Below are 57,671 nucleotides of genomic sequence, written 5' to 3'. Positions count from 1 at the left end.
TGTGCTCAAGCGTCAGGCCATCCTGGACAGCGGAAATTTCCGTGTCTGGTCGTTGAACTGGCACGACTTGCCGCTCGATGGGGCGAGAATCCGCAACCCGGCCGGGCCCTTGCTCGGGCGTGGACAGGACAGCGGGATGATCGCGCTGCTCGATCGTCTGGCCCGCAGCGGTGATTTCGAACCCTATCTGCACCACAACGGCCTGATCGGAGAGGGCCCGTTTGCCTGGTTGCTGCTCTACCTCTCCGGCAGGGCCGAGGCTCTGGACCGACTGAGGCAGGCCGCATTCTCGCGTGCCTTCGGCTGGCTGCGCCAGGACAGCGTGCGTCAGCGTGAGCTTCGTCGGATGGTTTGTGAGGAAGTGGTTCGTCGCACCCCCTGGCACCTTGCCGAAGCGGTGGGCGCTGACGGGGACGGGAGCGACCGGGTTTTTGGCGGGCTGCTGGAGAGTCTGGGTACGGCGGCCGATCATGTGGCTGCGGTGGCGGCTTTGCCGCAGGACGCCATGCGCCGTGCGATGGGCGGCGAGATCGAAGCGCTTTCCCGGCAACTGCACCTGCTGTGGATGCTGGATGATCGGAGCGCGGCCATGGATGAGCGGTTCGAGGCAGCTTGGGCCGGGTTCTGGGGCGCGTCGAATTTGCTGCAGTTTCTGGATCACTTCAGCCTGCTCAGTGCCGACGGCGTCGATCGTGGTTTGTACACTGCTCCGATGGGGCTGGGGCTTGCCGAACGGCCCGTGTCTTCGGCCTGGAGCGACCTGGCGGAGCTCAGCCTGCTGCCTGGCGATGAAATCGAGGCCCTGGAGCGCGCCGGCTTTCCGGTGCCGGAATCCGGTCTGGAAATCCGGGATGCTTCCGGGGCTGTCATCGCCGAGCTGGAGCTGGCCTGGCCGGACCAGAAGGTCGCTGTGGTGCTCGAGGCCGATGACCGGGAAACGGCGAGCAAGCAGGGATGGAATGTTCTGGACAACCTTGACGCAAACTCACTCACCCGGCTCGAGCGCTGGCTGGTCGAATGACGGAAAGAAGCCCATGAGCATGCAACCAGTCATCAGTTTTTCAGTCGATATTCTCGACTGCCTGGCCAATATCCCCAAGCAGGAGAACAAGCGGGTTCGCAACTTCATTACCAAATTCCGCCAGGATCCGTTCAGTTCGGGGATCAACTACGAAAAAATCAATGATGCCGCTGATCCGAACTATCGGTCGGTGCGCATGGGCGACAACTACCGCGGCATCGTGCTCAAGCCGGACACGGGCAATGTCTACATTCTCCTCTGGGTTGCCAAGCATGACGACGCCTATGACTGGGCCCGCCGGAATCGCTGCAACATCCATCCGGAAACCGGCAGTATTCAGGTGTTCGATGCCACGCATGTCGAGCCTGTTGAACAGCCTGAGGCCAGGCCGCAACGGCCGGAAGTGCCGCCGTTGTTTCATGAACGGCGTGATCGGGAACTGCTGCGCCTGGGTGTACCCGAAGAGCGGCTCGACCTGGTACGTGAAATCCATACCGAAGAGGAGCTCGAAGCCCTGGAAGAGCGGCTACCGCGCGAGGCCTTCGAGGCGCTTTACCTGCTGGCCGCTGGCACTGATCTGGATGAGGTCATGCGCGAGTATGCGCTGCCGGCCGGCCCGGTTGACACTACGGACTTTGCATCCGCGCTGGAGCGGGATCATTCCAGGAGGCGCTTTGTCGTCGTGGACGATGACGTCGAGCTGGAGCGGATTCTCGATGCGCCGCTGGAGAAATGGCGGGTTTTTCTGCACCCCTCGCAGCGTCGAATCGTCGAATGGGAATGCAATGGCCCGATTCGGGTTCTTGGCGGCGCCGGAACCGGCAAGACCGTGGTCGCCATGCACCGGGCGCGCTGGCTGGCGCGCAATGTGTTCGCCGGGCGCGATCAGCGCATCCTGCTGACCACGTTCACCGCCAATCTCGCGACCGATATTCGCGAAAACCTGAAGAAGATTTGCCAGCCCGAGGAGCTGGATCGCATCGAGGTTATCCACGTCGATGCCTGGGTGTCGCGGTTTCTGCGCGCCAGCAAATACCCGCATCGAGTGGTCTACTCCGGTCAGCCGGCCATGCGCAAGCTCTGGCAACTGGCGCTCGATAATGCGCCGGCCGAGCTAGACCTGCCTGAAAGTTTTTACTTCGAAGAGTGGGACCGCGTGATCCTGCCGCAGCGGGTCACCAGCAAGACTGACTACTTCCGGGCCCGGCGCATCGGTCGAGGCGTGGCACTGAACCGTCGCCAACGGGCACAGATCTGGCCGGTGTTCGAGGAAATGCACATGCGGCTCCAGCAGCAAGGCTTGCGGCCGGCTGAAATGGCCAAGCAGGACGTCGTCGAACTGATGAACGAAGGGCAGAGTTTCCGCCCTTACGCCTCGGTCATTGTCGACGAAGCTCAGGATATGGGGCCGGATGCAATGAAGCTGATCCGAGCCATGATCCCGGAAGAACGTCCCAACGACCTGTTCATTGTCGGCGACGGTCACCAGCGCATCTACCGCAACCGCTTTGCGCTGAGTCACTGTGGCATCAATATTCGCGGGCGCAGCCGAAAGCTGAGAATTAACTATCGGACCACGGAAGAGACGCGATGTTTTGCCGTTGCCGTTCTGGAAGGCCAGGAGATCGATGACCTGGATGAGGGTCTTGATACCAGCATGGACTATCGATCCCTGATGCACGGCAGGCCGCCGGAAATCGGCTTGCTGGACGATCAGAAGACCGAACTCGACTGGATTTCCGAGCGCATTGAAGAATTGCTAGAGCGTGGTATTGCGGGTGCCGATATCTGCGTGGTGGCTCGCACCAACCGTTTGGTAGCGCAGCTGGAGGAGGGCCTGAAGCAGCGGGAACTGGCCACCCGACGACTGAGCCGGGATGCCGGTGATGATCGCAACCAGGAGGGCGTGCGCCTTGCCACGATGCATCGGGTCAAGGGGCTGGAGTTCAGCTACGTCTTCCTGGCTTGCATCAATGCCGGGATTTGTCCGTTGGAGGCAGCCGTTGGCAATACCGAGGACCCGACTGAGCGACGCTCCAGTGAACTCAACGAGCGGGCGCTGTTCCACGTCGCCGCGAGTCGCGCAATACGCCGTCTCTGGGTCAGCAGTTCCTCAGAGCCAAGCGCGTTCCTGACTCAGAATGCTTCCTGAGTCAAAAAGGCTCGGTAACAGGACGCAACGGTTGATGCTCAGATTCTAGAAGACGCCTGATTTCTCGAGTTCATTCGCTCTCGGCCGTCGGAGAAACGTACTCGAAGAGCTCACCCACCCCGCAATCGAGAAACTCGCAAAGGGCGTCAATCTGATCCAACTCTACCCGCGTCGCGGTCTCGTGGTAGAGGCGAGTGACAGTGTTTCGGTTCAGCCCCGTTTCCCTTGCTACGTCGGCGATACGGAGCTTTTTCTCACCCATCAGTGAGGATAGGTGGCACTTAATCATTCTGACCTCCCAGGCGGCAGAAATAACCTGCAGAAATAAAAAATAACCCACAGAAGGGCAAAATAACTTGCAAAAGGTCATCGTTGTGCATAATATGACCTACAGCAGGTCATTTTAACCCGCAAGAAAGCAAAACGACCTGCTCCAGCTTACCACTCACAACCTGGAGAAGTCGATGACTACTGAGTATCTGACGACTGAGCAGCTCGCTGAGCGAATTCAGTACGAGCCCCGCACCATCCTGACGCGTCTGAAGGATGAGGTGATGAAAGAGGGCGTTCACTACATCCGACCCTTCGGACGCCGGAAGATCCTTTGGCTGTGGGACGCGATCGAGCGAGACATGGCAGACTTTTCGCAGTCTCGCGCCCCGGTCATTCCGATGGCCAAGGGCCGGGTGGCCAGCCATGGGTAAGGTGCGCGTCCGCCCTGAAACTGGCCGTTTGTACCTGGATTTCACCTACCACGGCGTTCGGTGCCGAGAGTACACGGCGCTTTCCGACAAGCCCGCGAACCGGCGATCCGTCCAGAAGCTGCTGGATAGGATTGAGCGTGAGATTGCCCTCGGAACCTTCAATTACGGAAGCACCTTTCCGGGCAGCAAGCTCGCCGACCGTTTCGTGGGGCTGGAAGCTGGCGGAGGATCGGCTGCTGGCCGTGCCGGGGCAGGGGGAGTAGACCACACCCCCCGCTTCCGAGCCTTCGCCGAAACCTGGGTCGACGAGAACCGCCCCGCCTGGCGCCGCTCCTACGAGGAAACGGTGATCGGCACCCTGAACCAGTACTTGCTGCCGAGGTTCGGCAACCGGACGGTCGGCTCGATCACGCGCGCCGAGCTGCTGGCGTTCCGGGCGGATTTGAGCAAGACGGTCAGTGTGCGCGGCAAGCCGCTGAGCAACACCCGGATCAACAAGATCATGGGGTTTGCCCGGCAGATCCTGAATGAGGCGGCCGACCGCTACGAGTTCCGGCGCTCGTTCCAGGGCATTAAGCCGCTCAAGCAGAAAAAGCCGGATATCCACCCATTCACGCTCGAGGAGGTCAACCGGATTCTCCAGACCGTGCGGTCGGACTATCGCAACTACCTGGCCGTGCGCTTCTGGACGGGACTCCGGACCGGTGAGGCCAACGCCCTGCGCTGGGACCGGATCGATTTCGACAACAACGTGATCCTGGTCCGCGACACCCTGGTACGCGGGCGGCTGCAGAGCGACACCAAGACCTACGACTCCGCCCGGGATGTGCCGATGCTCCCGCCGGTACGTGACGCGCTGCTCGACCAGCGCCGGCGCGTGCCCAAGGGCGTGGACTGGGTGTTCTGTACCCGCCGCGGCTCGCCGATCGACAACCAGAACTTCACCAAGCGCGTCTGGGCGCCTCTGCTGGCCGAACTCGGCCTCAAGTACCGTCGGCCCTACCAGACCCGCCACACGGCCGCGACGCTGATGCTCGGCGCCGGTGAAGCACCAGAGTGGATTGCCCGGGTGCTGGGCCACACCACCACCGAAATGCTCTTTCGGGTTTACAGCCGTTACGTGCCCAACCTGACCCGTCAGGACGGCTCGGCGATGGCGCGCCTGCTGGCCTCCCAGGCCGGCGCACTCAACTACAACGACAACAACCAGGAGGACGACTGATGAACGAGTCCATTCCCCGTCTCCGTCCGCAGGCGCTTGCGGACTACCTCTGGCACCGCTTCCAGATTAGGCCCGGGCAGGCCATGTGCCTGGCCCTGGGCCAGCCCGACACCCGCGACAACTACGAGGCGCTGGTCGCCTGGGCGCGCGAGGCCATCGAGCGCTATCGCATCCAGGGCCCGGAAGACCTGGTCAACCTGATCGAGGGCGACCTGTTCGAGCAGATGTTCGACGCCGGTCTGGCCGGCGGCATGGTTGAAATGCAGCCGGTTCCCGAGCCGGTGAGCAGCCGCCTGTTTGGCCCGCTGGACCGCCGGCAGGCCGAGCGGGTCGGCATCCGTGCCAGGAAGCCGGCCTCGCACAACCCCGCGAACAACATCATCGACTTTGCCGGGAGGACGCGCCATGAGTGAATTCCGCGACATCGACTTCCGCTCCAAGGCCTTCAGGGGCGGCAACCTCAAGCGCACGTTCGACTTCGCCGTGCGCGGCCTTCCGCGCCACATGCTGCGCGGTGAGCAGTTCGTCGACCCCGACTGGGCGTTCGGCATCTACGAGCGCGAAATTCGGCAGCTCGATGACTTCAACATTCACCCCAAGTGGTTTTCCTCCGGGGTGCTGGGCGCGGCGCTGATCAGCCTAAAGCTGTGCCCCCAGACGCAGGAGCTGTGGCGCCGATTCGCGCAGCATGAGGTATACCGAGACGAGATCGGCTCGGACGCACCGGGATTCCTGCGTGACCTGGTCGAGCGCCACCAGAACGACCGGCGTCTGACCCGCAGCCAGTACTACCAGATGTTCCTCTTTCAGGCCGCACTGGCGATGGCGCGGGCCTGGACACACCACGGCAACCCGGATCTGCGCTACCAGTTCCTGCCACCGGTGCCGGATGCAGCCGAGCTGATTGCCGAAGTCCGCACGCTCTGCAACGAGCGACACTCACTGACGGGCTTTCGCCCGCCCCGGGTGACCCGGGACCACTGGGTCGAGCTGCAAATGCCCCAGGTCGTCCACGAACCCGATTACGAGCAGGTCTTGCAGCTGGCCCAGTGGGCCGCAACCCTGGAAGAGACCCCGCCGAGCGCAGACGCCCTTGAGGAAGCGCTGGCGTGGGTGGCTCAGCCCCACCCGCCGCTGGAATTTCGCCATCCGGCCGTGCTTGCTGCCACGGTGGTCACCATCGCCCAGGCACCCGAAAGCCGGGATTTGTGGAACCGGGTGTTCGGGTTTCTCGGCTGCCGCAAGCCCAACAACGGCCGTAAGCCGTATTCGGATCTGTCGGCCTGCCTGATCGACTGCATCCGGCTGGCCAACCGCAGCAATGACCCGGAGCGGGCCGCAACCGCGCTCTATGGCCGCGCCCGGGTTCTCGTCGACCTGTGGCTCGAGGATCCGGATCAGTGGCGCGTGGCGCTGCCCCGCGCCCCAAAGGAGCGGCCGCTGGACGATCTCTGGGCCGATCTCAACGTCAACTTCGCCCCGCAGGTCATCTTCGAGTGCGAGCGCCCTGCGCTGATGCTGGATCCCGATGACGATGAATCCGGCGGGGAGGGCGGCAACGGAGCAGCCAGCCGGAAGAAGCCCGACCCGGATACGGCCCGAAAGCGCCTGGAAACCGGAGAAGCGGCCGAGCAGTGGTTTCTGAACAACTACCAGTCCGTGTACCCGGAGTTTCGTGGGGTTCCCCTGGTGGACTGCCGAGAGCGCCGGTCTGGGTATGACTTCAAGCTCAAGCCGAAACAGGAGGGGCCCTGGCGCGTTGAGCTCAAGAGCCTCTCCAAAGGCGGAGCGGTCAGCCTGACCAACCGCCAGTGGGAGCGGGCCCAGCTCGAGGGCGAGAACTACTTCCTGATCATCATCCGGGGCATCCAGAGCGACCGCCCGAATGCGATGGTCATCCGCAATCCCTTTGCGAAGCTCAAGCCCAAGCGGCAAAAGCCCGTGCAGAGCATCAGCTGGCGCCTCGAAAGCGACGATCTGGAGGAGGCCGCTGACAACTCAGAGGAGGAATGAGTTGCGCACTACCAGCCCCGGGTGAGCCTGAAACGGCAAGCCCGGGGCCGAGCCTCCCGGTCCCACATCTGACCACTAACAACTAAATCCAGGAGACTGTCATGCACCCGAATCGAAGGTTTGAGATTTCTGAGGGTATCTTTGCCGCCCGGCTGGCCCATGGCCCGCTGACTCGGCGGGAGACCCGCTACCGGGCATTTCTGAGCTGCGAGTTCTGGGAATTGCTCGATGTTGACCCGTGGCTGGCCACGGCCCGGCCCACTGCGCAGGGGCAACGGATTCTGGTTCCGCTGATCCGCCAGGTGCTGGGGCACTCCGGAGAACTTCCGGCCAGCATGGTGGACTGGGTTCGCCTCTATCGCCGGCTCGTCCAGCGCATTCTGGAATACTTTGACGCCTGGCGTCGGCCTGCTCGCATCCATCGTGAGCAAACGCTGACGCGACGGGCTTCGGGCTCAATTTCTCGCGTTGGGCCCAATATCGGACGCTCGGCCGAGGTTGTCCCGATCCACGCGACGCGAAGCCCTTGCGGAGTGACCAGCCCGTAGGACTCTGGGGCTAGATCCGCAAAGTTCCCGCGCCATGAACAAGAACACCGCTCCCAGAAGCCTCAGCCAACGCACGGTAAACCGCATCCAGCCGGGCCAGTGGCTGTCCGAGAATCTCGGCTACGGTCATGGTTCATTACAGGTGCGCGGGACAAGGACCGGAGGACGGTATTACCTCCGCATTGGCGGAGGCAGTGCACGCATCCCCCTCGGCGTCGCGAAGGGCCAGGGGCGCCTCACCCTCGACGAGGCAAGGCAGCGTGCCTGGGAAGCTTCAGCCGCTGGGCGCCATGGGCCCGCCCATCAAAAGACACTGGGCGGGTTGCTGTCGGCGTACTGCGAAACTCTCGCTCAGGAAGGCAAGAGTAGCCATGGAAGTACCCGGGCACTCCTGCGCAGGCACGTGCGCGACCCTCACCCGCGGTTGTGGGAGCAATCCGCTGGATCCATCACCGCTCAGCAGCTCGTCAGTGTCCTTGACCCGCTAGTCGCGGAGCAAAACCTTGGGACAGCTACGAAGCTCCGATTTAGCCTGAGTGCAGCGTTCAATCGGGCTCTCAGGGCTGACCTATGCGCCCAGTCCCCATTGATGCGCGGATTTGACCTCAACCACAATCCCGTAGCGCTGATCGCGCCAATATCGCTCAGTCGGAAGACGCCAGACCGAGTTCTGACGATCAGCGAGCTCCGTCAGCTTTGGGATGCCCTACAAGGCCTACGAACCCCTGCGGGGGCCATACTGCGCTTCTACATGCTTACGGGCGGACAGCGGGTTACCCAACTGCTACGCGCCGGCCGAGAGGACCTAGTCGAAGGTGGCGTGATGCTCTACGACCGAAAGGGCCGTCGGGCCGTCCCTCGTCCGCACCTGGTGCCGATCATTGAACCTGCCCGCCGCGCTCTGGAGGAAGTCCCAGTCGGTGGGTCGTATCTCCTTAAACTCAGGAGTGGCGAGGCAGCACCGCACCACGCTACCTTGTATCGTCACCTCCAGTCCGTTGCCAAGGGCCTTGAGGATGAGGGAATGGCCCGAGGAGGAATCAATTTCGCCGCAATTCGCCGCACGATTGAGACGCAGTTGGCCGCTACAGCTGTGACGGCAATCGTCCGCGGACACCTCCAGAGTCACGGTTTAGACGGAATCCAGGCCCGCCACTACGATCACCACACCTACTTCGACGAAAAGCGGTCAGCGCTAGAAACGCTCTACCGCCTGATGACCAAGGCCTGATCAATCGGCCACCGGAAGAATCAGACCTTAGTCGGTATTGGTTTACGGTTGCAATCTGACTGAAAGTTCGAAATAGTATTCCGTCAGAGTTGGTGCCAGGCAGACTACGGCGTGGCGCAAGATCATGCCGAGGCAGATAACTGGCATCAAAGGGCCGCCGAGCAGGGCCATCGGGAACGTCAATACCAGCTTGCCCGCTCGTGCCTCCACAGTCGGGGAGTAGAGCAAGACTATGTCGAAGCGGGGAATTATCATCGGCGGACCGCCGAACAAGGGCATGCCTCGGCCCAGGTCGAGCTAGGATCTCTATATGAGAGTGCGGGGAGAACTTCCAAAGACAGAATCGAAGCCGTGAAGTGGTCTCGACGAGCTGCTGAAGAAGGCGACGCAACGGGGCAAGATTGCTCGGACCTATATATTGGGTTAGGCGGGACGTCCTTCGAGATTACATACAAGCGCACAAATGGTTCAATCTGTCTGCGTCACAAGGCCATCAAAACGCGGCCGAGAATCGATGTACGGTCTCCCAAAAGATGATTCCGGCACAGGTTGCTGAAGCGCAAAGGCATGCGCAGGAGTGGTTGGAGCTCAGCCAAGCCCTAAGCCTCTCACCTGCATGCTAGATGCTTTTAATGTTGGAGCATGATGCGCCACGGATAATGATTTAGGCACTATTGCAGCAGGTAGGCAACTAGATTTGAAAGTTACTGGGCGGGCGTATGAGCAATAAAGGTACCGACTCTGCAGCAGGGTTTATCATCCTCGCAGTTCTGGCTGTTGCCATTCTAGTTGAAGGTCTTAAGTGGATCTTTGGGATTCTTTTTTTATTAGCTAAATATGTAGTTTTACCCGGCGCGGCACTATTCTTAATTTTTTGGTCATGCTATTGGCTCGGACTTCGTGTGTATCATGCGGTAAACCCTAATGCGAAGCGAGAGTATTTGGAACGCAAGGCTAGAGAGAAAGCCCAAAAAGCGAAGCGAAAGGAAAGGGAAGAGGCCAGGCATCGTGCTCAAGTCGCCCGTAACAAAGCTAAGGCGTCTGCTCGGGCGAAGCGAAAAGAACGTGAAGTTCGTGCATTAATCGAGCAGAGAGAGTACGCGCGAAGAAAGAAGGTAAGCGCCTACAAATCCCCACCCTTGACGTTGCCCGGCAGTAATGCGTCAATATCGTCGATGGTTTCGGCCAGTGGCAGCTCTTGAAAAACCTGACGCAGGTAGGCATAGGGCTCGATGGCGTGGCCCTTGGCGGTTTCGATCAGGCTGTAGAGGTTGGCGCTGGCGCGAGCGCCCGCTGGTGACTTGGAGAACAGCCAGTTCTTGCGGCCGATGGCGAACGGCCGGATGGCGTTTTCGATGGCGTTGTTGTCGATCGGGTAGCGGCCATCGTCGAGGTAGCGCACCAGCGCTGGCCATTGGTTGTGCAGGTACTGAAGCGCTTCGCCCAGCTTGGTCTTTGGGGCGACACGCGGCAGTGTCGTGGTCAACCAGGCGTTCAGCTGGTCGATGACGGGCTGTGACTTGTCCTGGCGCAAGCGGTGGCGCTCGGTCGGGTTCAGCGCCTGGGCTTCGCGCTCGATCCGGTAGAGCTTGCCGATCAGCGCCAGGGCCTGATCCGGGCGTCCGATCTTGCCCTTTGGCTGGAGCTTGGCGGCATCGAAGAACTTGCGCCGGGCATGGGCCCAGCAGCCCAGACGGGTGATGCCATGGTCTCGACAGGCCGCGCCATAGCCGGAATAGGCGTCGGCCATCAGGGCACCGGAGAAGCCTTCCAGGCGCGCCACGGGCACATCGCCGGCACGACTGGCTTCGTAGTGATAGACCCGCAGCCGCTGCCCTGGTGGGCCAGATCCCATGACCCACATGTAGCTGTTGCTTCGTGCCGGCTTGCCGGGTTCGTCGAGGACCTGGACGGTGGTCTCGTCCATGCCGATGACCGGGGCTTCGAGGATCTGCTCGGTCAGACGATTGATCAGGGGCTGGACCAGCTTGCCGCAGCGGATCATCCAGTTGGCCAGGGTGGTGCGGTCGAGCTCGACGCCCAGCCGCGCGAACTGCTGAATCTGTCGGTACAGCGGCAGGGCGTCGACGTACTTGGCCGTGGCGATGTAGGCCAGCAGGCCCGGTGCGGCCATCGACTTGCCCAGCGGCTGGGCGGGCTTGGTGGCGGTGGCCACATGCCCTTCGCAGCAGGGGCAGGCGTACTTCAGCCGGACGTGGCGGATGACCTTGACGCTCGCCGGAATGATATCGAGCTGCTCGGAGGTCTCCTCGCCGATGCGCTCCAGAACCGCACCATCGTGCGGACAGACCTTGTCGGCCTCGGGCAGGTCGTGAATGACTTCCTCGCGCGGCAGCTCCGGCGGCAGGGCCGGCCGGCCCCGACGCTGGCGAGAGTGCGGCTTGACAGCGACCTCGGGGGGCTCGCTTGCCGCGATCTCCTCGGCTTCGTTGAACAGGCCCAGCTGATCTGCACTGGCCTGCTCGCTGGTGCCGGCAAAGGTCTTGCGCTGGAAAGTGCGGATGATCTCTTCGAGCTGATGAATGCGCGCTTCGCGCGCCTCGAGGGTTGCCTGCTGGCTGGCCAGCTGCGCCTGGAGAGCGGCGATCTGATCGGCCGTTGAGGGATCTGCAACAGAGGCTTTGTTGACGGCCGACGACATGCAGAAAGTATAGCATAATCAATAGCATGAAGCACCACCAATCAACGAATTAGTGGCCGAAAAGTGCAGTTGTTGATGGCCCTGCATGCGCATCACATCAAAACCCTCGAGCAGCCAGTTGAACTCACGCTCGCCCCAGCGGATCACGCCGTCGGCATGCTTGCGCGGCCACTGGAACTTCGCCTTCTCCAGGCGCTTGTACCAGAGGCAAAAGCCGGTCTGGTCCCAGTAGAGCACCTTGAGCCGGTCGCGGTGGCGGTTGCAGAACACGTACAGCGCATCGGCGAACGGATCCAGGGCCATCTGCTGCTCGACGATGGCCGCCAGGCCGTCAATGGACTTGCGAAAGTCCACCACGTCGCGGTGCAGGTAAACCTTGGGCAGGTCACGAAACAGACGCATCGGCCAGCTCCCGCATCAGTTGGGCGACCCAGGCCGGACAAGCCGAGCTTGGAAGCTCCAGCGCGACACCGCGCCACGACACCGCTATCTGGCCGGTGAGCTGAGACGGCATCGGCGGCGCGACCGCGACCAGGCCCTGATGCGTATCCGCCTCGCGCAGCGCCTTGCGGCGCCGGTAGAAGGACTTCGGTGTCAGGCCATGGCGCTGACAGAACTCAGCCACCGACTCTGCGCCGGCAGCCTGCTGCGCGATCAGCTCTCGCCACTGATCGGCTTTGAGGTAACGTCTGCTCACTTGCTTGCTCCATCCTGAAAATCGATGGAATCAGCATAGTGATCTATGCGTCGTTGAGAAGAGTGTCGGTTCGTAGGCGCTTACGAAAGAAGGAGGAGCATAGAGACGCTGACCAACAGGAAACCCCGTACACCTATGAGATTGGAAGGCATGGAAATGAATCTCTTGCCATCCGGTATGGCATCGCCAACCAGGAAAAAAAGGTCAAGGAATACTGGTACTTTGCAAAGGGTGGTGAACGTAAGAGAAACCCTGAAAGAGACAGTGTCTTCTACGAGCCCGCCAAAACCATCAGGTTGCAAAAAACGGAACGTGTTGGCAAAGATTTGTATAACGTGCTTTTGACCGAATTTAGGGACCGCAAGGCTAGAGCGGTGATAGAAGTAGGCACAGAGTATGTTAAGACGTTTTATCCCCTTGATGACAGTTGGTTTCAAAGGCATTCGGAGCTAGAGAACACATTAAAAGGTAATAGCTCCTTTAATTTAAAGGAATTGGCTACCTTTCACATCCAGAAAGCTGTGAAGTGAATTGTCCCGCAATTATTCGAAATCCGCGGGCCGAATTTGATCAGCTGCAGGGCGGAGCCTGCTAGTGACCCTTGCGCAAGGGTTGTTGGTAGACCCTTGCAAAAAATTCCGTGGGCCCTGACAAAGGGTCAGCAGGCCACTCCGTGCCGATCTGTCTTAATGTGGGTGCCAATATGAAGGGCTAGCTGGGTGGCTAGCCAATGCCTCGCTCTGGATCTTAGCCATGACTTGCCAGAACATGCCTTTTCCACCCCGGACGCTTCAGAGCACCCCTAGCCCTATGCCGACTTACGGTAGTAAGCTTGAAATAACGCCATTTTGAGGATGTATGCATGGAATCTAATTCCGCTGACGTGATTTTTCAGCAGTCGAGTCGTGAGCATCTCTCAGAGCTCTGCGATCATCTGTTCCGGCTTTTACTCCATACGCTTATCGAGCACCGGCTTGCTGAGAGTCCTGAAGATCTACACTTCATGCTGAGTGAGCTCGATAAGGTCCCAGCCGGAGATTTGGGTGAGAGTCTGAACCGATTGATCGTGGCAAGGTTTGTTTCAGCTGACGGTCGACCCTTACTGCTTCGACCTCGCCAGTATGTTCGTCCGCTTAGATCGATAGATCGCGAGGCAGCTGCGGCTTGGGACGAAATATTTTCCATCTGTTCGCTGATTTTGGTCTATCGCAATAATCATCAACATCAACCAGACAGCGAACCGTCCAGGACGCATAATCTCGTCTTGGTTGGTGCCATAGCCCGACTTCAAGAGCTAGGAAAGCGGCTCTTGCCTCCCGAAGGAAAGAGAGCGATCAGTGATGATGGGTTCTATTTAAACCCTACTGTTGCATAAATTCCGGACTTTGAGGCGCTCAAAGTCAATGACCGTGGGCATTTGACAGCGTTTTTATAGGTGTCGCCAAAACTCACCGTTGGTGAGGTTACGCGACGCTGAATTTCAGGCCCGAATCAGCGTGCATAACCCCTTGAAAATAAGAAGCGGCCAGACCGTTGCGATATAATTGGTGGTGACAAAACCATTACCAAAAAACGCACACGGAGGGCCGCTTGAGATGAAGTATAGCAAAGCTGATACCGTTCAGAAAACCCATCATCTTCCCACGCTGAAGTTCGAGGACCAGCAGCTCACTTCGTTTTCCGGATTGCTGCTTTTTCAGCAACTGTTCAACCTCATCGATCTACGTGAAAGTCTGCGTTTGTGCTTCCGGCACCAGGAAGTGGGATCGATCTTCGGCCATGGCCGCATTGTGTTGCTGTTGATTGTGCATTTCGTTCTGGGCTTTCGTCATCTGCGTGAGATGCGGTTTCATGCCGGCGACCCAATTGTCCAGCGAACTGTCGGTCTCAAACGCACGCCAGATGTGGCCACCGTCAGTCGCGTCCTGGCCGGTACCGATCGCCAGTCAGTGAACAAGTTGCAGAAACTGCTCACTGACCTGGTGCTGGATCGCCTGTTGGACCTGCAATTGACCACCGTGACGCTGGACTTCGATGGCTCGGTACTGTCGACCGGCCGATTTGCCGAGGGCACCGCGGTTGGGTTCAATCGTAAGAAGAAAGGCCAGCGCAGCTACTACCCGTTGTTCTGCACGGTGGCCCAGACCGGACAGGTGCTCGATGTCCTTCATCGCTCTGGCAATGTCCACGACTCCAATGGCGCCGCGGCCTTTATTCGCGGCTGTGTAGGCCATATCCGGCAGGCCTTGCCGGGGGCGCGCATCGAGACCCGCCTGGACGGGGCGTTCTTCAGTGACCAGATTGTCAGCCTGCTCGACCAACTGGGTGTCGACTACAGCATCTCGGTCCCGTTCACCCGACTGCCAGCGCTCAAGGAGATCGTCGAGAATCGGCAGCTGTGGTATCACGGTAGTGCAGGCATGCAGTACTTCGAGCTCCAATGGAAGCCGAAATCCTGGCAGCGGCGCCATCGCTTTGTGGTGATTTGCAATGAGGTCAAAATCCAGTCCAAGGAACCGGTCCAGCTGGATTTGTTCCAGCCTTTCAAGACCGGATGCGATTTCAAGGTGGTCATCAGCAACAAATCGCTTTCGGTTCCCCGCCTGATCGATTTCCACAACGGCCGGGGATCCCAGGAGGGCATCTTTGGTGAATTGAAATCGGAAAACGCCCTGGGCTATGTACCGACCCGGACCTGGACCGGCAATCAAACCTACATGCTCGCAGCACTGCTGGCCCACAACCTGACCCGTGAGTTGCAAATGCGCATCCAAGCACCTCACCGACAAACCAACTCCAAGCGTGCCAGTCTTTGGAAGTTCATGAACATCAACACGGTCAGGAGGCAGTTTGTTCAACGTGCCGGTCGCCTGATCCGTCCCCAGGGCAGGCTTGTGCTGTCAATGAGCGCCAATGCAGCCGTCAAAGAGGACATGTTGCATATTCTCGATGTTCTGAAAGACGCCGCTTAGGCCGGAAACCTGCCGGAATTTATGCAACACTGGGGTAAACTTGCTTTCAGAATTGACCTCTAAGGACCAAGACAAAGGGAAGAAGGTCGTTGGAAGTGCGAAGAAAGAAAATCAGTTGGCTTCATCGCACGAGGAGTTGCAACGCCCCGAAGCACTAACGTCAGAGGTGATGAGTGTGCTCACGCGAATCGATATTGCAGGCTGCTCGAGATTATTTTCTGGCATTTTTGGCGACAAGGGACTAGATCGCCCGCAGTTTAGAGACTCATCGAAAGAGTACAATTCAAAAGTACAAATAGCCGTTGCAAGCGTTCTAGCAAAGCTTTCGGAAGATAAGCGGGAGGCCATCATGGGCTTTTTCTTTGAGGACCCTGACCCTGAAGAAAGTGTTGACGTCGAGGTGGTCCAGAAAGCACTTAGGATGATTCGTCATCCGACAAGGTCCGAATCACTTCGGAAATTCTTATATAGAGTGCCTGATCAGTGAGTATGGCGCGGCAAAACCGAATAGACGGGCGGAGCCTAATCGCCAATGAGGGTCGCTGTAGTTCGCTCATCGAGTAGCGAAGTACAACTAGTACTGTGTTGAGAGGCGGGCCTGCCCCGAGACGCTCCTATAAACAGACTGTTGGGAGATGAAAGCCTCGCCTTTGGCGCCACCGTAGCGCGTGTGGTCGTTTCTCACCGCTTTAGTGACGAAATGCGTGGCGAGTTCCAGTGTCGCGCTTCTGCAATACTAAGGGTGCTCTACCCCTATTAAACACAAAGTTACGGCGGGGGGTGGCGACCCTCATTACCGTTCATCGAGGGGCGCTTTGCATGGGTTTAGGTTGTTCCCTTGCACAGCGCTCGAGCCTTGGCACACCGGAAATCCCGCGCAGCGGGTGCCCGGTTGATCGTCTCTGGTGCCCGTTTGCACCCGTTGAATCTGGACTGCAGCACTAGCCCGAGGGCTGATCAACAGCCGGGGGCGACTTGTCCGTGCAGTTCGCCGTGGAAAGCTGTCAGTGGCCGTGGCAAGCGGGCCAACTGCATGAAATCGCGAAATTCGAAAGACTCAAGGCGTTCCAACTGACCTCATCGTGAAAGTCTGAGGTGTCTAAGAAGTAGGGGAAGTCCAATCCTCGGTCTCATCCCGGCAAGGTTCCTGAGACATTTCGATTTCAATTGTCGTATGTGTCAGCTCAAATGGTAGAAGCGCCTCACCTATTGATTCCTTGACGGTGCCGTACTGCTCTGCGTTGAAATCGATATCCACCACAATGTGGGCCGTCAGCACATGATGCTCGCCATCGAGGGACCACAGGTGTTGGTGATGAACTCCGCAGACGCCATCCGTTTCGAGAAGTGTTTGCCGGATTCGCTCATGAAGTGCACGGTCGGGAGCCGCCTGGAGAAATAGCTTGCCGGTAGCCCATAGATTGCGGATCACGTTGACAAGAATGAAAAGGGTGAAGCCAATCGACAGCAATGGGTCGAGGATGGGCCAGTCGGCGAACTGCAGTACGACGGAAACCACCAGTACGGCCACCCATCCCAGAACGTCCTCGAGCAAATGCCAGTTTAGAACTTTCTCGTTCAGGGTGCTGCCTTTGCTCATTCGATAAGCCGCGACCCCGTTGACTGTAACCCCAAGGATGGCCAGTGCAAACATACCCTCCGTGACTGGCATGACCGGGTCGGTGAGTCGAGGGATGGCTTCGCTCAGGACCCACAGCGAACCACCGATTAACACCACACTATTGACGAATGCGCCGAAAAGCGTCAACCGGCGGTAACCGTAAGTGAACTCACTATTGGCGGACTTTCGTCCTTGCCGATCCAGCAACCAGGCGCTGCCGAGGGACAAACTGTCCCCCAGGTCGTGCACTGCATCGGCCATGATGGCGGTGCTGTTGGTCAGCAGACCGCCCACAAATTCGATGACGGTAAAGCCCAGGTTGAGGAAAAAGACCAGTCCAATCCGTCTGGAGCTGGCGCCGTGATCGTGACTGTGGTCGTGCATCGATGCATCTCCTGTGTTTCAGGTCATCCGGTTCGATGGACACCAGCGCACCCAGCTCGAAGTTCGAGCCGGGGGTGCTGGACATTTCACGGGTCAATCAATCGCTCGGCCGTCCTCGATTCGTCGGGCCGTCGACAGATCGCTTACCGTCACGATCCCGTCGCCGGGGTGCCCCTCGCCGCTTCTGGCGCTGGACAGAATGCGATCCACGATGTCGTCGACGCGATCGGCTTCAGCGTTGATTTCGAGCTTGACCATTTCGGTTCTCACGAGACCGTTACCGTCGTCAGTAGCGTGGCCGTACTCCTGGACGGGCACCACGGCGATACCGTGGTGCCCGCCAACCCTGCCCAGCGCATCGATGACGTGATCGACTAATGCGGGGCGGATATAGGCTTTTATTTCGAGCATGAGTTCACTCCTCCGTTAACTAAAATCAACTTCTCGGCGAGGTTCGGCAAACCAGCGATAAACCGCCGGCAGCACCAATAGCGTCAGCGCTGTCGATGTAACCAGACCGCCGACAACCACGGTTGCCAGGGGGCGCTGGACATTGGCACCGATGCCGTTCGCCAGCAGCAGGGGCACCAGGCCCAGAATGGCCACTGATGCGGTCATGAGTACGGGCCTGAGGCGGCGTTCGGCACCCAGACGCACGGCTTCTTCCAGCGAGCGACCGCGTTCGCGTAGTTCATTGATGTAGGACACCATGACCACACCGTTGAGTACGGCCACACCGAACACAGCGATGAACCCCACCGCGCCGGGCACCGACAGGTACTGTCCGGAGATCCACAGCGAAAAGATGCCGCCGGTGACCGCGAAGGGCACGTTGAGGAAAATCAGCGCGGCATAGCGCATGCTCGAAAAGGCCATGAACAGTAGCAGGAAGATAAGTCCAAGCGTGATGGGCACGACGAGGTAGAGCCGGGCCATGGCGCGCTCCTGGTTCTCAAACTGGCCGCCGTACTCGACGAAGTAGCCGGCCGGCATCTCCACTTCCTCGGAAATACGCTGCCGGATGTCGTTGACCACGCTACCCATGTCGCGGCCGCGCACGTTGAGCTGCACGAACAGTCGGCGACTGGCCTTCGAGCGCGAGATCTTCTTGGGCCCGCGGTAGACCTCGATATCGGCAATCTGCGACAGCGGGATGAGGGCCCCGGCCGAGGTGCGGAAATTGAGGCTTCGGATATCATCCACGCTGGCGCGCGCCGGCTCCTCCATGCGCACGAAAATATCGAACCGGCGAATGCCTTCGAAGACCTGGCCGGCCTTTGCGCCGCCGATACCGGTCTCGACCACGCCGAGCACTTCGTCGAGTGAGATGCCGTGGCGCGCCAACGCTTGCCGGTCGGGCCGCACGACAATCTGCGGTTTGCCGCCTTGCTGCTGCATCCGCACGTCGGCCGAGCCCTGTACCTCCCGGGCAATGGCGGTTACTTCTTCGCCGATTCGGGCCAGCTCGTCGAGATCCTCGCCGTAGATGCTGATGACCACTTCGGCCATGATCCCGGACAGCAACTCGTCCGTGCGAAGCTGGATCGGCTGCGAGAAGTTGTTGGCCAGGCCCGGCACCTCTTCGGACAGGCGCTCGGCCATGGCCGTCTGTAACTCCTCGTAGTCGCGCCCGCTTTTCCATTCGTCGAGCGATTTGAGCGCAACCAGCGAGGCGACCACGTTGACGGGTTCGGGATCGCCGCCGACCTCTGCACGGCCGACGCGTGCATACACGCCGGTAACTTCCGGATATTCACGTATGACGTTGGCGACCCGGCCGGCATACTCGTTTGCGGTGTCGAGATTGGCGCCGGGCGGAAGGGTCGATCGCACCAGGAAGGTGCCTTCCCTCAGGGTCGGGACGAATTCCGTACCCAGCATCGGGAACAGCGCCAGCCCGCCGGCGAACAGCACCAGGGCTACTGCCACGGTGCGCTTGGGATACGCCAGTACGCCATCCAGCAGCGGCCGATAGCCTTTGCGTAGCCAGCCGACCAGGCGAGGCTCGCCGTGCACGCTGCCCTTCTTGAACAACAGCGTCGTCAGGACCGGGACCAGTACCAGGGCGATTAGCAGGGAGCCGGCCAGCGCGAAGCTGATGGTATAGGCCATCGGCGAGAACATCTTGCCTTCCACGCCCTCGAGCGTGAACAGCGGAAGGAAGACGATGATGATGATGGCGATGGCGAAAGCGATTGGTTTGGCAACCTCCCGTGCAGCCTCACCGACCAGACGTGGAAGTGAGATGTCCTCTTCCTGTCGCTCTTCCATGTGCCGGAAGATGTTTTCGATCATTACGACTGAACCGTCGACCATGATGCCGATGCCGATGGCCAGCCCTCCCAGACTCATCAGGTTGGCCGACATGCCGACGTATCTCATGGCGATAAAGGCCACCAGCGCCGACAAGGGCAGGCTGACGATCACGATCAGGGTCGATCGTATGTTGCCCAGGAACAGCCATAGCAGGGCGAGCACCAGCACGGCCGCCTCGAGCAAGGCCTTCTCGACCGTGCCCACGGCTTTGCCGACCAGCTCAGCCTGCGAGTAATACGGCTCCATGCGCATGCCCTCGGGCAGGGCGTCGTTGATGGTCGCAACCTTGGTTTCGATGGCCGTGAGCAGATCCTGGGTATTGGTTCCGATCAGCTTGAGAACGAAGCCGCCGACGGCTTCTTCGCCATTCTTCATCAAGGTCCCGCGACGGATGGCCGGCCCGAATTCCACATCGGCAATGTCGCCGAGATAGACGGGGGTGCCTCCTTGTTCGCTGATCATGATGCTGCGCAGATCCTCGAGCCCCTTCTCGCCGGAATCGATCCAGCCGTAGCCGCGGACGATGTACTCCTCGCCGCTGCGCTGGATGAAGGAAGCCCCCACGTTCCGGTTGTTAGCGGCCAGGGCGGCACGGATATCCCCCACGGTCAGGTTGCGGGCCGCCAGTGCCTGCGGGTCGAGGTTGACCTGGTACTGCTTCTCGAAGCCGCCGATCGACAGGACGCCGGTGACACCGGGAACGGTGCGGAGCTGCGGCTTCACGATCCAGTCCTGGGCCTCGCGCAGTTCGGTCGGCGTATAGTCGGCGCCTTCTGCATTCTCGACCGTGTACATGAATACGCGGCCCAGGCCGGTCGTCAGCGGGCCGAGTTGCGGATTGCCCATGCCCTCGGGAATTTCCTGGCGCGCCTGGGCCAGGCGCTCGTTGACCAGGCGGCGGGCAAAGTAGATATCCGTGCCGTCCTTGAAATAGATATTGACGCGCGACAGCCCGAAGATGGACGTGCTCTGAACGCGCTCGAGGCCCGGCAGGCCGTACATGGCAATCGAGATCGGATAGCTGATCTGGGTTTCCACATCCTCCGGTGACAACCCGGGGCTGGCGGTAAAGACCTGCACCATGGTGGGGGTGACGTCCGGGAAGGAATCGATCGGGACGCTGCGGAAGGCGAATATCCCGGCAATCAACAACGCCGCGGCGAAGACCAACACCAGCAGCCGATTGGAGAGCGCCGTTCGAATCATTGCATCGATCATGAATCTCTCCTAGTGCGAGTGGGCCGCGCTGCGGGTGGCGGCGGTCAGCGCCGACTTCAGGTCGAAGGCACCGGAGACCACCACGGAGTCCCCGGGCGCGAGACCCGCGAGAATTTCGACGACGCGGTCGTTTTCCGCTCCCAAGGTGACGGGAACAGCCCGGAAATGACCGGTTTCTTCACCCGGTACGAACACGATGTCCTGGCCTTCGAGCTCCTGTACCGCGTCGAGCGGCACCAGCGTGCGATTGGCGGCCTCGCCGATCTGGACTCGGGCCGTGCCGAACATGCCGTCGCGCAGCACCCCGTCCGGATTGTTGATGCCGGCGCGTGCGGTCAGCGTGCGCGATTCGCGGTCCAGGCTGCTGGAAATCCAGTCCAGTTCGCCGGAAAAGCGCGTAGTCGGCAGGCTGCGCACCACCAGATCGACCGACTGCCCAGCTTGGAGAAGCCCGGCGTCCGACTCGCTCGCTTCAATCATCAGCCACAGGGTCGAGGTGTCGACGATCGTCACGGGCGTTTCGTTGGCGCCGACGGTTTGCCCCGGCACCACGTCGCGGTGCTGGACGGTCCCGTTGATGGGGCTGGTCAGGATGTAGCGGGAAAAGGGCACGTCGGCGTCGGGCTCGACTGAGTCGATCTCCTGCGGCGACAGGCCGTAGAGGCGCAGTTCCTCGTCAGCGGAGTCGTGCTCGGCCCGAGCCTCGGCCAGCAGCGCGCGCGCCTCCTGGAGCTCAGCGTCGCTGGTGATCTCCTTCTCGTTGAGTTCGTGCTCTCGCTCGTACTGCGCGCGAACCGTATCGAGTCGAGCCTTTGTAGTAAGGTGCCGCGCCTTGGCCTTGCCCAGCGCTACGCTGTCGAGTTCAACCAGCGGGTCGCCGGCCTCGACACGATCTCCGAGGTCGGCAATGACGCGCACGACTTTGGCCTCCAAGCGGGGGCCGACCCGTGCAATTCGGTCCTTGTCGTAGGTTAAGGTCGCCGGTGCAGAGACTGTGTCGCTTGCAGAGCCCGAAGTGGCGTCCTCGATCTGGATCGACAGGCGTCGCTCCTGGGCAGCAGTGAGCTCCAGGGTACGAGTTTGCTCACTCTCGTCGTGTGCGTCTTCGCCCTCGTGTCCTGCTTCCTCACCCTCATGGCCGGCTTCTTCCCCGCCGTGATCGTCGTGGTTGTCGGCGGATTGGGCGGTCGATGAGTTGTCGGCGTTGTGGTTGGTTTCGTGGCTCGCTTCGTCCGTGCCGCAGCCGACCAGGACTGCGACGAGAACGAGGCCCAACAGAATATTCAATCGGTTCATGATCAGGATTCCTTCTGATTGGTTTCGGGTTCCGAACTCGGCGCCGGCTCAGCAGGACGGCCGTGAACAACCAGCAGGCCTCCACTGGTGCGTTCGAGATCGGAAGCTGCCTGAATGAAGGCCCGTCGGGCCTCGAGGTAGGCGCGGCGAGCCTGCAGCAGGGATTCCTGCGCCGATGAAACGGCCGTGATGCCGACCTCGCCGGCGCGAAAGGCCTCATACGTCAGGCGAACGTTGTCCTCGGCCGAGGCCAGTACCTGCCCCGACACGGCCTCGATCCGGGTCTTGGCGACCCGGTAGTCGGCGATGGCGCGCTCGAGTCCGACTCGGACTTCCAGCAGTAGGGCATCGCGCTCGATCTGGGCCTTCCTGAGATTGGCCTGCGCCTCCTTGCGCTCGCCGCCGTAGCGATGCAGTACCGGCAGCGGCATCGATACACCCACCCCCGTGATGTCCTCCTGTTCTTCCTGCTCGTAGAAACCGAAGACGGTCAGGTTGGGGATCAACTGGCGACGAGACAGGGCCAAATCACTCTCGGCAGCAGCAATATCGGCAGCGGCCGCCGCCAGATCGCCGCGATGGGCCACGACGCGATTGAGCAGCTGACTTCGGGGCGGCAGGTCCAGTGCCCGCAGGTTGAAGTTGCCCGAGACCTCTACTTCTTCCGGCACCTCGTCGGCCATCAGCTCGCGCAAGCGCGCGCGAGCGGCGTTCTCGTTCGCCCGCGCTTCGGCCAGGGCTGACTTTGCGCGGCCGACGCCGATCGAGGCGGAATTGACCTCGATGCGATTGGCCTCTCCCGCTTCCTTTCGCGACTGAGTGGCCTGCTGGATTTCCTCGGTGACGGCCACCGCGCGCTGCGCGGTTTCCACGGATTCGCGCGCCACGAGCAGGTCGAGAAAGGCTCGGCGGGTTCGCGCGGCGACGGTGAGTTCCAAAAACTGGATCATTGCCCGCGCGCTCTCGACTTCCGATTGGCGGGCACTGCGATTGAGACCTCGCTGGCCGCCGATCCACAATTCCTGGGAGATCTCGACCCCGAAATCCGTGCTGGTTCTGCCCGGACCGGGCGGGTTGCGCCGGCGTTGCTGGACCGAGATTTCGGGGTTGGAAGGCACCCATCGACTGGCGTGCTCAAGCCGGGCCCGTGCGGACAGGATTTCCTGCCGAGCGGCATGCAGCTCGAGATTGCGTTGCACGGCCGTGGAAACGGCCTCGTCGAGGGTCAGTGTCTTTGCAGAAGGCGGCTGTTCAGATTGGGCCGCGACCCACAGCGGCGCCACGAGAGCGACGGCCGCGACTATTGCGGCTATCACTCCACGCCCGCTCGAGCGGGCACGGTTTGCAGATTGCATTGATTCGATTCCCTGTTGTTCAGCGTACAGTTGCGATCAATGACGGCCCTGGGCAGGCGGTCATCGCAAGAGGTTTGACGCGGAACTCAGGAAATAGGGGGTCTGAAGGGGGAGTCTCGACCGCTGGAGGTCGGTAATTGAATGATGCCTTCAAGCGAGGCAGTGCGCTTTCTCGGGGGCAGCAAGTTGGGTAGAACAGGTACGGCCACCAGGTGAGAGCTGGCGTGGCAGTGGTGGTCACAGAACTCACCGCCCTGTTGACCGCCCTGCTGATCGCCGTGCTCGATCAGGCTCGAACCTTCCTCATGCGGCTCGGCGGACACGGCATGGCCGTCCATGCTCCAGCCGAGTCCGGCGAGGAGCACGCTCAAGGCCAATAATTTGCAGATCGCTTGCTGCATCGCGTAGAGCTTAACATGCGGAAAACAGATGCCGATTGCCGGCCTATTTTTGGAGCACCGATAGCGTGTCAAAGTTCCTTCCGAATGTCAGGTTCTGGGAAGGGAGAGTCGCCGATACGGCTTTATTATGGTTGCGTCCGCACGATCCCCGCTGACCGTTCGCGTAACGACACGATCAGTGGGCAATGAATGCTACCTTCCTGCTGTTGGCATTCACTAACCAGTTCAGTCAGAACACGCTCTATGCTTCCCAGCACGACGATTTTTTTCCGCACGTCAGCGAGCTTTTTCTCGGCTAGCCCACGTGCCTCGTCACAGTCCGTGCCGTCATCGAGTCGCAACAATTCTGCGACCTCATCCAGACTGAATCCCAGTTCCTTTGCTGTCCGTATGAAGTGGAGCCGCGCTACGTCGGTCGGCCCATAACGGCGGATACGGCCATATGGGCGTTCAGGTTCGCGAAGCAGACCGCGGCGCTGGTAATAGCGAACGGTTTCGACGCCGACCCCGGTTTCCTGAGCAAGCGCGCCGATCGTGAGTTGCTTGGTCTTATCGCCCATAGGAGCTCCAAACCCCGTAGTTCGGTACGGATATACATTACCACTGGCACCCAAGCTGCTGCCGAACACGATCCCGATTACGCTGAGGAAAGGTCTTGATTCTGTACCAAGGTACGGGTCTATGCTCGTCACTAACATTGACCTAAAGGAGTTTTAAGAAAATGAGAGACTCCATTGACACTTCCATTGAGTCCGATTCGGCTGAATCCGGTTCCAGCGGCGGCGACAAGGGACTTCTAGCCTTGGGTGGGCTGGGCGCGGCGGTCGCCTCGGCCTGCTGCATCCTCCCCTTTGTCCTCGTCACCCTGGGCCTGGGTGGGGCCTGGCTGGCCAACCTGCACGCGCTCTATCCCTATCGCTGGCTATTTATCGGTGCAGCGGCAGTCGCCCTGTTTTTTGCCTGGCGACGGTTATATCGGCCGCAGACCGAGTGCGCCGATGGCGAGGCCTGTGCCGTGCCCACGGTAAAGCGAGTCTATCGGGTGCTGTTCTGGGTCATTGCCGGCCTGCTCGCGCTGTCGGCGGTTGCCCCCTACTTGCTTGGCGCCATCCTCAACTAAACGCATTCAAACCGTATCGAAGGAGATATGAAGCCATGTTCATGACATTTAATCCAATTGGCGATCGCCTGGCGATCGTGGCCACGCTAGTTCTTGGCTTGTTTCTGCTTGCCGGCTGCAGTGACGAGCCGGATGCGCATGCATCCGCTGCCGAAGACGCGACTGAGCGGCGCGAAGTGGTGCTGTCGGTGCCGGACATGACCTGCCCGACGTGCCCGATCACGGTCCGGCGCTCGCTGCGCGGCGTCGACGGCGTATACGAGGCTGAAGTGGATTTCGAAACCAAACAGGCACGCGCGGTGTTCGACCCGGCGCGCACCGATGTCGACATGCTGATCGCTGCGGTCGAGAATTCGGGGTTCAGTGCCACGCTCAAGAGCAAAAGCAATGAATGACACGAACAAGACGGAGTGTTGCGATAGCGATACCCCATCCCCGTCGGACGACAGGCTGCATGTCGCCATTGTGGGCAGTGGCAGCGGCGCGTTTGCCGCAGCCATTCGGGCCGCGGAGGAGGGCGCCCGGGTGACCATGATCGAGCGCGGCACCCTCGGCGGGACCTGCGTCAACGTAGGCTGCGTGCCGTCCAAAATCATGATCCAGGCCGCGCATGTAGCCCACGTACGATCAAGCAGTCCCTTCGATGACGGCATCTCCGCCACTCCACCACAATTCAATCGCAAGACGCTTGTCGCCCAGCAGCAGGCACGGGTGGAAGAGCTGCGCCAATCCAAGTACCAGTCCATTCTGGACGCCCACGAGGCGGTCACCCTGATCCGTGGCCAGGCGCGCTTTGTCGACGGAGACACACTGGATATTGAAACTGAATCCGGCGCCCATCAGCGCCTGACGTTTGATCGTTGCCTGATTGCGACCGGCGCCCGCCCCGCAATCCCGCCCATTCAGGGCCTGGCGGACACGCCTTACTGGACCTCCACCGAGGCCCTGGAGAGCGATACGATCCCGAAGCGCCTGGCCGTGATCGGTTCGTCGGTTGTAGCCGTCGAGTTGGCCCAGGCTTTTGCGCGTCTGGGCAGCGAGGTGACGATTCTGGCCCGCAACACACCGCTTTTTAGAGAAGACCCGGCCATCGGGGAACACCTGACCAAAGTCTTTCGGGAGGAAGGCATCGAGGTGCTGGAATACACCGAGGCCAGCCAAGTCGATCATATCGGCGATGAATTTCATCTTGCGACCAAGCGGGGCACGCTCAAGACCGACCGCCTGTTGGTTGCCACTGGCCGGGCGCCCAATACAAACGCGCTCGGGCTCGACACCATCGGCGTGGAGACCGGAAGGAACGGCGCAGTGATTGTCGATGACTACATGCGAACCAGCGCCCCTGGCATCTATGCCGTTGGTGACTGCACCAACCAGCCGCAGTTTGTCTACGTGGCCGCGGCGGCGGGGACCCGGGCAGCCGTCAACATGACCGGCGGAGCGGCGACGCTCGATTTGCGCGCCATGCCGGCGGTAGTGTTCACCGAGCCCCAGGTGGCCACAGCCGGCTTGTCCGAGGCCCAAGCAAAACTCAAGGGCATTGAGGTCGACACCCGAACACTGGATCTTCAGAACGTGCCCCGGGCCCTGGTCAACTTTGATACCCGTGGATTCATCAAAATGGTGGCCGAGGTCGGCTCGAGCCGTCTGATCGGTGTGCAAGCCGTGGCAACCAATGCAGGAGAGCTGATTCAGTCCGCCTCGCTTGCCATACACCAGAAAATGACGGTCAAGGAGCTTGCCGATCAGCTGTTTCCGTACCTCACGATGGTCGAGGGGTTGAAGCTAACGGCACAGACATTTACCAGGGACGTCAAAGAGCTTTCCTGTTGTGCCGGATGAAATAACTTCGGGGAGATCTGCGGGCAACGCAAGTGAGGAGAAAACAGATGGCCGATAAAACGTATGACCTGATCGTAATTGGCACCGGCACTGCCGCCAGCGTCACCGCCTTTGGCTGTCGCAAGGCCGGCTGGTCGGTCGCGATTGCTGACCATCGCCCGTTTGGCGGCACCTGCGCGTTGCGCGGCTGCGACCCGAAGAAGATGCTGATCGCGGCCACCGAGGTGATCGACAGCTACGAGCGAATGAGCGGTATCGAGACGGTGAAGGGCAAGCTTTCCATCGACTGGCCCGGACTTCAGCGCCACAGGCGCTCCTTCACCGATTCGGTGCCGGACAAGCGCGAGCAGGCGTATGCCAAAAAAGGCATCGATACTTATCACGGCCGCGCCCGGTTCACTGGCGCGAACTCGATCGAGGTGGACGGCAAAACGCTCAAGGCCGAACACATCGTCATCGCCGCCGGCGCCGAACCGGCCCGGCTGCCCATCGAAGGCTTCGCGCACCTTGCCCTGAGCGACGACTTCCTGGAGCTAAAAACCCTGCCGCGCCGCATCGTGCTGGTCGGCGGCGGCTATATCGGCTTCGAGTTCGCCCATATCGCGGCACGCGCCGGCGCTGAGGTCACGATTCTCAATCGAGGGAAGCAGCTGCTGGCCGGTTTCGATCCGGATCTGGTGGAGATGCTGGTCGAGCGTACACGCGCGCTCGGCGTGGATGTGCGTCCGGGGCACGAAGTCAAGACCGTGCGCAAGCTTGGCGACAGCTTTGAGGTGGAAGCTGAAGGGCCCGAGGGTCAAGTCACCATCGAAACAGACCTGGCCATTCATAGCGGCGGCCGCGGACCGGCCTTGGAGGCGCTTGACCTGGATGCCGCCAACATCGCCTGCGACAAAGGCAAGCTGAGCCTCGACGAGCATTTTCGCAGCACGTCCAATCCCGCGATTTATGCCGCCGGCGATGCTGCCGGCGGGCCGCTGCCGCTGACCCCCGTGGCTACATTGGAAGCCCACGCGGTGGTCGATAACCTGCTGGAGAACAAAGACGCGACGGTCGACTACACCGGCATCCCCAGCGTCGTGTTTACGCTGCCGTCGCTGGCCCGCGTGGGCCTGCTCGAGGCCGAGGCCAAGGAGCAAGGCCTGCACTTCAAAGTTAAGCACGAAAGCGTGCCCGGCTGGTTCACCGCGCGACGCGTCAACGAGCCGTGCTATGCGTACAAGATTCTGGTCGAAGAGACCAGCGGGAAGATTCTCGGCGCCCACCTGGTCGGCCCGGAAGCCAGTGAGGTGATCAATCTGTTCGGCTTTGCGATGCGCAGCAGCATGACGGCTGACGACCTCAAGTACGCGACCTTCGCTTATCCTACGGCGGCTTCCGACATCGAGTCCATGCTCCCCTGACGTCTGCCAGTCGGATGTGACCTTTTCGAGGGCGGTTGTTTCTGACCCCAACAGGGGGGGGGTCTACCCCGCCATAACGGACGTATCCATATAGCCCTTGGAGTTCCCATGTGCTGGTGGACCGCGATAGACAATTCCATGAAACCGGTGAAGGGCCAAATGAGGTTGGGGCGGCTGCAAGGGTTTCGGGTGAACCCTTGCAGTGCCCTGAAACCCCGGCACACCCAAAAATCCCACGAAGTGGGTGCCCGATTCTGTCAGCGCTGTGCCAGGTTACTCCACCGTCCCCGAATGCCCCAGCGCGGAGAGAGCGGCCGCCCGGCCGCGGTTGTTTGCTGCCAGGCGAGTAGACGGTTGGCCGGGCGGCCGCCAGGTGAGCGTAGCAAGAACCGGTGGTCCGCGCTACAGGAGCGGTCACACCTCATCGGACGGGAAGTTCCGTCCGGAGTTGAGCGCTCGGCGCGCGCTTCACAGTCTCAGCAACCAGTGAAAGGTACGGCCGCCCGGCCTGGGGCTTGCGTTGGCGTTGGCAGTAGGGGGGACGGCCGGGCGACCGGGATTTGCGACGTTAGCACAGGCGCGCAATGGTGACTACAGGGTCCGGCGGTCTATCGATCTCCCTGGATCGCGATCCGAGGCGGGTGGTTTTGACGGTGTAGGCGCGAAAGGACGGCTTTTTCTGCAGTTCGCCAGCTACTCCTGCCAATAGGCTACGGGCTGCATCGACGGGCTGTACGACGAGAGGAGTCCCATCACTCGATTCATCCCTTCCTGGCTCTTGAGGGTCAATTCGAGCGGGATCTCGTCAAAGAGAAGCGGATTAGGAGAGTGCAGGAAGCTTCGGGCCATTTCCTGGTCCTGAAGCCCGCGAAACGCCATGAGCCAGATGGAAGCCAGCCGATAGACCAGGTGGCTCTCTCGGGTGCCCAGCCGTTCACCCTCCCTTGCGGGGCCAATCGCTGCGGCTCCTATGAGCGACTCGACGAGTTCCGGATTTGCCGGGGCAATGGCATGTGCAACGCGATCCAGCGCCTCACCTGGGAACCCCTTCGAGAAAAGCTCGGTCATTTCCTCCTTGGGGAGTGGATGCGATCCGGGGAGGCCCAGGAACTTAGCGACTTCCCCATACATGGGGCGCGGGTTCCCGGCCGTTCGCGGGATTTCGTTGTTCCTCGCCTTCACTTCATTGCTCCTTGGTCAGGAAGCCGGAAACTTCGCAAGCGGAGTTGTGAGCCGCTGCATGGGGATCCCGACTGTAAGCTTCCGTTGCCGATCCGCTCCGATTGACATTGGTAGCCCTTTCAGGCTACGATCGTTTCCGCAGTATGGGGCTTATTGCGACGTCTGCTGTCGCAAGAGCAGTTAACCTGTGACGGATTCATTGCCTCAATGCAGCATTGTCTGGATTGCGGGCGAGGCTCGATGCAACGCCAATTTCCGAATTCAGAGGGGTAGAGATGACAGACCAACGCCTGACTTACGCCATGGTGAATCGCGAGGAGCGTTTTTTTTGCATGCTCCTGTCACACTGCCTGCTTGCAAACGATGGCGCGCGCCAGGGCTTCGCAAAGGTAGTCGAGGAGAATCAAGAGATTCCCAGCCTGTTCTCGGCCTCGCCCGATCTTGCCTTATACGTTGAAGTCGCCGCGTTACGGGATTTCTGGCGCCACTTGGGCAACCCTAACTCCAAGAACCCGGACGTCGAGGAGAAGAGGCTCAGATTTCTACGCAAAGCCGTGGATTGGGCAAACACACTGGACTTGGGCGGCGCAAAGGGTTGTGCGCTCATTCCCTTTGAGCTGCTGGAGAAATCCCCGGGAAGTCCGTTGTGGACCGAAGGAGGAAAGAGTAGCCACGAGCCAAAGCTTTGGAGTCCAGCCCGCTGGTCAATGAAGGGTCTGGATGAATTTCCGCTGTCCAAGCCCTGCGCCAAACGCCTCATGCGCCTGCGGTGGGCCTTTAATGCCAAGCCGGATATTCTGGTGCTCGAGGGTCGGAGGGGGCTGCTGATCGAGGCAAAAGTCGAATCTGGCGGCGGATCGAATCGAGATGGTTACGATCAGGTCCAGACCCAGCGAGATATCCTGAGCCTTTGGAAGCATCTCGAATTGCCGGGGCTGGATGGCACCATTCATCTTGTAACGTTGGGTAAGGGTCGTCCGTTAAACAAAGAGGCGCCGCATCTGACATGGCAGAGCGTGCTCGAGGGCATTGGGAAGGAGAATATGGATCAGTTCACCTGGGAGTGCTTCAGGGACTCCGAGGCACTCGGCGTTGATCTTTGATTTCTTTGAAGTGTGGGATCCTATGACGTGGCACGCGTTCGCAGTTCTCGCATCAGATCAACCATTGCCAGCGTGTCCAGAGCACAGTATTCTCGCAGGTCGGCGAACACCTGCTCACGTCGCGCGCTGGACTCGTCGAACAGAGCGGTTTCATAGGCGATTGCGGCTGCCATTCCGTCCGAGATGGACAAGCCGGACCAGTGCTCGCCCTCGATGAGCGCTGGCAGCACGCTCTTGATGGAGAATGACCCCCTGAAATCGGGGTGGTAGTAGTGATCCCGGATGACCGGAAGCAGGTCCCAGAGGCGAGCGTTCAGAGCAAGCAGGGGGTCACGGAGGTCTGTGAGATGCTCGGCGAGTTCACCGATCATCCTGCGCTCATAGCCCGAATAGACAATGATACTGCCCCGGGTTCCGACGGTCTCGAGCAACCTTTCGGCCAAGGCGCGCCGCGGATCAGTCGCCTCCTGATGTAGATACTCCCGATGGGTCAGCTCGCCGCCGGCAGATTCGATATGAGCGGAGAACTGGAAGGGAATGGCCTGGAAGGGCCGCATGCCAGGATAGGGAGGCAGGGCCGGCTGCCAGGCTTCGAAGTCAAGATAGAAGAGCGGCCGCTCGGGTTCGTCCAAGACTGCATGGAGTCTGGGGGAAATCCAGGGCTCTCCCGAAAGAACAGTCTGGCGGATTCTTTCTTGCAGCGGTGTGAGTTCAAAACCATCCGGGATCTCCGGAATGGCCTCGATGCCGAGCGCCTCGAGCCGCTCCCGGCGTGCGCCGTTTAGCCGGTACAGATCCGATATTGGATGCTTGGGGGTCTCGATGCCCTCTGAGCAGGACCCATAATAGGGGCACTCATAGGGCGTAAAGCAGTGCTCCCCCACGGCGATGTCAGGCGGATTCGCGGCCGCGAGCACTTGGTGGAACTCATCGACAGTTTTTCCAGTCCCTTCCAGCTGCTCTCGGCAGAAATCGGTTGCATCTCCGAAGCGAAACAGCAGGTCAAGATCGTACGCGCCCCCGGGATAGACATACTCGCGATTGAGCACCAGAATGCCCGCCTGGTGGATGGTCAGGCCTGCGCCTGTTGCAACCCAGTACTGAATGGCCGCGTCGCGTTGGAAAACTTCCTTGTCCGGGCGCGTTGAGGCCTTCACCTCCACCAGATCCCAGCCGTCTCCATTTCGAGCGAGCACATCAACCCGAACGAAGACACCCTCGTGCTCCAGGGCGGCCTCGTAGATCGCCGGCACCGCGGGGTCGGACAACAGGCGATTAGTCTCAGCGATGGCCTCCTCGCGCTCCCAGGGCTTGAAGCCGACGAGCACCCCACCTGGGTAGCGCTCCTGCGCCAGTTCACCGATGGCCGTACCCCGGTCGAAGATCGCTTGCTGGGTGTCCGAGAAGGGTGTTGCCAGCTCGCGCCGATAGATGTCGTTCCATAGGCGAAGGGGGCACTGCATGCCCGCGATAAATCGAGATTTACTGAGTCGCGGCGCGTTTCGGGTGGATGTTCTGTTCATTTCTCGTATCTCGCCTGGTGGTCCTGTAGCAACGACTCGATCTGCTCGAGGTCTTTAAGCAGCGATTCCGCGTGCTCAATCAGAGCCTTGGCCAGATTGTCGAGAGTAACGTCTGTGCCTGCAATTTCGGAGAGTGGCCTGTACCGATACTGAAACTGCACACCAAATCGGCATTGCGTCTTATGTCGACGCTTCTTGGACCTCTCGTCGATCGATTCATCTTCAGGGCCGGATTCTCGCCCGGGTGGCCAGAACGATACGGGGCAGCGCTCATCGCAAAACAGATCCCATGCGATTGCCGCAGTCTTGCTCGGGCGGGACCCTTCGTTTGGCTTCTGCGCCAAGTGACCTGGCCTCGGCCATTCGATATAGCTTCTGAACTGCTCGCCTTGGACCTGAAAACCGATTCCAACCGGAATGTCATTATCGGGCCATGCGTGTTCGCCCAGAGCGCAGAATATGCCTACCAGAGGCTGTGAGTTCGAGAATCCGCTGTAGACGCTAATCTTCGAGGCTTCGAGGTGTCGGGGCGGGCGTTGCCATTCGACTTGGCTCCCAAACCGCCTGGCGAGCGCCTCATGGACCTTCGCTGCGACCTTCTGGCCCTGCCGCTTGCCGAAGAGGTCGTTCAGTTTGTGCAATCTCAGCCATTCTGCATCGGTGCCTCCTTTGAGACTGCTGCCGGCACTGTTCCAGGTGTGTCTGCTCTCATCACTGGCTACGTGGAGCAGGCACCTGACGAACGTTACGTAGTCTTTAACGGTCGCGACGTGATACGGACTGGCGTCGCGCGGCATTTGCTCCAGCAGTGCGGTACTCAACGTACCGTAATCAATACAGCGCCAATAACCGCTCGGCAGTTGGCTTCGATCGCAGTCGTCGGGTGTCAGGGTCAGAAGAATGAATTCCCGAGAGTCCCGGCTCGGTTCGATTTTCTTGGCGATTGTCTCGTAACGATCCAGCTGTTCTTTGTACGGGAGCGACTTGAGTTTGTTCTCGATGACCAGGAGGCGCCTGCGTCCAATCCGCGCGACAAGGTCGAGGTTCCTTTCCTCGCGTGTGACTTCGACGGTTTCGCCACTCAGACTCTTGTCAAGCCCTGCGCTGGATAGAACGGCATTGATCGTCGTCGGGTAGGTGTTGAACACCCAGGCAAGAAAATTGCTGTGAAACAGCTCCTTGGACGCCAGCGAAATGTTGGCGATGGGTGAGTGTTTCAGGTCGTTGAATTCAGTCATGATCCCCCCAGCGTTGTAGAGCGCCTCATCAATATCGTTGTCGCCTTTGCGTGTGAGTTCGCCCCGCTCCAAACATCTTATTGTGAGCTTCGATTGCCGACTAGCGTAGCGCATCTCGAGCGGGTAGCAGGATCGCGATTTGTGGCCGGGCACGGAGAATAGAGCGTCCATTGACGTAAGCTTGGCCGCAATTTGCGACATTCCGTGTCGCAAAATGGATCTACCCTGCGTCCTCACCCTAGCTGGAAAGAGACGTGATGGTCACGGTAGTACATGGTCGCCAGTCCAGCAGGCCGGACTCGGGAACGGCGAGAACCGCTGCAGACAAGCTGACCCACATCAGCAGGCGAACGCCGAAATGGGCCCGAATGCGTTCTCGGAGCTCCGAGCGGCGTATTCGGGTCGAAGTCCTGGAGCATCTCACTCTCATGGTCGACTTCGAGAGCCGAGAGTGCGCCTGGTTCTGGCGGCCTGCTCGGGGCAAGGCGCTCAGAATGCGCAATCCGCCGGGGCTGCTGCGGCCCCTGGATGACGCCAATGTTCTTGCATTGCTGGGCCAGTCCTACGTGGAACCAGGCTTCCACTATAGGAAATGCAGAATGCCGTCGCTTTCTGAATGCCAGAACGCGATGCGCTTGGAGATTGCCCGCAATCCCGTGCTTCGAAACTGGGCGACAGAGTGGCGGCAGCTTGTGCGAGAGGTGCTCGGTTCCGTGCTTGATCTCGCCGAGCGCTCCAGAACGGATGCTGAAGTCGATCTGGCGCTAAGCGACTTCAACCGGGTGTGGCAGAGGGAAGGCGAGTTCGTGGATGTGGCGAACAATGCTCCTGAGCTATTGCCCTTGCTGAACCTGTGGTTCGCGTCAGGGCAGGAGCAGGGGGTCCGCAGCCCAGCCCTGAACGTGCTCAGGGAGGCGATTTGCTCCTCGCCGGATTGCGGGCCGGCCACTTGGCGGTGGCTGTTGCACTGGGGTGTGAGTTCGTCTTTGGGTTTCGTTCTGGCGGTGGAGCCGGATATCCAGCCATCCCGGCGATGGCGCGTGATCACCAGATTCCTTGGCCTCTGGACGCGGGCTGGACTTCCGCCAGCGCTGCCGCCAGCCATAGTGCGCGAGTGGGGACGCCGGGAGAATCCGATGTCGTCGTTCAGCGATTACTGCCCCGATCGATTGGCGATCTTTGCGCGCCAGATCAGCAAGAACCTGTCGTCGCAGCGCCCTGATGAAATCGCGGAGCAACTGATGAGGCTCCGTGACGTCGCCGTTCGCCCGGATTCCAATCAGAAGCGCTCGGGCTGGAAATGGCTTGATCGCGAGCTTCAGCAACTTTGTCCTGTCTATCCCTGTGATCCAGCCACGCTAAATGCGCTTCGGCAGAGACCACCTGAGGAAATAGTGGTTTCCGGAGTGCGTTTCGTCAGTCTCTCCACGCCCGCCGAGGTGCTCGAAGAGGGTAGAGCCCTGAACCACTGCATGGCTGACCATCCGCTTGGGATCGCGCGATCCGGCGACCTCCACTACTCCCTGCGTGATTTCGAGACCAATGACCGGATCGGGACGCTATCCGTCACACCCTGTCGCGAATCGTTGGTTCTCAAGGAGCTGGCAGGCCCCGGCAATAGTGACCCTTCGCCAAGGATGCTGAGCGCCGCTCAGGCGCTCTGTCAGGTTCTGGCGGCACCACGGCAACTTGCCCGCGAGGGATCTGGAGTGCCCCGGATCTATCCTCCAGGGAGTGAGCTTGGCTGCCCGTGAGGTGAAGCCCCCACAAGCACCCCACACGGCGAGGCAGCCAAGCTCAACGAAACGGAAGAGAGGTGTGTTCTGGAGCCGAGCTCACGAGCGCAAGCTTCGCTCCACCCACAATTTGCAACTGTTTTCAGGATATGAGAGCTTTGCGACAACTAATGTCGCTAGGAGGAGTGGGGTGCGAGATACGAGTTTGCGCTTGCTGGCCACGCTGAGGGCGATCCCGAGACGGCCTCCGGGCATCACCTCCAAAGAGCTTAAGGCCAGGCTGGCTGCGAGAGGGTACGAAGTCAGCAAGCGGACGGTCGAGCGGGATCTGGTCAAGCTTTGTGACCAGTTCCCGCTCGTTACGGAGGGCTCGCACCCTGAATACTGGTCCTGGATGCCGGGCGCGCCGGAACAAGCGCTGCCGGGCCATGACCCAATGTCGGCGCTGACTTGGCAGCTGGTCGAAGAGTACCTTCAACCGCTCCTGCCTCTCAGCGTCCGGGAAGAGTTGGAGCCCCAGTTTCAGTCGGCCAGAAACTTTCTGAAGGAGGCCGGAAGCAGCAAGCTGCGACGCTGGAGGCAGCGTGTGCGTTACCTGCCGCGGGCGATGCCGCTCCCTCCGCCTAAGATTGAGCCCGATGTGCTCGAGGCGGTCTACACGGCCCTGCTGGAGGGCCGGCAGCTCGAGGTTCACTATCGTTCGCGTGGCCAGAAAAGGTCCAGGCCCCTGACCCTGAATCCTCTGGCGCTCGTCGTGCAGGAGACGGTCTACTACCTGGTTACAGTGGTGGAGCCATTTGAAGACACCGTCCACACCGCCTTGCATCGAATGAGCCGCCCAGTGGTCCTGGAATCGGCTGTCAGAGAGCCAGAAGGCTTTGATCTCGATGCCCACATCCAGGCAGGGCGCTTCCAGTATGCATCCGGTCGAATGATCCGCCTGGTTGCTCGATTCGATGAATATGCAGCCCAGGCCTTGCTGGAGGCGCCGCTATCCGCTGATCAGAGCGCCAAGACATTGAACGATGGGCGAATTGAAATAGCCGCCACCGTCATGGAGTCGAGCCAGCTGATCTGGTGGCTGCTGGGGTTCGGGTCGAATGTAGAAGTAGTGGAGCCCCAGGAACTCAGAGCCGCACTTTCTACGGAGATTGAACGGCTGTGGGAGAGATACTCTGGTGACAAAGCAGTAAATTGACCCGTCCGAAAAACTGAATCGCTTTGAATTTCTAGGACGTCCCGAAGCCATACGGGTCCGGAGTGAGACGGCTGGGGGAGGTCTGTGCAATGGTTTGCGGATAACACTTGCAGTGCGCCAGATTTCGGTCCATGCGGCAGGCCCGCGAAGCACGTGCCCGGTTGCTGGGACGGGCCTCCCGGAGACTCGGCCTCGAAAGCGAGTAACGGCCATGCGCATTTTGGTCGGCTGCATGGGTTGGGTGGGGATTCCAGACACCGACGCCTTCACAAGCGACAAAATGCCCACTTGCAGTCGCGGCTTCTTTCCAAGTAAAATGTATGGCAAATATCCGTACATGAGCACAACCATGGCAACCGCAATGAATCTCAAGCCGCCCGCGCGTGACGCCCGGCTGGATTTCCGACTCCAGAGTGAGCACAAGCGCCTGATCGAGCAGGCGGCGGTGGCCAGTGGCCAGACCGTCTCGGAATTTGCGCTCTCGCGCTTGCTCGATGCGGCTCGCGAGACGGTCGAGCGAGCGACGACCACGCAGCTCAGTCGTCGTGACCGCGAGGCGTTCCTGGCGCTGATCTCCGAAGATTCCGAGCCCAACCAGGCGTTGCAAGCCGCCGCCGAACGCTATCGTCGTCGAGGTGGGTGATCCCGCCTGGACGATCGAGAAGCTGAGCAAGGGGCATGATCGCAAGTCCTTCGACTGTGGCGTCTCGGACCTCAATGAGTATCTTTGCCGGTTTGCGCGCCAGAACGAAGCGGCCGGGATCAGCCAGCACTTCGTGGCCCTGGGTTCCCCGGGCTCGCATGAAGTTCAGGGCTACTATGCGCTCTCGGCAGGTGCCGTAGCGTTTGATCATGTCCCGCCCGACTTGCGCAAGCGCCTGCCGCGTTACCCTGTTCCGGTGGCGCACCTTGGCCGGCTGGCTGTCGATCGATCCGCTGCCGGGCAGGGTCTGGGAGTGCACCTGCTTGTGGATGCCCTGGCCAGAACCCTGCGTGCAGCCGACGAAATTGGAATCCATGCTGTCGAAGTGGTCGCCATCAATGACGCTGCCCGCTCGTTTTACCTGAAGTACGGATTTCAGCCGCTGATCGATGATCGGCATCACCTGTACCTGCCCATTGCAACGGTCAAGAAACTGAATCTCATCTGAAAGTGACCCGTGATCGGGGGGGCGTCTCAGGTCCGCATTCGCATTTCGAATGCCCTGCGGAAGACTTTTTGGCTGGATCTGCCGATCTAATCTGGAGAGGAAAACCCGGATAACTCATCGGGGTGCGTATCGCACTTGAATTCAGCACGCCGGGTTCTTGGAGAGTGGGCGCTTTCCGTGGCTTTAGGGATATCTCCTTTTGTCCGTCCCTACTGGACAAAACGCACTTCCGCTAGAGCGCCTGGTAGAGCCGTTCATTTGGCCGGGACGGTTGCCGATACTGAATCGCCCCGGCTTTTCCGGAGAGCTCCGTTTTTGAGTCAGGCAGCGATGGCCTGACCCGCGAGTTGCTGATAATACGCTGCCTCGAGTTCGGCCGGTGGCACGTGGCCGATCGATCCGAGCAGACGACGGTGATTGAACCAGTCGACCCAGGTCAGCGTGGCGTATTCGACCGGGCTCGCCTCACGCCAAGGCCCCTGATGGTGGATAACCTCGGTCTTGTAGAGCCCGATGATGGTCTCGGCGAGCGCGTTGTCGTAGGAGTTCCCAGTCGATCCGACCGAGCCGTCGATGCCGGCATCGCTCAGCCGCTGGGTGTAGTGGATCGACAGATACTGAACGCCGCGGTCGCTGTGGTGGATCAGACCATCGCAGTCGCCTCGGGCATGCAGGGCCTGCTCGAGCGCATCGAGCACCAGCGAGGTGGTCATCGATCGAGCCGTTTTCCAGCCGACGATCCGCTTGGCAAAGACGTCGATCACGAAGGCGGTGTAGACGAAGCCGGCCCAGGTCGGGACATAGGTGAAGTCAGCTACCCACAGCTGGTTCGGGCGCTTGGCGCTGAACCGCCGCCTGACCAGATCGTCCGGACAGACCGTGATCGGCGCCGGGCGCGTCGTTCGGCGATACGCCCCGCGGCTCACGCCCTGGATGCCCATCTCGCGCATCAGGCGCTCGACCGTGCAGCGCGCCACCTCCACGCCCTCGCGCCGCAGCTGGTGCCAGACCTTGCGCGCCCCGTAGACGCGGAAGTTCTCTTCCCAGATTGCCTCGATGCGCTGCTTGAGTTCGGCATCGCGCCGGGCGCGATCGGACCGCCGCTCCGGGCAGGCCTGGCAGGCCTTGTGCTCGTGGTACGTCGACGCGGCGATCGGCAACTGCTGGCAGATCGGCTCGACCCCGTAGACGTCTCGGTGGTCATCGATGAAAGCGACCATCACTTCGGTTCGCGGTCGAGCTCCGCCTGGGCGAAAAAAGCCGACGCCTTGCGCAGGATCTCGTTGGCCCGCTTGAGCTCGAAGTTCTCCCGCTTCAGGCGCTTGAGTTCCTCGCTGTCCTCGGTGGTCGGACCCGGCCGTTGACCCGAATCGCGCTCGTCCTGCCGAATCCACAGCCGCAAAGTCTCGGCCTTGCAGCCGAACTTCTCGGCAATCGAGTTGATCGCAGCCCACTCGGACTTGTACTGATCACGCTGCTCACGCACCATCCGAATGGCTCGTTCCCGGACTTCCGGGCTGTAACTTCTCTTGTCGTTCATGGCTCCATCCTCTCAAATGATGGAGTCTCCGGTAAAACCGGGGCGGTTCAGGCGGTTGTTGCCGTCGCCGATCGCGATCACGGTCAGATCGATGCCGGCCGGCAGGTCGACCGGGAGCGGGTCGATGAGGTTTGTCTGGCCGTCGTTCGAGGCCACTTTCAGGTCGTATTCGCCGGCCGGGATCTGAAAAAAGCCGCTCTGGGCGAAATACGGTACGCCGACGAGGTCGTTGATGATCGTGCCACCAGCGGAGCGAATGGACACTTCAGTATCGGCCGGGTCAGCGGCAAAGGAAGCAGCATGAACCACCCGGATGTTCAGATGGTCGCCAGCCGGCGTATCGGCATCGTCGACCAGCGGCCACAGCATCAGTTCCTGGTTAACGCCATCACCAATGGCCAGCACCGTGTAGCTGACGCCGCTTTCAAGGGTGAGACTGGCGCTGATGGCCGGTTCCGCGGCGCCGGTCGGGATCACGTCGATGCTGTAGTCACCGGCGGGCAGGGTCAGCGGCTCGGTGAACTCTCCGAACACGAAGTTGCTGAGAATTTCGGTGTCGTTGGCGGTGACGCTGACGCCGGTTTGCTCGATGCTCGGTGCAAAGGGTGCCGCGTGGACGATGCGCACCTCAGCGTCGGCGACTGCCGTTGCCGAAAACGCCAGCACTGCCAGGCCGGTCGTCCAGCGCGTGAGTGTGGAAGGAGAAAACATTAGCATGGTCAACATCCTGTCATTGGGGTGAGCCTCGATCTTGCACAGGACCTTTCAATGCCCGATCAATGATCTGTGAAGGAGTCGTTCACCTTTGTCATTGCCGCCGGCGTCTCCGATCACGCCGTTTGGGCGAGGTTGGCGTGCGCGTTGGCCGATGCCTGATCGAGACTCGGCCTGATGACCAGGCAATGCGGTATTTGATGCAGCGCCGTCAATGGGTAAGATGACGGTTTCTGGACGAGCGTGACAGGTGCCTGCAGCATGCAATCGGACGACGGGCCTGGGCCCGAAGACAAGACGGTCGTCGAGGGCGCCGGGCGCATCGGCGAAAAGGTCAATGACGGGGCCGGGCAGATCGGCCCTTATCGGCTGATCCGGGAACTGGGGCGTGGCGGCATGGGCGAGGTCTATCTGGCCGAGCAGCTCGAGCCGGTACAGCGCAAGGTGGCGCTGAAGCTGATCGGCACCCGTCGCAGCGGCAGTGCCTTCGATGCCATGTTCGAAGTCGAGCGCCAGATGCTCGCACGCATGTACCACCCGGCGATTGCCCAGGTCTATGATGCCGGCACCGCCGAGGATGGACGCGCCTACTTCGCCATGGAGTGGGTGCGCGGCGAGCCGATCGTCGACCACGCCGATCACCATGCGCTCGATGAGCGTGAGCGACTGCAGCTGTTCATTCGCGTCTGCCGGGGCATTCAGCATGCCCATCAGCAAGGCGTCATCCACCGCGACATCAAGCCCGACAACGTGCTCGTCGATCGCGTCGACGGCGTTGCCATGCCCAAGGTGATCGATTTCGGCATTGCCACCGGCATTGTCGAGCGCGATGGATCACGATATGCCGATAGCGCGTCGAGCGGGCGCGCCGGAACACGCGGCTACATGAGCCCGGAGATGGTCGCCGGACCGGCCACGGCCGTCGACACGCGCACCGACGTCTACTCGCTGGGCGTGTTGTTGTTCGAGCTGTTGACCAGCCGGCGACCGCCGCCGGCCGACGACAGCGAGGCACTGACCGAGATGCGCGAGATCCTGATGGGGTCGGCTCGCACGGTCAGGGCCGCGGCCAGCGGGACCGAACGGTGGACGCCGAGGGATCTGTCCGGCCTCGGCCGTGAACTGCGCTGGATTCTGGCGCGGGCGCTGGCCCCGGAGCGCGAAGCGCGCTACGACTCGGCTGCCGCACTGGCCGAAGACCTGCGCCGCTACCTCGACGGCGGTGTGGTGGAGGCGGTTCCGGCCACCCCTGCCTACCGCTGGCGCAAGTTCCTGCAGCGCAATCGTCTGGTTGTCGGCGTCGCCGCGGTTGTGACGGTCGCCGTGGTTTCGGGCCTGGTCGTGGCCGTGTACGGGCTGCTGCAGGCGCGGGCCCAGGCTGAGCGGGCGGAGCAGATTGCGCTGTTCAGCACCAACATGCTCGACTCGATCGACCCGCGCATTGCCGACGGGGCCGATACCCCGGTGCTTGACCGCGTGCTCAGCGACGCCGCCGAGCGTGTGGGTGTCGAACTGGCCGGCCAGCCGTCGATTCGCGCCGAGATTGAGTTGACGATTGGTCGGGCCTACTGGGCGCTGGGGCGACTCGAGCCGGCCCGAAGGCATCTGGAAACGGTCATCAAGCTGTTTGAAGGACGGCGACCCGAGCCGGCCTATCTCGATGCCGGCGCGTTGCTGGTTCAGATTGATGCCGAGCTGGCCCGCCTGGATGAGGCGATGGCGCGCGCAGACCACCTGCTGGCGCTGGCCGAGTCCGATTTTGCCCGGGATCAGGCCCGCCGGATGCGCCTGTTGCTGGCCAAGTCGGCGGTGCACTTTCATGCCGCTGAATACGATCGCGTCATTGCCCTGGGCCAACAGGTGGTCGAACAGATCGGCCCGGAGGCCGATGAGCGGCTCATCGGCACGCGGATCGACGCATTGCGCCGGGTCGGGCAGGCCTACTCGGAGTTGCATCAGCTCGATCAGGCCGCCGACTGGCTGGGCCGTGCGGTCAGCCAGGCCCGCCAGTGGGACCACCCGGTCAGCAGGGGATTGCTGGTCGGCCTGCTCAACGACCGCAGTGTCGTGCTGCTGCGCCAGCAGCGCTACGCTGAAGCCGAGCCGCTGCTGCGCGAGGGGGCGCGGGAAGGCGAGCGCCTGTACGGGTCGGACCACCCCGACGTCATCACCATCTTCGGCAACCTGGGCGGTTCCATCCGCCAGCAGGGTGGTCAGGACAACGTGCTGGAATCGCTGCCCTTCTACGAGAAATCGCGGGACCTGGCGCTCGAACGCTACGGCCCGCAGCATCCCCGTTCCGTTGCGTCCACCTACAACCTGGGCAACGTCTACCGCGACCTGGGGCGCATCGATGACGCCCTGGCGGCGCACCGTGAAGCGTTCGCGCGACGCGACGCCTTCGCCGAAAGCCATCTGTTCCAGGGCCTGGTCTATCTCGGGCTGGGACAAAGCGAACTGGCGACCGGAAACCTGTCCGAAGCCCGGGACTTATTGCTGATCGCCATCGATCGCCTGGAGACGCTGGTCGGACCCCGTTTTCATCGCCGGATCGAGGCAATGGAAGCGCTGGCCGAGACGCTGGATGCCATGCAGCGGCCCGATGAGGCCGAGCAGTGGAGGCGGCAGGCCGAAGCGCTCACGGCACAGGGCGATGCCACATGAGCAGCGAGGCGATTGTGCTGCTGTCCGGCGGGCTGGACTCTGCGACGGTGCTTGCACAGGCCCTGGCCAGCGGAGCCCGGGCACATACGCTCGCGGTTGATTACGGTCAGCGACACCGCGCCGAGCTGGTGGCGGCCGAGCGGATCAGTCGGGTACTCGGCGCCGTCTCGCACCGGGTGGTGGCGGTCGATCTGCGCGCCATTGGCGGGTCGGCATTGACCGACGACATCGAGGTTCCCAAAGCCGGTGGTGGTGGCATACCGGTCACCTATGTGCCGGCACGCAACACGCTGCTGCTGTCACTGGCGCTGGGTTATGCAGAGGTTTTGGGCGCGGCCGATCTATACGTCGGCGTCAATGCCGTCGATTATTCCGGCTACCCCGACTGCCGGCCGCAGTTCATCGCCGCCTTCGAGGCGCTTGCGCAGGTCGCTACGCGCGCCGCGGTCGAGGGTGAACGCTTGCGCATTCACGCACCCCTGATCGACCTGTCCAAGGCCGACATCATTCGCCGCGGCCTGGCGCTGGGTGTCGATTACTCGCTGACGGTCTCGTGCTACCGCGCCGATGCCGGGGGCCTGGCCTGCGGGGGCTGCGATTCATGTCGACTTCGCCGGGACGGCTTCGAGCAGGCCGGGGTGTCCGACCCGACCCGCTACCTCCAGCGAAAGCCGCAACCTCCGGGTTGAGTCGATTGCGGCCCGGCGCGGCGGGCGCGTCCGGGCTCTGAAAGCCGTTTTCTTTGCGGATGGATCAGGTATGGTAGAGCCATGAACGATCCCGTTTTCTGCTGAACCGGTAAGCGACATGGATGGCGGTCTGACACTCAGCGGCGACATGATCCTGGTCCTCATGTTGCTGGGACTGACGGTTGCGCTGTTCGTGCTCGAGGTCGTCCGTATCGACGTTGCGGCAATCAGCGTCATGGTGCTTGTCGGCCTGCTCGGCCTGGTGCCCGGCGAACAGCTCTTTTCGGGCTTTGCCTCGAATGCAGTCATCGCCATCATCGCGGTGATGATCCTCGGCGCCGGTCTGGATCGAACCGGGGTCATGAACGTGGTCTCCTCGTTTATTGTGCGCGCTGGCGGGCCGTCGGAGACGCGCATCTCCACCATGATCTCGGCAACCGTGGGACTGACTTCGAGCTTCATGCAGAATGTCGGCGCAACCGCGCTGTTTCTGCCGGTGGTCAGCCGGATCTCGGCGCGACTGGATCTGCCGATGCCGCGACTGCTCATGCCGATGGGGTTCTGTGCAATCGTTGGCGGCACCATGACAATGGTCGGATCCTCGCCGCTGATTCTGCTCAATGATCTGATCGAGACCTCGAACCGGTCGCTGCCGCCCGGGGCGGAGGCCATGCAGCCGTTCCACCTGTTCAGCGTCACGCCGGTTGGCCTGCCGCTGTTGCTGGTCACGCTGGGCTATTTTCTGGCTGTGCGCACGCTGCTGCTGCCAACGACCGAAACCAAGCGCCCCGCGTCTCCGGGTCGCACCAAGACCTATTTCGCCGACGTCTACGGCATCCACGGGGACGTCTACGAGATGCTGGTCACCGTCGATTCACCGCTGGTCGGAATGCGCATCGCCGAGGCCGAGCAGCTGCCAGATGCCCCGCTGATGCTGGCCATCCAGAACACCGACAACCCGCGGTTGGCGCCGCCGGCCGACGAGATGATCTGGGTCGGTACGGTGCTTGGCGTCATGGGTACCCGGGAGCAGGTCGGCGAGTTCGCGTTGGCCAACAACCTGCGTCTGCAGCCGCGCCTGCGCACCTTCGGCAACCTGTTCAATCCGACGCGGGCCGGTATTTCCGAAGTGGTCATTCCGCCCGGCTCAAAACTGATCGGACAGACGATCGGAGAGGCCCGGCTGCGCTCGCGCTTCGGCATCTCGGTGCTGGCCATCAACCGCCGCGGTGAGATCATTACGGAGAACCTGCGTGAACAGACGCTGCAGGTGGGTGACTGCCTGGTCAGTCACTCGACCTGGCGCGATTTGGCCAACGTGGCGCGAGACAAGGACTTCATCGTCGCCACTGACATTCCCAAAGAGGAGCAGCGGCCTCAGAAGGTTGTGCACGCGATCGCGTTTTTCGGCCTCAGCCTGTTTCTGATCCTGTTTACCGATTTTCAGCTCTCGGTGGCGCTGCTCGCCGGCGCAATCGGGATGGTGCTGACCGGCGTATTGAGCATGGATGAAGCCTATCAGGCGGTCAGCTGGAAGACGGTGTTTCTGATGGCCGGACTGATTCCGCTGGGTGTTGCGATGGAAATCACCGGGACTGCGGCCTGGTTGGCACAGCAGGTGCTGGTGCTGATGGGTGATGTGCCTGCCCTGGTCGTGCAGCTGGTGCTGGCCGTGCTGGCCACGACCTTTACGCTGGTCATGTCCAACGTGGGGGCAACCGTTCTGCTGGTGCCGGTCGCGATCAATATTGCCCTGGCCACGGGCGGCAACCCGGCCGTCTACGCTCTGCTCGTGGCGCTGGCGACGTCCAATGCGTTCATTCTTCCGACCCACCCGGTCAATGCGCTGATCATGGGGCCCGGCGCGTACAAGGTAAAGGACTTCGTGCGCGTCGGCGGCATCATGAGCGTACTGTTTCTGGTGACCATGCTGGTCATGATCAACCTGATTTTCTAGCGCAGCACTGCAGGCCCGGAAACCGAGCGCTAATCGAGACGGTAGCGATTCAGGATGCGTTCGTATTCGCCGCTCTCGCGCAGGTCAGCCAGCGCCTGGTTGAAGCGTTCAACCGTTTCCGGACTGACCGATTCGCGGCTGAACATCATGTGCACCTCACCGGTGCGGATGTCGATCGGCAGCGGCTCAATACTCAGGCCCCAGTCGCGCCGTCGCTGGATGCTGGTGGTCACGAAGGGGTCCTCGATGAAGCCGTCGATGCGATAGTCCATCATATGGGTGAAGTTCAGATCGCCAACTGCCGCTTCGATGATCTGTCCCTGGTAGTCCGGTTCAATGAGCAAGCGGCTGATTTCCTCATTGTAGACATAGCCCTGGGTGATGCCCAGGCGAAATCCGCTGTCCAACAGTTCAACCAGCGTCATGTCCGACCAGCGTTCGAGCTCATCGGCACGCACGAACAGCTCGAAGCTCTCCTGTCGGTAAGGTTCCGAGAAGCGAGCATAGGCCGAGCGCTCGCTCGTCGGCGTTGCGCCCAGCAGCAGATCCAGCTCTCCGCCGCGCACGAGCTGCAGCAGGCTGGCCCAGCTCCCTTGCTGGAAGGCCAGTTCGCAGTCGGTTCGGGCAGCGGCTGCCTTGACCAGGTCGATATCCAGCCCCTCGACGTGACCGCTGCTGCCGATATGGTGATACGGTTCCCACGGATCCCAGCCAATCGTCAGGTGGCAGGTTTCCTCGCGCTGTGCATGCGGATCCTCAGCGGTTGCGGTCGGCTCGGCGGTTTCGGTGGCTGGCGCCGTCCCGGCGGTGGCTGAATCGGCCGAGTCGGGGCTTTCCGCCGGCTGGCAGCCTCCGAGAATGAACAGGATGATCAGTAAACTGAGCAATCGTTTCATGGCCTCGACTCCGCACACTGGAACCTGAATCCACTTTAACGGATACCGGTGCATCCGGCAAACCTGAGCGGCGGTGCGTGAGACGACCCGGTGGCATCAGGAAAACCTGCCCGGTTTCTTGCCGCTGACCCGGCGTGGGTTCGTCGCAGACGGGCTCAGGGTGGGGCTGATTCGGCCAGCAGGTAGATGCCCTCGTCGCGCTGCTGCAGCTTGACGCGACTCAGGCAGGCATTGCGGCAGGGGCCGGAGATGCAGCGTCCCTGATCCGGCTCGAATACCGCACCGTGATGAGCGCAGATGACCTGACCGGCGTCGTTGGTCAGAAAGCGGTCAGGCGCGAAGTTGAGCGGCCGCCCCTGATGCGGGCAGGCGTTGAGCCAGGCGCGCGGCTGCCCGTCGAACCGGGTGGCCAGCAGGTAACGGGGCGGCCTGCTGTCGCCGACAACCAGCTCGCGGTAATGACCCTCGCGCAGGTCTTCGCTTCGGCACAGGAACACTCGGGCGCTCACGAGGTCACACCTTGCATGCAGAATCCGTGGCAACCATTCTATCAGCCGCCCACCAGTCCGCTGGCGCGTTTCGGCCTGATTGTTCTCGGCATTGGTCTGCTCGCACTCAGTTTTATCCTTGGGCTGTTCTTTCTGGCCGTGGCGGTGGGCCTGGCGGTCATCGGTTTTGTCGTGCTGACCGTGCGGCGCTGGCTTGGCCGTTCGGACCAGCGCCGAAGTGACGATCACCTGGTCGACGTCGAGTATCGGGTCGTTCAGCGTCGACGCCGCGAGCGGGATTGAGGCTGCTGCAAAGTCCAGCTCGGCGAATCCCGGCTCAGGTGCGGCTGAATGCAAGCAGCACGATGAAGGCCAGCAGAACAGCCATCCAGATGGCCATCTGCCCCATCGGGCTTCGGCTCGAGAAGTAGCGGTAGGACTGCACCCGGATCTGGGTAATCGCCCGAGTGCCCGCCGAGAGACCCGCCCTGCGAGCGTGGACGCGCAGCTCGCTCAGCGTGCGGTCGACGGCGCCGGCAAGGCGCGGAAACAGGCGGCGGTAGAACCAGTCGACATCCAGCGTAATGGTCAGCGTCCGCCTCATCATCGGCAGCATCACGAAGAAGGCCAGGCCGGCAAACAGCAGCAGCTGGAGCTGGCTGAGCACGTGATCGGCCGTGTAGGGCTGGTAGTCGACCGTGTAGGGCAGCAGACGATAGAGCAGATCAGGAAAGACGCCCAGACCAATGCAGATGATCGAAAAGAAGATCATGGCCAGACGCATGTTCCAGGGCGCCTCCGGTGGCCTGAGCCCCGAATCCTTCTGGAAGAACACGAACCACGGGAACTTAATGCCGGCGTGCAGGAACACGCCCGCCGAGGCGGCAACCAGCAGGTACCACACCAGCGCCATGTGTTCGTAGGCTGCCCCGGAGGAGATCATCGACTTGGAGATGAACCCGGAGGTCCATGGGAAGGCCGAGATCGACAGGGCGCCGATCGTGCCGCAGAACGTGGTCAGTGGCATGGTGCGGAACAGGCCGCCCAGGTTCGAGCACTTGCGCACGCCGGTCTGATAGAGAACGGCACCGGCGCTCATGAACAACAGACCCTTGTAGATGATGTGGGCGAAGGCGTGCGCGGCCGCGCCGTTGAGCGCCAGCTCGGTGCCGATACCCACGCCGACGACCATGAAGCCGACCTGGTTGACGATCGAGTAGCTGAGGATGCGCCGCATGTCGTTTTCCAGCAGCGCCCAGATGATGCCGTAGAAGATCATGATCAGGCCCAGCCAGACCAGCAGTTCCGTGCCGGGGAACAGCAGGATCAGCGCCAGCACGGCGGTCTTGGTCGTGAAAGCCGAAAGGAAGACCCCGCCCATCGGGCTTGATTCGGGATAGGCGTCGGCCAGCCAGACGCTGATCGGCGGCGCGGCGGCGTTGATCAGCACGCCAACAAAGATCATCCAGGTATCGAAGCTGCCCAGGGTCAGCGCGCGGATTTCGGGCGAGCCGGTATGGATGATCAGTCCCTCGATGCCGATCTTGAGGATGATGCCGCCAACCAGGTGGATGATGGCGTAGCGGATGCCGGCGGCGCGGGCCGTCTCCGTCCCGCCGCACCAGATCACCACCGTCGAGAACAGCGCCATCAGCTCCCAGAACAGGAACATCACGATCAGGTCACCGGCGAAGCTCACGCCGACCGCGCCGGCGGCATACATCAGCGCGGCCGACAGCTCCCACCACTTCGACTGGCGGAAGGCAAACAGCGCGCCGCCGAAGCCCATCAGGGTGAACACCGTGGCGAACAGGCGCCTGAGGTTGCTGCCCTCGACGAACTGGACTTCGTAGCCGAGGAAGCTGACGGTCAACTGCACCCCGTCGGGCACCTGCCAGACCGCGTAGAGGGTGACCAGCGGCGTGGCCAGCGCGATCAGTGGGCGCAGCGCCGGACGTGCAACGCCAATCAGCAGCGCGCCGCCGATCATCAGAATGGCAGGCGGCAGCACGAACTCAAACATCTTCGCCACCCTCCTCGGCCTCGACCTCTTTGGTGAGCTGGCTGGGGGCCAGTTCGGTCGGCCGGAAGTAGTAGTCGTCCGGGCGCTTGAGTACGATGCCGAGCAGTTTGGCCAGCACGACCATGCCGACACAGGTGGCAAAGCCGTAGAGCGCGTAGAAACCGAACCAGCCGTCGACCTCGAAGTAGGCGTGGAAGTGGATGAAGAACTGGCCGGCGACAGTCAGCGCCAGGATACCGCCAAAAACCCACCACAACAGGCGGATGGTCTTCGGGCGAACCAGCCAGTGGTCGCTGTCGGGCGCTTGTCGGCGGTCGTGCTCGGGGTTCGGTGACTGGCTCATTTGCCGACCTCCAGAATGCGCGATTCGATGTCGACGATCGGACCGTTGAAGGCGAAGAAGGCGATGACCAGGGTGGCGGTAAAGACCAGCGCCGCGACCATGGGCCAGGGGGCTTCACCGTGGTCGGTTTTCGGTCTGACGTCTTCCTCGCGAAAGAAGGCGCGGAAGACGATCGGCAGGAAGTAGGCGGCGTTCAGGCCGGTCGAGAGCATCAGCACCACCAGCGTGAAGTAGTTGTCGACCTGGAAGGCGCCCGCGATGATGTACCACTTGGACACGAACCCCGCAGTCGGCGGCACACCGATCATCGACACCGCGCCGATGGTAAAGGCGACCATCGTCCAGGGCATGCGCCGACCGATGCCGCGGATTTCGTCAAGCCGGGTCTTCTTCGAGGCGACATAGATTGCCCCGGCGCAGAAGAACAGCGTGATCTTGCCGAAGGCGTGAGCCACAATATGAACCGCCGCGCCAATTTCGGCGAAGGGCGCGAGCACCAGCGCGGCAAGCACGATATAGCTGAGCTGACTGATGGTCGAGTAGGCCAGCATGCGCTTGAGCTCGACCTGCTTGAGCGCCACGACCGAGGCCGCGACCACGGTGAAGCCGGCCAGGTAGATCAGGTATTGCTCGAGCGGTACCGCCGCCAGAAAATCCAGTCCGAAGATGTAGATGACGACCTTGGTGATCGTGAACACGCCGGCCTTGACCACGGCCACCGCGTGGAGCAGGGCGGAGACCGGCGTGGGTGCGACCATCGCCGCCGGCAGCCACCGGTGCATGGGCATGACCGCCGCCTTGCCGATGCCGAGCACGAACAGGGTCAGCAGGATCGCCGCCTCGGTCGGTCCGAGTGCGCCGAACAGGATCCCGCCGGGCGTGAAATCCGTGGTGCCGGCGACCACCCAGGTCCAGATGATGGCCGGCAGCAGCAGCCCGATCGAGGTGAACAGCAGCACGCCGAGATAGGTGCGTCCGCCGGCGCGGGCGGCGTCATTCTGCTTGTGCGTGACCAGCGGCCAGGTGCTGATCGTCAGCACTTCGTAGAAGATGAACAGGGTCAGCAGATTGCCGGCCGTGGCGATGCCCATGGCGCCGCTGATGGCGATGGCGAAGAACACGTAGTAGGAGGTCTGCCGCGGCTCGTTGGCCCCACGCATGTAGCCGATCGAGTAGACCGAGGTGACGAACCACAGCAGGCTGGCCAGCAGGGTGAAGATCAGCCCCAGCGGCTCGAGGCGGAAGCTGATGGCCAGCCCCGGCAGGATCTCGATGACATGCAGGGCCACCTCATAGCGGTTGACGATCGGGCCGATCAGCTGCGTGGCCAGGCCGAACAGGGTCGCGGCGGTCACCAGCGTGGCCGCCTCGCGCACGTTGGGCCAGCGCTCCAGCAGGCCGATGGCGACAGCCCCGGCGCGCGGGGTGACAATCACGGCGGCGATCAGCATGGCCGGGCTCATGGCGAGATTCCCAGCAGCATCTCGGCGCCGCGCCGCGCGACGTCGGCGGTCAGGCGGGTGTCGATGCCGAAGTAGAAATTGGCCGCGACCAGAATCCACATCGGCAGCAGCAGGGCCGGGCGTGCTTCGCGTACCGGCTCACGGTCCTCGGGCGCCGGCCTGAGCCAGGCCGCCTCCGCGATCTTGCCGACGTAGATGACCGCCAGCAGCGAACCGGACAGGACCACCACCACGGCGAACCAGTTGCCCTGGGCCATGGCGGCCTCGATGAGCAGCCATTTGCTGATGAAGCCGACCGTCAGCGGCACGCCGATCAGGCTCAGGCCCGCCAGCACGAAGGCGAGCATGGTCAGCGGCATCTGTCGGCCCAGGCCGCGAAAGGCGCTGATGTGCGTCGATCCGACCTGGAAGATGACCGTGCAAACGCACATGAACAGTGCAGCCTTCATCAGCGCGTGGTTGAACATGTGCACCAGACCCGCGCTGATGCCGGCGACCGACACGAAGCTGATAGCCAAAGCCATGTAGCCGACCTGGGCGACGCTCGAGTAGGCCAGCAGGCGCTTGGTGTTGTCCTGCTCGATGGCCCAGAGCGAGGCAAACAGGATGCCGATGATCCCGAGCACGAAGAACACCTCGGAAAACGGCACCTGGCGCAGGAACTCGACGCCGAAGACCGTAAAGACCAGGCGCAGCAGGACATAGATCGCCACCTTGGTGGCCGTCGATGCCAGGAACACCGTCACGACCGACGGCGCATTGGCGTAGGCGCCGGGCAGCCAGCGGTGCAGCGGGAACAGGGCGAGTTTCAAGCCGATGCCGACAATGATGAAGGCGAAGGCGGCCTGCACCGCGCGACTGTCGGCCACGGCCGGCAGGCGTTCGGCCAGATCGACCATGTTGAGCGTGCCGGTCATGATGTAGATCAGGCCGATGCCGATCAGGTAGAAGGTCGCGCCGAGGGTGCCCATGACCAGATAGCGGAAGGCCGAAAGGGGTGCGGCCCGGCTGCGGCCCTGCGCGACCAGCACATAGGTCGACAAGGAGGAAATCTCGAGGAACACGAAGACGTTGAAGGCATCTCCGGTCAGCGTGATGCCCATCAGGCCCGAGAACGAAAGCAGGAACAGGGCATAAAACAGCCCCTGCCGCTGGGGCACCTCGCGATTGACGCTGACCCGGCCCCAGGGCAGGATAATCGCGCCCATCAGGGCAATCAGCAGGCCAATGAAGCCATTGACCGCGTCGACGCGGTATTCGATGCCGATCGGCGGTGGCCAGTTGCCGAAGAAGTAGCGCATGGGCTCCTGAACGGCCTCGGGCAGCACGAAGGCCATGATCACCGCAGAGGCGGTCACGCTGGCCGTGGCCAGCAGCCAGGGCAGCATGCGGCCCGGCAGCAATGCGCAGACCGGCGCGGCGATCAGCGGCAGGAGCACGCTGAACGGCATCCATTCAAGAATGCTCATTTGCCGGGCTCCCCGTCCTCTTCCTCGGTGAGCTGGTCGTCCTGGATGCTGCCGTAGTTCTCCCGAACGCGGACCGCCAGGGCCAGGCCGACGGCGGTGGTGGCTACCCCGACGACGATGGCGGTCAGAATGAGCACATGCGGCAGCGGGTTGGAATAGAGTTCAACGCCCTTTTCCAGCACCGGCGAGGATGCGCCGATGATCTTTCCGGCCGAAATGAACAGGATGAACACCGAGGTCTGGAAGATGTTCAGACCGATGATGATCTTGATCATGTTGCCGCGGGCAATGACGACGTAGAAGCCGGTCATCATCAGAAAGATCACGACCCAGTAGTTGAAGTGGCCCAGCCAGCCCATTAGTCGGTCTCCTCCTTGCCGGACTCTGCCACGACCCGCAAACGGTCGGCGAACAGCGTGTAGACCAGCATGACAACTGCGGCCACGGTCATGCCCACGCCCAGCTCGACCAGCACGATACCGGCCTGCTGCGCGCCCTGGGGTGAGCCCGGTATCAATGGCGAAAAATCCAGGAAGCGACCCCCCAGTACCACGCCGAGCAGACCGATCAGGGCGTACAGCATCACGCCGATGCTGGCCAGCACCTTCTGGGCGCCGGCCGGAATCACCGCCAGGGCCTCGTCCAGGCCGAACACCAGCGCGAACAGGATCCAGGCGGCGGCGAAGATCACGCCGGCCTGGAAGCCGCCGCCGGGTGAGTACTCGCCGTGGAACTGGATGTAGAGCGCGAACAGCATGATCAGCGGTATCAGGAACCGCGTGACCACGCGCAGGATGCCGTTGGTCTTCATTTGCCGTCTTCCCCTTCGATCGGTTCCTCGACCGGTTGCCGCCGGCGCCGGCGCGTGGCGCCCAGCAGCATCATCACGCCGATGCCGGCGGTGAAGATCACGTAGACCTCGCCAAGGGTGTCGATGGAGCGGTAGCTGGCCAGCACCGAGGCAACCACGTTGGGAATGCCGATGTCCTCGTAGGACTGCTCGAGATAGTAGGGCGCCACATGCTGGTGGACCGGGTTGTCGGCGGCGCCGAAGGGCGGCAGATCCCAGGTCGCGTAAACCAGCGTGGTCCCGGTGATCAACACGACCACCAGGGCGGTGAGGTTTCGCCCGCGTCCGCGGTCTTCGTGGCGCGGCGCCAGGGACAGGGCCACCAGCATCAGGATGGTGGAAATGCCGGCGCCGACGGCCGCCTCGGTCAGGGCGACGTCGCCGGCGTCGAGTACCGCGAACAGGGATGCCGAGACCAGCGAATAGATCGCAAACAGCATGACCGCGGCAAACAGATCACGCATGCGCAGCACGGCCACGGCCACGATGGCCAGAAAGGCCAGCAGGGTGAGATCGATCAGCTGTTCGATGACTGCTCTCCTTCCGGTTTCAGGCCGTCGGTCAGCGCCGCGCGCGCCAGCGCGTGCGAGGCGGTCGGCGAGGTGAACAGCAGAAACAGCAGGACCAGCGCCAGCTTGACCGACAGCAGCGAGAAACCCGCCTGCAGGATCAGTCCGACAATGATCATCAGCGCGCAGAGCGTATCGGTCATGCCCGCCGCGTGCAGCCTCGAATAGAAGTCGGGGAAGCGCAGCAGGCCCACGCCGCCGAGAATGCCGACCACGCCGCCGCCGAGCAGGAGGAACCAGCTGAGGACATCGACGACGATCACGGCTCCTCTCCTTCGCGGGCGATCTCCTCGGGGCTCTGCAGCCCGACGAGCTTGAGCACCGCGATGATCGCGATGAAATTGATCAGGGCGTAGACCAGGGCGATGTCGATGAACAGGTCATGGCCCATGACGAAGCTGATGAGTGCAACCAGCAGCACGGTCTTGGTGCCGAAGACGTTGACGGCCACGATGCGGTCCCAGACCGTGGGGCCCAGCAGGGCGCGAGCAAGCGCCAGGGCCATGGTCGCGAGTATGGTCAGGGCGGCCAGGGTGTAGATCACCTGGATTGGCCTTCCAGCCAGCAGACGCGGTCGCCCATTTCGCCCGACAGCACGCCGTTCGCGCTGGCCTGGGTCAGGGCGTGGACCACGATTTCATTGCCTTCCAGGCGCAGACTGACGGTGCCCGGCGTGAGCGTGATCGAGTTGGCGTAGGTCACCCGCGTGAGTTCACGCGACTGCCTGGCCGGCACCCGGATGACCCGCTGCCGGATGTGACCGCCCGGATTGAACACGGCCCGGGCGACGTCGATGTTGGACAGCACGATCTGCCAGACCAGCCAGGCCCAGTACACCGGCAGCCGCCAGGAAAACAGCCCGGGGTTGTGCTCGACGCCAATGACGTCCATTCGCCAGGACAGCCACGCCGCCAGAGCAATGGACACCGCGCCAAGCGCGAGAATGACGGGCTTGAACAGGCCCGACAATCCCAGCCAGAGTGCGGCCATGACCAGAGCCAGTGAGATCACGTAACGCATAAGACCGCGAATATTACCAAAACCTGGTCGATGGGGCCCGTATTCCCGTGCGTGTTGATGTGAACCGGACCGACGATTGGTGCACAATCCACGATGACGTGCTCATGGGACAAGACATGCATTCAGCTTCCGACCCGGTGCCGGTCAACCCGGCCGAGCTCTCCGAGCTGGCCGCCCTGATTCGTGGCGGCGCTTCGCTTCTGGTCATCGAGAGCCACGACGAGCCGCATGCGGTCAACCTGTTTCGCGAGCTGCGCAGCCTGATACAGCGTCCGCTGCTGGTCTGGACCGCCGCGAGCGGGCTTGAGCGCATTGGCCACCGGGAACCAATGGCTGCCTCGCTGCGGGATGCCGAGAAGGCGCTCGTTCACCTGCTGCGCCGCGAGGATCGCCCCATGGCGTTGCTGCTGGATTTTCATCCTTTCATGGATGATCCGCTGATCATTCGCTTGATGCGCGAGGCGGCGCGCGGCGGCGCTGAGGGCTGCGGCCCGACGCTGGTGCTGGTCAGCGCCGAACTGAGCCTGCCGACCGAGCTGTCGGCACTGGCGCGCCGGTTCGAGCTGTATCCGCCCGACCGGTCAACGCTCGTCGCCATGGTGCGTTCCGAGGCCGGGCGCTGGGGGCGTCAGCGCAGCGCTGGCCCGGCGGAAGTCGATGATCGGGCACAGGACATGCTGGTCAACAACCTGTCCGGGCTGACCATGAAGGACGCCCGGCGCCTGACGCGCAACGCCATCTTCGACGATGGGGTGCTCAATCGGAGCGATCTGGACGCGGTCATGCGGGCCAAGTTCGAGCTGCTCGACCCGGATGGCTGTCTGAACTTCGAGCTCGAAACCGCCCGTTTTGCAGATGTTGCCGGGATGCCCAACCTGAAGCGGTGGCTGGAGCTGCGTGCGGAGGTATTCGCCGCGCCTGAACCGCCTTCGGGACTGACGCCGCCGCGCGGCGTGTTGCTCATGGGGGTGCAGGGCTGTGGCAAGTCCCTGGCGGCCCGCGCCGCCGCCGGACTGTTCCGGGTGCCCCTGCTGCACCTGGACTTCGGTGCCCTGTTCGACCGCTATCATGGCCAGAGTGAACGCAATCTGCGTAATTCGCTCCGGGCAGCCGAGCTGATGGCGCCCTGCGTGATGTGGCTGGACGAAATCGAGAAAGGGCTGGCGACCTCGGACAGCGACGGCGGTACTTCAAGGCGGATGCTGGGCACGTTTTTGACCTGGCTGGCTGAGCATCGCTCGCGCGTTTTCGTGGCCGCCACGGCCAACGACATCAGCGCGCTGCCGCCCGAGCTGATGCGCAAGGGACGTTTTGACGAAATCTTTTTTGTCGATTTGCCGGACGCCGCCACGCGTCAGGACATTCTGGCCATTCACCTCAGGCGCCGTGAACTCAAGAGCGAGCTGTTTCCGCTCGATCGCCTGGCTGCTGCTACCCGGGGTTTTTCCGGCGCCGAGCTTGAGCACCTGATCGTCAGTGGGCTGTACGCCGCGCATGCCGACGATCAACCGCTGACCACCGACCATCTGCTGGCCGAAATCAGCCGCACGCGCCCGCTGTCAGTTGTCCGCTCCGAATCGATCGCCCAGCTGCGGCAGTGGGCGGCAGACAGGGCGGTCATGGCCTGAGCCGGCCTGGATCGAGGTTCACCAGCCAACCGTCGCGGCGGACTGACGCATCAGAGATAGGGCGAAAACAGCCAGCATGCGGCATCGCGCAGGCGTGTCGGGACGCTGCGGCCGTCGACTTCGGACAGGGTGACCTGGCGGCCGGCGCGTGCGGCCCGGTCGATGTAGTCATTCAGCAACCGGGCCAGCGCGCTGCCGTAGACTTCGATCTGCAGCTCGAAGTTCAGCCGCAGACTGCGCGGATCCCAGTTGGTCGATCCGATCAGGCTGTAATACTCATCGACCACGAACAGCTTGGCGTGATTAAACGGTGGGGGCTGGTAGTTGACGCGCACATTCCGAAAGAGCAGTTCCCAGAGCATGTTGCGAGTGGCCCAGTGCACGTAGGGGAGGTTGTTGACTGCAGGCAGCACGATCTGAACGTCGATATCGCGGATCGCGGCGGACTGCAGTGCACCGACCAGCTCGCGCGGCGGCAGAAAGTAGGGCGTCATGATGCGAATCGATCGCCGCGCGCTGGCGATCGCCGCGCTCAGCAGCATCGTCAGCCGGTCGAGATCCTCGTCCGGGCCGTCGGTCATGGTCCGGCAGCGCAGGAATCGAGTGTCTCCGGCATCTTGTGCATCGTGCTGGCGTTCTGCCTCGGCAGCCGCCTCTGGCACCGCTTCGGCCGCGTCTGGCTCGCCCGTGCAGAAGGTCCAGGCGCGCCGGAATTCCTGGCCGAGCTGTGCAACAACCGGACCTGACAGACAAAAGTGCATGTCGGCAGTGGGTCGGCGGTTGTCGGGATCCTCGATGTTGTGGCGGTCGCCGATATTCATGCCGCCGGTAAACCCAAGCCGGTCGTCAACGACCAGAATCTTCTGGTGATTGCGCAGGTTGATCGAAAGGGATGGCGGCAGCAGTCCGGGCGGCAGAAACCGCGCGGTGCGCACGCCGTCGCGCGCCAGGCGCCGGCTGGCGCGCGGCAGCGCATACCATTCGCCGACACCATCGGTGATCACGCGCACGTCGACGCCCCGACGGGCGGCGGCGGCCAGTGCCTGACCGAATCTGCGTCCAGTCGTGTCGTTGTCGAACAGGTAGGTCGTCAGCCAGACCCGCCGGCGGGCCGACTCGATGGCCTCGAGCATTGCAGGATAGGCCTGTTCGCCATTGAACAGGGGTTCAACCGTGTTGCCGCCGACCAGCGCATGGCGGCTGAGTGCCCGGCCGCTGACGGCCAGACCGTGATAGGGCACGGGCAGGTCCGCCGGCAGCGGGGGCTGGACAGCATCACCGCACTCCCGGGCAACCAGGCCGGGCATGGGCGAGCGCTGGGCGCGGCTGCGCGTTCGGTTGAGGCCGAAAAACAAATACACCACCGGACCGGCCAGGGGGAAAAGCACGCAAACCGCGATCCAGCCGAACGCACCGCGTGGTTCGCGCTTGAACAGCAGCGCGTGAACCGCGGTGGCCGGTGCCAGCACGGCATGAAACAGCAGCACGACAAGGGATTCGTAGCTCAACGATTATCCACGGGCCATGGTCCGCCGCCAGTGTTCAGGGTTTGCGCCGCGAATGCAACTGCCGGGGCAGCCGTGCTGTCTTGTCGAGGCGGGATGCAACGGGATGCGGATTGCGCTAGAATAGTATCTTTCTATCCCGATCAAGAGATAAGTATTCGCATGAGCGCCTATCTGTTTACTTCCGAATCCGTTTCCGAGGGTCACCCGGACAAGCTGGCCGACCAGATTTCCGACGCTGTTCTCGACGCCATCCTGGCGCAGGATCCGCATGCGCGCGTGGCCTGCGAGACCTTTCTCAAAACCGGTGCGGTGGTAGTCGGAGGCGAAATCTCAACGACTGCCTGGGTCGATCTCGAAGATCTGATCCGCCAGGTCGTCGTGGATGTTGGCTACGACTCCTCGTCGGTGGGTTTTGACGGCCGAACCTGCTCGGTGATCAACATGATCGGCAAGCAATCGCCCGATATCGCCCAGGGCGTCGACCGCGAGATTCCCGAAGACCAGGGTGCCGGCGATCAGGGGCTGATGTTCGGCTATGCCG

At 61.8% G+C, this 57,671-nt stretch carries 56 protein-coding genes, 1 pseudogene and 1 other annotated feature (2 of these 58 running past the window's edge); of the genes and pseudogenes, 29 read left to right on the top strand and 28 right to left on the bottom strand.

All coding sequences use genetic code 11. The annotated features are described in order from the left end of the window. Both HND55_13620 and HND55_13615 read left to right on the top strand, forming a co-directional pair. Positions 1-1,021: the end of a DEAD/DEAH box helicase gene (locus tag HND55_13620; GenBank protein ID QKK03609.1), read on the top strand. It extends 5,348 nt beyond the left edge of the window; only the last 1,021 of its 6,369 coding nucleotides appear in the window; its start codon lies off the left edge, out of view; it ends in the stop codon at positions 1,019-1,021. 13 nt (positions 1,022-1,034) lie between these two features. Continuing rightward, the gene (locus HND55_13615; GenBank protein ID QKK03608.1) at positions 1,035-3,173 is read left to right on the top strand and encodes a DEAD/DEAH box helicase; all 2,139 of its coding nucleotides are present in this window, start codon (positions 1,035-1,037) and stop codon (positions 3,171-3,173) included. Between the two features lie 70 nt (positions 3,174-3,243). On the opposite strand, the gene HND55_13610 is transcribed toward HND55_13615, so the two are convergent. Beyond that, complete coding sequence (locus HND55_13610) at positions 3,244-3,462, bottom strand: helix-turn-helix transcriptional regulator (protein ID QKK04115.1); 219 nt, start codon at positions 3,460-3,462, stop codon at positions 3,244-3,246. A gap of 175 nt (positions 3,463-3,637) precedes the next feature. On the opposite strand from HND55_13610, the gene HND55_13605 reads away from it, so the two are divergent. From HND55_13605 to HND55_13575, 7 genes are all read left to right on the top strand, one after another. After that, entirely contained in the window at positions 3,638-3,877 is a 240-nt protein-coding gene (locus tag HND55_13605) for a hypothetical protein (protein ID QKK03607.1), read from the top strand. Further along, positions 3,870-5,099 (top strand): DUF3596 domain-containing protein, encoded by a 1,230-nt coding sequence (locus tag HND55_13600; protein QKK03606.1) that lies wholly within the window; start codon positions 3,870-3,872, stop codon positions 5,097-5,099. Before HND55_13605 ends, HND55_13600 begins: the two co-directional genes overlap by 8 nt. Beyond that, positions 5,099-5,512 carry a hypothetical protein gene (locus HND55_13595; protein QKK03605.1) on the top strand — a complete coding sequence of 138 codons (414 nt, stop codon included), beginning with the start codon at positions 5,099-5,101 and terminating at the stop codon, positions 5,510-5,512. The genes HND55_13600 and HND55_13595 overlap by 1 nt, the downstream gene beginning before the upstream one ends. Continuing rightward, complete coding sequence (locus HND55_13590) at positions 5,505-7,112, top strand: DUF3883 domain-containing protein (protein ID QKK03604.1); 1,608 nt, start codon at positions 5,505-5,507, stop codon at positions 7,110-7,112. The genes HND55_13595 and HND55_13590 overlap by 8 nt, the downstream gene beginning before the upstream one ends. 101 nt (positions 7,113-7,213) lie before the next feature. Continuing rightward, positions 7,214-7,660, top strand: a complete 447-nt coding sequence (locus tag HND55_13585) for a hypothetical protein (protein QKK03603.1) — start codon at positions 7,214-7,216, stop codon at positions 7,658-7,660. 820 nt (positions 7,661-8,480) lie between these two features. Further along, entirely contained in the window at positions 8,481-8,891 is a 411-nt protein-coding gene (locus HND55_13580) for a hypothetical protein (protein QKK03602.1), read from the top strand. Positions 8,892-9,002: 111 nt separating this feature from the next. Continuing rightward, the gene (locus tag HND55_13575; GenBank protein ID QKK03601.1) at positions 9,003-9,428 is read left to right on the top strand and encodes a sel1 repeat family protein; all 426 of its coding nucleotides are present in this window, start codon (positions 9,003-9,005) and stop codon (positions 9,426-9,428) included. A gap of 586 nt (positions 9,429-10,014) precedes the next feature. Here the strand turns inward: HND55_13575 and HND55_13570 are convergent. Genes HND55_13570 through HND55_13560 form a run of 3 tightly spaced genes read right to left on the bottom strand, consistent with a single transcriptional unit; the run spans position 10,015 to position 12,250 of the window. After that, on the bottom strand, positions 10,015-11,553 hold the full coding sequence (locus HND55_13570) for an IS66 family transposase (protein ID QKK03600.1): 1,539 nt from the start codon (positions 11,551-11,553) through the stop codon (positions 10,015-10,017). An 18-nt stretch (positions 11,554-11,571) separates the two neighbouring features. After that, the gene (gene tnpB, locus HND55_13565) at positions 11,572-11,955 is read right to left on the bottom strand and encodes an IS66 family insertion sequence element accessory protein TnpB (GenBank protein QKK03599.1); all 384 of its coding nucleotides are present in this window, start codon (positions 11,953-11,955) and stop codon (positions 11,572-11,574) included. Then, positions 11,939-12,250: a hypothetical protein gene (locus HND55_13560; protein QKK03598.1), complete on the bottom strand. Its 312-nt coding sequence runs from the start codon at positions 12,248-12,250 to the stop codon at positions 11,939-11,941. Before HND55_13560 ends, tnpB begins: the two co-directional genes overlap by 17 nt. 38 nt (positions 12,251-12,288) lie before the next feature. Here HND55_13560 and HND55_13555 point away from each other — a divergent pair, with 38 nt between their 5' ends. From HND55_13555 to HND55_13540, 4 genes are all read left to right on the top strand, one after another. Continuing rightward, entirely contained in the window at positions 12,289-12,780 is a 492-nt protein-coding gene (locus tag HND55_13555) for a hypothetical protein (GenBank protein ID QKK03597.1), read from the top strand. 332 nt (positions 12,781-13,112) lie between these two features. Beyond that, positions 13,113-13,625 carry a hypothetical protein gene (locus HND55_13550; protein QKK03596.1) on the top strand — a complete coding sequence of 171 codons (513 nt, stop codon included), beginning with the start codon at positions 13,113-13,115 and terminating at the stop codon, positions 13,623-13,625. Between the two features lie 172 nt (positions 13,626-13,797). Then, positions 13,798-15,222 carry an IS1380 family transposase gene (locus HND55_13545; GenBank protein ID QKK03595.1) on the top strand — a complete coding sequence of 475 codons (1,425 nt, stop codon included), beginning with the start codon at positions 13,798-13,800 and terminating at the stop codon, positions 15,220-15,222. A 40-nt stretch (positions 15,223-15,262) separates the two neighbouring features. After that, on the top strand, positions 15,263-15,709 hold the full coding sequence (locus tag HND55_13540) for a hypothetical protein (GenBank protein QKK03594.1): 447 nt from the start codon (positions 15,263-15,265) through the stop codon (positions 15,707-15,709). A gap of 612 nt (positions 15,710-16,321) precedes the next feature. Here the strand turns inward: HND55_13540 and HND55_13535 are convergent. From HND55_13535 to HND55_13515, 5 genes are all read right to left on the bottom strand, one after another. Next, positions 16,322-17,227: a cation transporter gene (locus tag HND55_13535; protein QKK03593.1), complete on the bottom strand. Its 906-nt coding sequence runs from the start codon at positions 17,225-17,227 to the stop codon at positions 16,322-16,324. Positions 17,228-17,320: 93 nt separating this feature from the next. Then, positions 17,321-17,638, bottom strand: coding sequence for a P-II family nitrogen regulator (locus tag HND55_13530; protein ID QKK03592.1), 318 nt, complete (start codon positions 17,636-17,638; stop codon positions 17,321-17,323). 15 nt (positions 17,639-17,653) lie between these two features. Then, positions 17,654-20,761, bottom strand: coding sequence for an efflux RND transporter permease subunit (locus HND55_13525; protein QKK03591.1), 3,108 nt, complete (start codon positions 20,759-20,761; stop codon positions 17,654-17,656). Between the two features lie 9 nt (positions 20,762-20,770). After that, complete coding sequence (locus HND55_13520) at positions 20,771-22,057, bottom strand: efflux RND transporter periplasmic adaptor subunit (GenBank protein QKK03590.1); 1,287 nt, start codon at positions 22,055-22,057, stop codon at positions 20,771-20,773. Between the two features lie 2 nt (positions 22,058-22,059). Beyond that, positions 22,060-23,412 carry a TolC family protein gene (locus HND55_13515; protein QKK03589.1) on the bottom strand — a complete coding sequence of 451 codons (1,353 nt, stop codon included), beginning with the start codon at positions 23,410-23,412 and terminating at the stop codon, positions 22,060-22,062. 224 nt (positions 23,413-23,636) lie between these two features. Between HND55_13515 and HND55_13510 the strand changes: the two genes are divergently transcribed. Then, a complete protein-coding gene (locus HND55_13510; GenBank protein QKK03588.1) occupies positions 23,637-23,792 on the top strand; it encodes a hypothetical protein in 156 nt (51 codons plus the stop codon). Between the two features lie 146 nt (positions 23,793-23,938). On the opposite strand, the gene merR is transcribed toward HND55_13510, so the two are convergent. Next, complete coding sequence (merR, locus tag HND55_13505) at positions 23,939-24,373, bottom strand: Hg(II)-responsive transcriptional regulator (GenBank protein ID QKK03587.1); 435 nt, start codon at positions 24,371-24,373, stop codon at positions 23,939-23,941. A 161-nt stretch (positions 24,374-24,534) separates the two neighbouring features. On the opposite strand from merR, the gene HND55_13500 reads away from it, so the two are divergent. The 4 genes from HND55_13500 to HND55_13485 are packed head-to-tail and all read left to right on the top strand — an operon-like array spanning position 24,535 to position 28,178. Continuing rightward, positions 24,535-24,933: a mercuric transport protein gene (locus HND55_13500; GenBank protein ID QKK03586.1), complete on the top strand. Its 399-nt coding sequence runs from the start codon at positions 24,535-24,537 to the stop codon at positions 24,931-24,933. A 41-nt stretch (positions 24,934-24,974) separates the two neighbouring features. After that, positions 24,975-25,328: a hypothetical protein gene (locus tag HND55_13495; protein ID QKK04114.1), complete on the top strand. Its 354-nt coding sequence runs from the start codon at positions 24,975-24,977 to the stop codon at positions 25,326-25,328. Next, entirely contained in the window at positions 25,321-26,775 is a 1,455-nt protein-coding gene (gene merA / locus HND55_13490; protein ID QKK03585.1) for a mercury(II) reductase, read from the top strand. The genes HND55_13495 and merA overlap by 8 nt, the downstream gene beginning before the upstream one ends. Positions 26,776-26,822: 47 nt before the next feature. After that, entirely contained in the window at positions 26,823-28,178 is a 1,356-nt protein-coding gene (locus tag HND55_13485; GenBank protein QKK03584.1) for an NAD(P)/FAD-dependent oxidoreductase, read from the top strand. A gap of 693 nt (positions 28,179-28,871) precedes the next feature. Here HND55_13485 and HND55_13480 read toward each other — a convergent pair. After that, a complete protein-coding gene (locus HND55_13480; GenBank protein QKK03583.1) occupies positions 28,872-29,246 on the bottom strand; it encodes a DUF2384 domain-containing protein in 375 nt (124 codons plus the stop codon). A gap of 389 nt (positions 29,247-29,635) precedes the next feature. Between HND55_13480 and HND55_13475 the strand changes: the two genes are divergently transcribed. Further along, a complete protein-coding gene (locus HND55_13475; GenBank protein ID QKK03582.1) occupies positions 29,636-30,463 on the top strand; it encodes a hypothetical protein in 828 nt (275 codons plus the stop codon). A gap of 20 nt (positions 30,464-30,483) precedes the next feature. Here the strand turns inward: HND55_13475 and HND55_13470 are convergent, their stop codons facing one another. Both HND55_13470 and HND55_13465 read right to left on the bottom strand, forming a co-directional pair. Next, on the bottom strand, positions 30,484-31,926 hold the full coding sequence (locus HND55_13470) for a DUF2779 domain-containing protein (protein QKK03581.1): 1,443 nt from the start codon (positions 31,924-31,926) through the stop codon (positions 30,484-30,486). A gap of 56 nt (positions 31,927-31,982) precedes the next feature. Beyond that, a complete protein-coding gene (locus tag HND55_13465) occupies positions 31,983-33,296 on the bottom strand; it encodes a PD-(D/E)XK nuclease family protein (GenBank protein ID QKK03580.1) in 1,314 nt (437 codons plus the stop codon). A gap of 356 nt (positions 33,297-33,652) precedes the next feature. On the opposite strand from HND55_13465, the gene HND55_13460 reads away from it, so the two are divergent. The 4 genes from HND55_13460 (at position 33,653) to HND55_13445 (ending at position 37,309) form a co-directional block, all read left to right on the top strand. Continuing rightward, positions 33,653-34,978: a hypothetical protein gene (locus HND55_13460; GenBank protein QKK03579.1), complete on the top strand. Its 1,326-nt coding sequence runs from the start codon at positions 33,653-33,655 to the stop codon at positions 34,976-34,978. Between the two features lie 193 nt (positions 34,979-35,171). Continuing rightward, a complete protein-coding gene (locus HND55_13455; protein QKK03578.1) occupies positions 35,172-36,158 on the top strand; it encodes a WYL domain-containing protein in 987 nt (328 codons plus the stop codon). A gap of 349 nt (positions 36,159-36,507) precedes the next feature. Further along, positions 36,508-36,801 (top strand): DUF1778 domain-containing protein, encoded by a 294-nt coding sequence (locus HND55_13450; protein ID QKK03577.1) that lies wholly within the window; start codon positions 36,508-36,510, stop codon positions 36,799-36,801. Then, a complete protein-coding gene (locus HND55_13445) occupies positions 36,794-37,309 on the top strand; it encodes a GNAT family N-acetyltransferase (protein QKK03576.1) in 516 nt (171 codons plus the stop codon). Before HND55_13450 ends, HND55_13445 begins: the two co-directional genes overlap by 8 nt. A gap of 320 nt (positions 37,310-37,629) precedes the next feature. On the opposite strand, the gene HND55_13440 is transcribed toward HND55_13445, so the two are convergent. Both HND55_13440 and HND55_13435 read right to left on the bottom strand, forming a co-directional pair. Next, positions 37,630-38,849, bottom strand: a protein-coding gene (locus HND55_13440; protein ID QKK03575.1) for an IS3 family transposase whose coding sequence is annotated in 2 segments (ribosomal slippage) — positions 37,630-38,561 and positions 38,561-38,849 — 1,221 coding nt in all. Because the reading frame shifts where the segments join, the coding sequence is not laid out codon by codon here. Then, positions 38,455-38,571, bottom strand: a sequence feature (AL1L pseudoknot). Its footprint overlaps the gene before it by 117 nt. A gap of 12 nt (positions 38,850-38,861) precedes the next feature. Further along, entirely contained in the window at positions 38,862-39,566 is a 705-nt protein-coding gene (locus HND55_13435; GenBank protein QKK03574.1) for a DUF4397 domain-containing protein, read from the bottom strand. Between the two features lie 258 nt (positions 39,567-39,824). Here HND55_13435 and HND55_13430 point away from each other — a divergent pair, with 258 nt between their 5' ends. From HND55_13430 to HND55_13420, 3 genes are all read left to right on the top strand, one after another. Further along, positions 39,825-42,227 (top strand): tetratricopeptide repeat protein, encoded by a 2,403-nt coding sequence (locus tag HND55_13430; GenBank protein QKK03573.1) that lies wholly within the window; start codon positions 39,825-39,827, stop codon positions 42,225-42,227. Beyond that, positions 42,224-42,916: a 7-cyano-7-deazaguanine synthase QueC gene (gene queC, locus HND55_13425; protein QKK03572.1), complete on the top strand. Its 693-nt coding sequence runs from the start codon at positions 42,224-42,226 to the stop codon at positions 42,914-42,916. The genes HND55_13430 and queC overlap by 4 nt, the downstream gene beginning before the upstream one ends. Before the next feature lie 148 nt (positions 42,917-43,064). After that, positions 43,065-44,873, top strand: a complete 1,809-nt coding sequence (locus tag HND55_13420; protein ID QKK04113.1) for an SLC13 family permease — start codon at positions 43,065-43,067, stop codon at positions 44,871-44,873. A gap of 29 nt (positions 44,874-44,902) precedes the next feature. Here the strand turns inward: HND55_13420 and HND55_13415 are convergent, their stop codons facing one another. Next, entirely contained in the window at positions 44,903-45,769 is an 867-nt protein-coding gene (locus tag HND55_13415) for an amino acid ABC transporter substrate-binding protein (GenBank protein ID QKK03571.1), read from the bottom strand. Positions 45,770-45,924: 155 nt separating this feature from the next. Further along, positions 45,925-46,278, bottom strand: coding sequence for a Rieske (2Fe-2S) protein (locus HND55_13410; protein QKK03570.1), 354 nt, complete (start codon positions 46,276-46,278; stop codon positions 45,925-45,927). Positions 46,279-46,293: 15 nt separating this feature from the next. Between HND55_13410 and HND55_13405 the strand changes: the two genes are divergently transcribed. Then, positions 46,294-46,560 (top strand): hypothetical protein, encoded by a 267-nt coding sequence (locus HND55_13405; protein ID QKK03569.1) that lies wholly within the window; start codon positions 46,294-46,296, stop codon positions 46,558-46,560. 34 nt (positions 46,561-46,594) lie between these two features. Here the strand turns inward: HND55_13405 and HND55_13400 are convergent, their stop codons facing one another. From HND55_13400 to HND55_13355, 10 genes and pseudogenes are all read right to left on the bottom strand, one after another. Then, entirely contained in the window at positions 46,595-48,280 is a 1,686-nt protein-coding gene (locus HND55_13400; GenBank protein ID QKK03568.1) for a Na(+)/H(+) antiporter subunit D, read from the bottom strand. A 61-nt stretch (positions 48,281-48,341) separates the two neighbouring features. Next, positions 48,342-48,563, bottom strand: a pseudogene (locus tag HND55_13395) (hypothetical protein). A 56-nt stretch (positions 48,564-48,619) separates the two neighbouring features. Beyond that, positions 48,620-50,086, bottom strand: coding sequence for a monovalent cation/H+ antiporter subunit D family protein (locus tag HND55_13390; GenBank protein ID QKK03567.1), 1,467 nt, complete (start codon positions 50,084-50,086; stop codon positions 48,620-48,622). Continuing rightward, on the bottom strand, positions 50,083-51,555 hold the full coding sequence (locus HND55_13385) for a monovalent cation/H+ antiporter subunit D family protein (GenBank protein ID QKK03566.1): 1,473 nt from the start codon (positions 51,553-51,555) through the stop codon (positions 50,083-50,085). The genes HND55_13390 and HND55_13385 overlap by 4 nt, the downstream gene beginning before the upstream one ends. Beyond that, the gene (locus tag HND55_13380; protein ID QKK03565.1) at positions 51,552-51,914 is read right to left on the bottom strand and encodes a cation:proton antiporter subunit C; all 363 of its coding nucleotides are present in this window, start codon (positions 51,912-51,914) and stop codon (positions 51,552-51,554) included. Before HND55_13380 ends, HND55_13385 begins: the two co-directional genes overlap by 4 nt. Beyond that, positions 51,914-52,366, bottom strand: coding sequence for a Na(+)/H(+) antiporter subunit B (locus HND55_13375; GenBank protein ID QKK03564.1), 453 nt, complete (start codon positions 52,364-52,366; stop codon positions 51,914-51,916). Before HND55_13375 ends, HND55_13380 begins: the two co-directional genes overlap by 1 nt. Next, complete coding sequence (locus tag HND55_13370; protein ID QKK04112.1) at positions 52,363-52,935, bottom strand: DUF4040 domain-containing protein; 573 nt, start codon at positions 52,933-52,935, stop codon at positions 52,363-52,365. Before HND55_13370 ends, HND55_13375 begins: the two co-directional genes overlap by 4 nt. Then, complete coding sequence (locus HND55_13365; protein QKK04111.1) at positions 52,923-53,234, bottom strand: sodium:proton antiporter; 312 nt, start codon at positions 53,232-53,234, stop codon at positions 52,923-52,925. Before HND55_13365 ends, HND55_13370 begins: the two co-directional genes overlap by 13 nt. Next, a complete protein-coding gene (locus tag HND55_13360; protein QKK04110.1) occupies positions 53,234-53,515 on the bottom strand; it encodes a pH regulation protein F in 282 nt (93 codons plus the stop codon). The genes HND55_13365 and HND55_13360 overlap by 1 nt, the downstream gene beginning before the upstream one ends. Continuing rightward, the gene (locus HND55_13355) at positions 53,515-53,994 is read right to left on the bottom strand and encodes a Na+/H+ antiporter subunit E (GenBank protein QKK03563.1); all 480 of its coding nucleotides are present in this window, start codon (positions 53,992-53,994) and stop codon (positions 53,515-53,517) included. The genes HND55_13360 and HND55_13355 overlap by 1 nt, the downstream gene beginning before the upstream one ends. 116 nt (positions 53,995-54,110) lie before the next feature. Here HND55_13355 and HND55_13350 point away from each other — a divergent pair, with 116 nt between their 5' ends. Then, positions 54,111-55,622: an AAA family ATPase gene (locus tag HND55_13350; protein QKK03562.1), complete on the top strand. Its 1,512-nt coding sequence runs from the start codon at positions 54,111-54,113 to the stop codon at positions 55,620-55,622. Between the two features lie 50 nt (positions 55,623-55,672). On the opposite strand, the gene HND55_13345 is transcribed toward HND55_13350, so the two are convergent. Then, on the bottom strand, positions 55,673-57,130 hold the full coding sequence (locus tag HND55_13345; GenBank protein ID QKK03561.1) for a cardiolipin synthase: 1,458 nt from the start codon (positions 57,128-57,130) through the stop codon (positions 55,673-55,675). Positions 57,131-57,289: 159 nt separating this feature from the next. Between HND55_13345 and HND55_13340 the strand changes: the two genes are divergently transcribed. Next, positions 57,290-57,671, top strand: partial view of a methionine adenosyltransferase gene (locus HND55_13340; protein ID QKK03560.1) — the 5' portion only. Its footprint extends 836 nt past the window's final position; the window shows 382 of its 1,218 coding nt (coding positions 1-382); the start codon lies at positions 57,290-57,292; its stop codon lies off the right edge, out of view.

This window comes from Pseudomonadota bacterium, assembly GCA_013285445.1.
Classification (GTDB): Bacteria; Pseudomonadota; Gammaproteobacteria; order Xanthomonadales; family Wenzhouxiangellaceae; genus Wenzhouxiangella.
This window is presented reverse-complemented; position numbering and strand designations above follow the sequence as displayed.

Bases quoted from the DNA above. Each gene is read 5' to 3' on its own strand.
- HND55_13615 (QKK03608.1), top strand. From the start codon at position 1,035: ATGAGCATGCAACCAGTCATCAGTTTTTCAGTCGATATTCTCGACTGC.
- HND55_13610 (QKK04115.1), bottom strand. From the start codon at position 3,462: ATGATTAAGTGCCACCTATCCTCACTGATGGGTGAGAAAAAGCTCCGT.
- HND55_13605 (QKK03607.1), top strand. From the start codon at position 3,638: ATGACTACTGAGTATCTGACGACTGAGCAGCTCGCTGAGCGAATTCAG.
- HND55_13600 (QKK03606.1), top strand. From the start codon at position 3,870: ATGGGTAAGGTGCGCGTCCGCCCTGAAACTGGCCGTTTGTACCTGGAT.
- HND55_13595 (QKK03605.1), top strand. From the start codon at position 5,099: ATGAACGAGTCCATTCCCCGTCTCCGTCCGCAGGCGCTTGCGGACTAC.
- HND55_13590 (QKK03604.1), top strand. From the start codon at position 5,505: ATGAGTGAATTCCGCGACATCGACTTCCGCTCCAAGGCCTTCAGGGGC.
- HND55_13585 (QKK03603.1), top strand. From the start codon at position 7,214: ATGCACCCGAATCGAAGGTTTGAGATTTCTGAGGGTATCTTTGCCGCC.
- HND55_13570 (QKK03600.1), bottom strand. From the start codon at position 11,553: ATGTCGTCGGCCGTCAACAAAGCCTCTGTTGCAGATCCCTCAACGGCC.
- tnpB (QKK03599.1), bottom strand. From the start codon at position 11,955: ATGCGTCTGTTTCGTGACCTGCCCAAGGTTTACCTGCACCGCGACGTG.
- HND55_13550 (QKK03596.1), top strand. From the start codon at position 13,113: ATGGAATCTAATTCCGCTGACGTGATTTTTCAGCAGTCGAGTCGTGAG.
- HND55_13535 (QKK03593.1), bottom strand. From the start codon at position 17,227: ATGCACGACCACAGTCACGATCACGGCGCCAGCTCCAGACGGATTGGA.
- HND55_13530 (QKK03592.1), bottom strand. From the start codon at position 17,638: ATGCTCGAAATAAAAGCCTATATCCGCCCCGCATTAGTCGATCACGTC.
- HND55_13525 (QKK03591.1), bottom strand. From the start codon at position 20,761: ATGATCGATGCAATGATTCGAACGGCGCTCTCCAATCGGCTGCTGGTG.
- HND55_13520 (QKK03590.1), bottom strand. From the start codon at position 22,057: ATGAACCGATTGAATATTCTGTTGGGCCTCGTTCTCGTCGCAGTCCTG.
- HND55_13515 (QKK03589.1), bottom strand. From the start codon at position 23,412: ATGCAATCTGCAAACCGTGCCCGCTCGAGCGGGCGTGGAGTGATAGCC.
- merR (QKK03587.1), bottom strand. From the start codon at position 24,373: ATGGGCGATAAGACCAAGCAACTCACGATCGGCGCGCTTGCTCAGGAA.
- HND55_13500 (QKK03586.1), top strand. From the start codon at position 24,535: ATGAGAGACTCCATTGACACTTCCATTGAGTCCGATTCGGCTGAATCC.
- HND55_13495 (QKK04114.1), top strand. From the start codon at position 24,975: ATGACATTTAATCCAATTGGCGATCGCCTGGCGATCGTGGCCACGCTA.
- merA (QKK03585.1), top strand. From the start codon at position 25,321: ATGAATGACACGAACAAGACGGAGTGTTGCGATAGCGATACCCCATCC.
- HND55_13485 (QKK03584.1), top strand. From the start codon at position 26,823: ATGGCCGATAAAACGTATGACCTGATCGTAATTGGCACCGGCACTGCC.
- HND55_13480 (QKK03583.1), bottom strand. From the start codon at position 29,246: ATGACCGAGCTTTTCTCGAAGGGGTTCCCAGGTGAGGCGCTGGATCGC.
- HND55_13475 (QKK03582.1), top strand. From the start codon at position 29,636: ATGACAGACCAACGCCTGACTTACGCCATGGTGAATCGCGAGGAGCGT.
- HND55_13470 (QKK03581.1), bottom strand. From the start codon at position 31,926: ATGCAGTGCCCCCTTCGCCTATGGAACGACATCTATCGGCGCGAGCTG.
- HND55_13460 (QKK03579.1), top strand. From the start codon at position 33,653: ATGGTCGACTTCGAGAGCCGAGAGTGCGCCTGGTTCTGGCGGCCTGCT.
- HND55_13450 (QKK03577.1), top strand. From the start codon at position 36,508: ATGGCAACCGCAATGAATCTCAAGCCGCCCGCGCGTGACGCCCGGCTG.
- HND55_13435 (QKK03574.1), bottom strand. From the start codon at position 39,566: ATGCTAATGTTTTCTCCTTCCACACTCACGCGCTGGACGACCGGCCTG.
- HND55_13430 (QKK03573.1), top strand. From the start codon at position 39,825: ATGCAATCGGACGACGGGCCTGGGCCCGAAGACAAGACGGTCGTCGAG.
- queC (QKK03572.1), top strand. From the start codon at position 42,224: ATGAGCAGCGAGGCGATTGTGCTGCTGTCCGGCGGGCTGGACTCTGCG.
- HND55_13420 (QKK04113.1), top strand. From the start codon at position 43,065: ATGATCCTGGTCCTCATGTTGCTGGGACTGACGGTTGCGCTGTTCGTG.
- HND55_13415 (QKK03571.1), bottom strand. From the start codon at position 45,769: ATGAAACGATTGCTCAGTTTACTGATCATCCTGTTCATTCTCGGAGGC.
- HND55_13405 (QKK03569.1), top strand. From the start codon at position 46,294: ATGCAGAATCCGTGGCAACCATTCTATCAGCCGCCCACCAGTCCGCTG.
- HND55_13400 (QKK03568.1), bottom strand. From the start codon at position 48,280: ATGTTTGAGTTCGTGCTGCCGCCTGCCATTCTGATGATCGGCGGCGCG.
- HND55_13390 (QKK03567.1), bottom strand. From the start codon at position 50,086: ATGAGCCCGGCCATGCTGATCGCCGCCGTGATTGTCACCCCGCGCGCC.
- HND55_13385 (QKK03566.1), bottom strand. From the start codon at position 51,555: ATGAGCATTCTTGAATGGATGCCGTTCAGCGTGCTCCTGCCGCTGATC.
- HND55_13380 (QKK03565.1), bottom strand. From the start codon at position 51,914: ATGGGCTGGCTGGGCCACTTCAACTACTGGGTCGTGATCTTTCTGATG.
- HND55_13375 (QKK03564.1), bottom strand. From the start codon at position 52,366: ATGAAGACCAACGGCATCCTGCGCGTGGTCACGCGGTTCCTGATACCG.
- HND55_13355 (QKK03563.1), bottom strand. From the start codon at position 53,994: ATGCGTTACGTGATCTCACTGGCTCTGGTCATGGCCGCACTCTGGCTG.
- HND55_13350 (QKK03562.1), top strand. From the start codon at position 54,111: ATGCATTCAGCTTCCGACCCGGTGCCGGTCAACCCGGCCGAGCTCTCC.